This window comes from Caulobacter ginsengisoli (genome assembly GCF_030814835.1).
GTDB classification, from domain to species: domain Bacteria; phylum Pseudomonadota; class Alphaproteobacteria; order Caulobacterales; family Caulobacteraceae; genus Caulobacter; species Caulobacter ginsengisoli.
In genome coordinates this window covers 837,170-891,603 of record NZ_JAUSVS010000002.1, presented here as the reverse complement: position 1 = coordinate 891,603, position 54,434 = coordinate 837,170, and the positions used below count along the sequence as shown (strand labels likewise).

Sequence of the window (54,434 nt, the reverse complement as noted above, 5' to 3'; positions counted from 1 at the left end):
ACATCGCCTCCATCGACCTGCGAAGGTCTATGGATCAAACTCAACCTGTAACGGATGTCCCCGAACGTCTGTCACCCATCTCCCCGGTCTGAACAGCTTGCGAGGAGGAGCGAGGGACACGCCGAAGGCGGTGTCCCACGGAGGAGGAGCCTTGCGGCGGTTCAGCATTCCGCCGGCGCAGGGTGTTTCCCCGACACGTGGCCGCTGACTGTCTCCTCACCCACTCGGCGGGCTGACGCCCAGCCGAGTCGACCTCTCCTCTGAGAGGAGAGGAGTTGCGCCGCTTGACTCCCGACCGCGCCCCAAGCCTCTAAAGAACCAATTGTTGCAGTCCCGCAAAGCGCCAGCCTCACTGGCGACACCGGCGGACCGGAAGCCTGCACGGTCTCTTGGAGCGCCGGATGTCGAAGAAGTCTCTCTGCCTGATCGCCGCCCTCGGCCTGCTGGCCGGTCCAGCCCTGGCCCAGGGCGGCCCGCCGCCGTTTCCGCCGCCCGCCGGCCCACAGGGCGCCGGCATGCCCGAGGACCCCAAGCTCGACGCCCCGCGCAAGCCGCGCGAGCAGGTGTTCATCTCCCCCGCCGGCGAGCCCTTCCGCAGCCCCCCCGGCGCGCCCTACCCTGTCGCGACCTGGTTCGCCCGCGCCGACGCCAATCATGACGGGACGCTCAGCGAAGACGAGCTGGTCAAGGACAGCCTGGCCTTCTTCGACACCCTGGACGTCGATCACAACGGCATCCTCGACGGCTTCGAGGTCGCCGACTACGAGCAGAAGGTCGCCCCGGAAATCCTGCCCCGGGCGGCCCAGTTCCAGGAAGACCGCTACGGCAGCCTGGGCGGCGGCCTGGCCCGAGGCGGCCCGCCCCCCAGGCGCAAGTTCTTCAGCAAGCCCCCGCCCAAGGGCTATGGCTTCGGCCGCAATGGCGCTGGCCTCTATGGCCTGCTCAACGAGGTCGAGCCGGTGTCGGGCTCCGACCGCGACCTCGACCGCCACATCACCCGCGACGAGGCCGCCCGGGCCGCCCGCATGCGGTTTGGCCTTTTGGACGGAAACAAGACTGGCGCGTTGAAGCTCAGCGACCTGCCCAAGACCCCGCTGCAGGAGGCGCTGGAAAATCCGCCCAAGGAACCGAAACGGAAAAAGCCCCCCAAGCGCGTTGAAATGCGGCTGCAATCCAGCGCCGCTACGAGCCAACCAGTCCGCTGATTAACTTTACCCGAAGAGACCATGAGCCTGACCGCCAAGCCGACGCGCCGTAAATCGAGACTTCCCAGCTCCCTGGCGATGGCCGCCATCGGCCTGGCCGTGCTGGTCGTGGCCTTCATCGGCTGGCAGGTCCTCAAGCCCAAGCCGCTCAAGGACCCCTACCGCACCGAGGCGGTGGCCATGGGCGATGTGACCAAGTCGGTCTCGGCCTCCGGTTCGCTGCAGGCCCTGGTCACGGTGCAGGTCGGCTCGCAGATCTCGGGCCAGATCACCAAGGTGCTGGTCGATTTCAACGACCAGGTCAGCAAGGGCCAGGTGATGGCCATCCTGGACCCGCAGACCTATGTCAGCCGGGCCAACCAGGGCCGCGCCCAGGTGCAGGCCGGCAACGCCTCACTGGCCCAGGCCCAGGCCCAGGCGGCGGTCGCCAAGGCCAACTATGACCGCACCAGGATGCTGTTCGACAAGGGCATCGCCGCCAAGGCCGCCCTGGATACCGACCTGGCGAGCTGGAAGGTGGCCCTGGCCGGGGTGAAGGCGGCCCAGGCCAATATCGCCCAGTCCAAGGCCGCGCTGGCCAGCACCGAGGTGGACCTTGGCCGCACCACCATCGTCGCCCCCATCGCCGGCGTGGTGGTCGACCGCCAGATCGAGCCCGGCCAGACCGTGGCCGCCAGCCTGCAGGCCCCGGTGCTGTTCCAGATCGCCCAGGACCTGACCCAGCTGGAGGTCAAGATCAATGTCGACGAGGCCGATATCGGCCAGGTGCGCGAGGGCCAGACGGTCAAGTTCACCGTCGACGCCTTCCCGGACGACAGCTTCACCGGCGTCGTCACCCAGGTGCGCAAGCAGCCCGAGACCCAGTCGAACGTCGTCGCCTACATCGTCATCGCCCGGGCCGAAAATCCCGGCGGCAAGCTGCTGCCCGGCATGACCGCCAACGCCGACATCGTCATCGACGAGCGCAAGAACGTGCTGAAGGTCCCGGTCGCGGCCCTGCGCTGGACCCCGCCGGACAAGACCACCACCCCGCGCGGCATGGGCGGCGGCCCCGGCGGTCCTCCCGGCGGTGGCGGCGGCGGCCAGGGCTTCGGTGGCCGGCCAGGCCGCGGCCAGGGCGGCGGAGGCGGCGGCATGGGCATGCGGCTGATCGAGCAGCTGGACCTCGACGCCGGCCAACAGGCCAAGGCCAAGGTCATCTTCGACCAGGCCCGCCAGAACGTCATGGCCGCCGGCTACAGCGACCCGCAGGCTCGCCGCGCGGCGATGCGCACGGCCATGCAGGCCGCCTTCGCCAAGCTGGAACCCATCCTCAAGCCCGACCAGAAGACCAAGCTGGTGGCCCTGCGCGCCCAGATGGCGGCCCAGGGCGGCCAGCGGCGCGGCGGCATGACGCCGGGCGTGGTCTGGGTGCTGAAGGACGGCAAGCCCACCCCCATCCAGGTCATGGTCGGCGCCTCCGATGGCTCCTACAGCGAGATCCGCGGCAATATCCCGGTCGGGAGCCAGGTGATCACCGGAGGCGGACCCAAGCCCAAGGTCAAGGCCCGCAGCCCCATGGCCGGCCCCGGCGTCCGGGTGCGGATGTAGATCGCCGTGATCGAGATCCGCGACCTGGAGAAGCTCTACATCATGGGCGAGGAGACGGTGGCCGCCCTGGCAGGCGTCACCCTGACCGTCGAGCGGGGCGAGCTGGCGGCGGTGATCGGGCCGTCGGGCTCGGGCAAGTCGTCGCTGATGAACATCCTGGGCGGGCTGGATCGGCCCTCCAACGGCTCCTACCACTTCGACGGCGAGGATGTCGGCGACATGGCCGACGACGCCCTGGCCGACTTCCGCAGCCGGCGGATCGGCTTCGTCTTCCAGTCCTTCCAGCTGCTGCCCCGCCTCACCGCGCTGCAGAATGTCGAACTTCCGATGGTCTATGCCGGCATCGAGCCGCGCGAACGGCGCGAGCGGGCCGTGGCCATGCTGCAGAAGGTGGGCTTGGGCGAGCGGATGACCCACAGGCCCACCCAGCTCTCCGGCGGCCAGCAGCAGCGGGTGGCCATCGCCCGCGCGCTGGCCAACGCCCCCGACCTGCTGCTCGCCGACGAGCCGACCGGGGCGCTGGACACCAATACCAGCAAGGAAGTCCTGGCCCTGTTCCACGAGCTGAACGCCGAGGGCCTGACCGTGGTCATCGTCACCCACGACCTGGAGGTGGCGGCCGAGGCCCGGCGGCGGATCTCGTTTAGGGACGGCAAGGTCGTCGAGGACGATCATGGCGGCTCCAGGCGGGGCAAGTCATGAGCGTTCGCCGCATAGATCTCGTCGGGTTCGCCACCGGGGCCATCATCGCCCACCCGATGCGCAGCGCCCTGACCTCGCTGGGCGTGGTCATCGGGGTCGCGGCCGTGGTGATGATGACCTCCATCGGCCTGGGCGCCCAGAAACAGGTGACCAGCGCCATCGGCGGCCTGGGCTCCAACCTGCTGATCGTCTCGCCGGGCGCCTCGCGGGGGCCCGGCGGCGGCTTCGTCAGCCAGGGGGCCGGCACCAACCTCACCCTGACCGAGGAGGACGCCAAGGCCCTCGGCACGCTCGAAAGCGTGGTGGCCGTGGCCCCGTCGGTGCGCGGCGGCGCCCAGCTGACCGCCGAGGGCGCCAACTGGAACACCCGCATCGAGGGCGTCACGCCGGACTATCTGGTCGCCCGCGACCTGACCATCGCCTCGGGCCGGATGATCGACGAGGCCGAGGCCCGTCAGGGCCGCAAAGTCGCCGTCATCGGCCAGACGGTCGCCACCAGTCTGTTCGGCGACAGCGACCCGCTGGGCAAGCGCATCCGGGTCGGGACCGTGCCCTTCGAGGTGATCGGCGTCCTGGCCTCCAAGGGCCAGAGCGGCTTTGGCCAGGACCAGGACGACATCGTGCTGGGGCCGCTCGAGGCCGTGCGCTCCCGCGTCGTGGGCAAACGGGTCAAGGGCGACAACGTCCAGACCATCTATGTAAAGGCCGCCGACGCCGACAGCCTGGACCGGGTGCAGGAAGACGCCACCAACCTGCTGCGCGAACGCCACCGCATCCGCCAGGGCGCCGACGACGACTTCAACGTCCAGAACCTGGCCTCGATCACCGAGGCGCTGCAATCGTCGATCAAGACCTTCACCGGGCTGCTGGCCGCCGTCGCGGCGGTGTCGCTGCTGGTCGGCGGGGTCGGGATCATGAACATCATGCTGGTGGCGGTGACCGAGCGAACGCGGGAGATCGGGCTGCGGATGGCGGTGGGGGCAAGGCGGACGGACGTGCTGTTCCAGTTCGCGCTGGAGGCGGTGGTGCTCAGCGTGGTCGGCGGGGCCATCGGGCTGGTGCTGGGGATCGGCGGGGCGATGCTGATGGCCAAGCTCGGCAACTGGCCGACGGCGATTGCGGGTTGGTCGGTGCCGTTGTCGCTGGGCTTTTCGATGCTGGTCGGACTGGTGTTCGGGGCCTACCCGTCCTGGCGAGCGGCAAGGCTGGACCCGATCGAGGCGCTGCGGCGAGAATAAGCCCTTCCCCCGCTGGCGGGGGAAGTGGCCTGAGATGCGCAGCATCGAAGGTCGTTGGGGGTCCTTGCGGCGTTGGCGGGTGGCACAGCCGTGGGAAAGGGCCCCCAACGAGCCTCCAGCTTCGCTGTCGGCCCACTTCCCCCGCCAGCGGGGGAAGGGCTTTCTAGTAAGGCCGGTCCCCGACCACCGTCACCCGCTCCATCTTCCGCACCGCCGGCCAGTAGTCCGAGGCCGCGTAGTGCTGGCTTGCCCGGTTGTCCCAGAAGGCGATGGAGTTCGGCTCCCAGCGGAAGCGGCACTGGTATTCCGGGATCGCCGCCTGGGCGTAGAGGTGTTTCAGCAGGGCCTTGGACTCGTCCTCGTCCATCCCGACGATGTGCTGGGTGAAGGCGGCGTTGACGTATAGCGCCTTGCGACCCGTCTCCGGATGGGTGCGCACCACCGGGTGCTCCGGTTTGGGATAGGCCTTGTTGAACTCTTCGATCTGCTCTTCCGACATCCCTCGCTTGCGCATGGCCACCCGGAAATGCGCGAAGTCGTGGATGGCCGTCGCGCCGTCGATCCTGGCCTTCACCTCGTCGGAGAGCCCTTCGTAGGCGGCGTACATGTCGGCGAACAGGGTGTCGCCCCCGACCGGCGGCAGCTCGATGGCCCGCAGGATCGAGCCCAGTGACGGCTCCAGCCGCCAGGTCACGTCGCTGTGCCAGGTGTTTTCCTTGCCCTTGTTTTCGCGATTGTGGGTGATGGCCAGCACCTCGGGATAGCCGGGCTTGTGCGGGGCGAAGGGGTGGACTTCCAGTTCGCCGAATTCGCGGGCGAAGGCGATGTGCTGCTCGGTGGTGATGTCCTGGTCGCGGAAGAACAGCACCTTCCAGTCCAGCAGGGCCTGGCGCAGGGCCGCCTTGGCCCCGGCGTCCAAGGGCTGGGCCAGGTCGATGCCCGAGACTTCGGCGCCGATAGTCGGGGTCAGGGGCGAGAGAGTCAGGCTATCGACGGTGAGGTTGCGGACCAGCTGATTCATCGGGTCTTCTCCTGCCAGGGCGGAACAAGTATGTTACCGTCTGGTCTCATATTCAAGCGGATAGATGACAGTCCTCAAGCGCAAGCCCCGCGTCGATCACGCCGCCCGCCGGGAGGCCTATGTCGGCATCGCCGCCCAGGTCTTGCTGGAGCGCGGCCTGCACGCGGCAACCATGCGCGACTTCGCCGAGGCCGCCAACGCGCCCAAAGTGCTGTTCTACCGCCTGTTCCCCTCGCGCGAGGCCCTGGTCGAGGCGGTGTTCGACCGGGTGCTGCAGGCCCTGGAGAACGCCTACGCCTCGCCCTGGGAGGGCTATGGCTCGATGGTCGGCAAGCTGCTGGCCACCGCGCGGCAGGACCCCGCCCCCTTCCTGGTGGTGCTGAAGAACTGCCGCACCGGCCCGACCGGCTCGGACTGGGAGACGCGGCTGCGGGCGGCGATGAAGGAGACCTCCCTGCCCCTCTTCAAGCCGGGCCCCGACGCGCCCGCCGGGGCGGAGGCCCGCTCCCAGCAGGCGGCCGGCATGCTGTTTGGCCTCTTCGTCGACAGCATGATCACCTGGCTGGAGGACCGCGACGGCCTGGACGACGCCACCCGCATCAAATGGTGGGGCCACATCGTCCGCGAGGCCCGCAAGGCGACCCGGGAAGCCTTCCGCCTGGACTGACTCCCTGGCATGGTCGGGGAAACGCTCTGAGCCAAGAGGAAGCGCCCGTGATCCCCGGATTGATGCAGGACGTCCCGCTGCTGACGACCGCCATCCTCAACCATGTCGAGGCGGCCCATCCCCGCGTCGAGATCGTCTCGCGCACCGTCGAGGGCCGCATCCACCGTTACGACTATGCCGGCATGGCCGCCCGCACGCGAAAACTGGCCCGCGCGCTCCAGGGCCTGGGCGTCCAGTCCGGGGACCGGCTGGCGACCCTGGCCTGGAACACCCATCGGCATCTGGAGCTGTTCTACGGCGTCCCGGGCCTGGGCTGCGTGCTCAACACGGTCAATCCGCGGCTCTTCGAAGACCAGATCGTCTATGTGCTCGAGCACGCCGAGAGCACGGTCCTCTTCTATGACCGCACCTTCCAGGCCCTGGTCGAGAAGCTGGCCCCCCGCTTCACCACGGTGAAGACCTTCGTCCTGCTCTCCGACGAGGACAGCCACGATGCCGGGACCGTCGGCGCCCTCAACTACGAGCGTCTGCTGGCCGACCAGAGCGATGGGCCCTTCGCCTGGCCCAGCTTCGACGAGAACGCCGGCGCCTTCCTCTGCTACACCTCGGGCACCACGGGCGATCCCAAGGGCGTGCTCTACAGCCACCGGGCGGTGGTGATCCACGCCCTGGCCGCGGGGCTGGCCAGCGCCTTTGGCCTCACGGCCTTCGACGTGGTGCTGCCCTGTTCGAGCCTCTACCACGCCACCGCCTGGGGCCTGCCGTTCATCTGCCCGATCAATGGCGTCAAGCTGGTGCTGCCGGCCGAGAAGATGGACCCCGCCTCGCTGCAGGAACTGATCGAGGGCGAAGGGGTGACCTTCTCCGGCGGGGTGCCGACCATCTGGACCATGTACCTGGCCTGGCTGGAACAGACCGGCAAGACGCCCGGCAAGCTCAAGCGCGTCATCATCGGCGGCTCGGCCGTGCCGCGCGCCATGGCCGAGACCTTCAAGACCCGCTACGGGGTCGCGGTGCTGCAGATCTGGGGCATGACCGAGACCTGCCCGCTGGGCGTGGTCGCCACCCCCACCCCCGCCCTCGCCGCGCTGGGCGAAGACCAGGTCGACGAGGCCATCTGGACCCGCCAGGGCCGGCTGCAGTTCGGCATCGAGCTGAAGATCGTCGATGACGACGGCAAGGACGCCCCCCGCGACGGCGAGACCAGCGGCGCCCTGATGGTGCGCGGCCCCTGGACCATCAAGCGCTACTTCCGCAAGGAGGCCGACGCCCTGCTCGACGCCGACGGCTGGTTCGACACCGGCGACATCGCCACCATCGACCAATACGGCTTCATGCGGATCACCGACCGCGCCAAGGACGTCATCAAGACCGGCGGCGAATGGATCAGCTCCATCGACCTGGAGAACATCGCCGTCGCCTGCCCGGGGGTGAAGATCGCCGCGGTGGTGGGGATCCCGCATCCCAAATGGGAGGAGCGGCCATTGCTGGTCATCGAGACCCATGACGGGGCCAACGTCACCAAGGACGGGGTTCTGGAATATCTGCAGCCGCGCATCGTCAAATGGTGGATGCCCGACGATGTGGTGTTCGCCCCGGTCCCGCTGACCGCGACGGGCAAGATCGACAAGAAGACGCTAAGGGCGGCTTGGAAGGATCACCTGAGCGGCAACGCCTGACTGGCACCCGGAGACTGGGGTCTGTTCACCTTGCAGGCCTACCCCTCTTGATCCCGATATCCCTGGCGAAGGCCAGGGCCCAAGCGGCGAATCCGGGCTGAACGCTGGCAGGACGGCCAGCTCCGTATGGATCCTGGCCTTCGCCAGGATCGACCGGGAGGTAGGGGGTGGCCGCGTCAGTCCACACTCATCGCGAGGGTCCGGCTGATCGCCGCAAAAGTCTGGCCACTCTCCCCAGCCCAGGCGTTGAACGCCGCCTGGATGGCCTTCATCGACTTCTTCGAGCCGGGCGGGCCGTCCAGCACGCCCTCGCCGATCAGCGCCTTGACCATGTCCTGCGAGGTCACGAAGCCGTCGCGGCCCATGAAGCGCATGGCCATCATGCCGGCATTGCCGCCCAGCCGGTCGCCGCGGGTCTTCAAGAGATCGAGCAGGCCGATGTAGTCCTCGGCCGGCCACTCGGCGAACAGCTTGCCCGCCGAGCCGTGCTCAGCGGCCAGGTCCATCAGCATGGCGGCGTTGTTGGCCACCGAGCGGACCTTGGCGCCGTTGCGGATGATGCGGCCGTCCTTGAGCAGGGCGTCGAATTCCTCGTCCGACATCGACCGGCAATGGGCGACGTCGAACCCCCAGAAGGCGTCCTCGGTCCCCGGCCATTTCTTGTCGACCACGGTCCAGGAGAAGCCGGCCTGGAAGACGCACTTGCTCATCTGCGAGAGCCAGCGGTCGTCGGGGATGGCGGCCAGCTCGGCGGCGGTCTTCATCGCCGGCATGCGCTCGGCGAGCGCCGCTTCCCCGCCGTGGCGGGCGGCGGCTCTGGCGCGGATTTTGGCGAAGCTCTGCATCACGGCAGGAAACCAGATGATGAAGGGCGACGCCATCGCCGGAAAATTGGAACCTTCAATTTTCCCCCAAATCCTTGTCGCGCAAGGCCTTGCGTGGAATTTCCCAACCCAGATCGGGTGTAGAGTTTTACCGCGCGCCCTCTGTTTCTAGTGGGGGTAGCACATGCCGATCCTGGCCAATCTCGAAGCCGAACTGAACGTCACCGAGGGCGACGCCGCCACGCTCATCGATGGCGACGTGACCGTTACCGACGCCGAGCAGGACTGGGACAACGGCCTGCTGATCGTGGGCGGCATGGCGCCGGGCGATGTCGTCAACCTGCGGGATGGCGGCGCGATCACGATGTCCGGCATCCAGGTCCTGTTCAATGGCGTCACGATCGGCACGCTTTTGCCGGGCCCCAATGGCGAGTTTGGCGTTCGCTTCAACGCCGACGCCGACAACGCCGCGGTCGAGGCGACGGTCGAAGCCCTCCAGTTCCAGGCCACCGGCGACAACCCGGACTATTACAGAAATCTGACCATCACCCTGGTCGACGCCGCCTTCAACGTCAGCACCGTGGGCAGCGCCCTGTTCCCCGCCGACCCCGACCCCTTCCATGGCGCCCACTTCGGGACGAGCACGCACATCGCGGTCGGCGATATCGATAACGATGGCGACCAGGACGTCATCGCCGCGGTCTATGGCGACGGCTACCACCTGCTGCGCAACGACGGCTCGGCCGTCGCCCCGGACTTCATCCAGGATGACGCGGCCCTGAGCCTGAGCGGCGCCCCGAGCAATGTCGCCGGGCTGACCCTGTTCGATATCGACGGCGACGGCTTTCTCGACCTGGTGGTCGGCCGCTATGGCGGGACCATCGAGGCCTTCAAGGGCGACGGGACCTTCAACTTCACTCAGCTGACGGGCGCAGCCAATCCGTTCGATGGCATCCAGACCTACAGCTTCGCCTCGCCGGGCCTGGCCGACCTGAACGGTGATGGCTTCGCCGACTTGGTGGTGTCGCGGGGCGGCGGCCGCTTCGACTACTTCCAGGGCTCGGCCGGCGGCTTCGTGGAGCAGACGGGCGGCGCGAACCCGCTCGACGCCTTCTCCAGCTACGCCGGCGGCGTCCAGTCGGTCAGCTTCGCCGACATCGATGGCGACGGCGATCTCGACATGATCGCCGGCGGCGGCGAAGGCAATCCCGGGGTGTTCCTCAACACCGGCGCGGCCAACAACCCGATCTTCGCGCTGACCGACAACGCCTATAACGACGGCTTCCTGTTCGCCGTGCAGCCGGCCTGGGTCGACATCGACAACGACGGCGACATCGACCAGATCGAAGTGACGGGACAGGGCGACATCCTGCTCGACATCCTGCGCCCGGCCTCGCCGAGCATCGACGTCCTTGTCCAGGGCGTCGACGACGTGGCCACCGTGGTCGACGAGACTCCGACCGGCAGCGCCGACGGTCCCATCTCGGTCAACGTGCTCAGCAACGACAGCGACGTCGACACCACGCTGCAGATCGTCCAGGCGACCATCGATGGCGTGCAAGTGGTCGTCGACGGCACGACCACTCTGGACGACGGAACGGAATTCACCATCGGCTCCGACGGCCAGATCGTCCTGACCCCCGGCTCGGACGCCCAGAACCTGGGCGCCGCCGGCTCCGGCGCCAGCAACACCAGCCTGGGCTATGTGGTCACCTACACCCTGATGGGCGGCGAGGTCGGCACGGCGACCTTCACGGTCGATGGCGTCGACGACAACGACGTCCTGGACGGCACGGCCGGCCAGGACGCCATCAACGCCGGGGTCGGCAACGACACCGTGCAGGGCCTGGCCGGTGACGACGTGCTGCACGGCAATGGCGGCAGCGACACCCTGTCTGGCGGCGACGACGTCGACACCCTATTTGGCGATGCCGGCAAGGACACCCTCTACGGCGGGGCGGGCGGCGACACGCTCACCGGCGGCTCCGAGGGTGACTGGCTGGACGGCGAGACCGGGGCCGACGTCATGTCCGGTGGAACCGGCGACGACACCTATGTCGTCGATGACACCAACGACACCGCGACCGAGTCCAGCGGCGAGGGCGATGATGTGGTCCATGCCGCGATAAACTGGACCCTGGGCGCCAATTTCGAGCGGCTGATCCTCGACGGCATCCGCGACCTCGACGGGACCGGCAACGGCCAGGCCAACACCATGGTCGGCAACAGCGGCGACAACCGGCTGGACGGCGGGGCCGGCGAAGACCTGATCAAGGGCGGACTGGGCGACGACACCCTGCTGGGGGGCCTGGGCGCCGACATGCTCCACGGCGGCGACGGGGCAGACAACCTGGACGGCCAGGGCGACAACGACCGGCTGGACGGCGGAATCGGCAACGACATCCTGGCCGGCGGGATCGGCAACGACATCCTCGACGGCGGCGACGACGACGACACGCTGGATGGCGGGACCGGCGCGGACCAGCTGAACGGTGGGATCGGCATCGACAGCCTCACGGGTGGCGACGGCAACGACGTGCTGGACGGCGGGACGGGCGCCGACGCCATGACCGGTGGGCTGGGCGACGACATCTACTATGTCGACGATGCCGGTGACACGACCATAGAAGCGTCCGGCCAGGGCGCGGACCTGGTGCGAGCCACGGCCAGCGTCACCCTGGCGGCCAATATCGAGACCCTGGTGCTTGACGGAGTGAGCGCCATCGATGGGACAGGCAACAGCCTGGTCAACGCCATGACCGGCAATGCGGGCGCCAATTCCCTCGACGGGCTGGCCGGCGACGATGTGCTGAAGGGGATGAACGGCGACGACATCCTGATCGGCGGGACGGGATCGGACATCCTGGTCGGCGGGGCGGGCGCCGATACCTTCGTGGTCCGGCAGGAGTCGATCCACACCAGCGGCCCCATCGAGACCGACACGGTCAACGACCTGACCACCGCCGACAGGCTGGACCTCTCGGCCATCGACGCCGACAGCTCGACCGGGGCGGATGACGCCTTCCATCTGGTGGGAAGCTTCACCCATCATGCCGGCGAGATGACCCTGGCGTTCGGCGGCGGCGTCACCACCCTGCAGCTGGACGTCAATGGTGACGGGATTGCCGACTACCGCATGAAGATCAGCGGCGACGTGCGTCTCGATAGCGGCGGCTGGGTGCTGTAGCCCCACACCGCGATCAGGAAACCAGGTGATGCAGGGCGATGCCGCTGGTGGTGGCGACGTTGAGGCTGTCGAAGCCGCCGCTCATCGGGATACGCACGGTGCGGCAGCGGGCCAGGACGGCGTCCGGCAGGCCCGGCCCTTCGGCGCCGAGCAGCAGGGCGGCGCGGTCGGGGCGTTTCAGCTCTGACAGAGTCTCGGCGCCGTTGGGGCTCAGCGCGATGGGTTCGAAGCCGTCCAGGGCGGCGATCAAGTCGTCCGCGCGGGTGAAGGGGACCTTCAGCACCCCGCCGACCGAGACCCTGAGGGCCTTGCGATACAGCGGATCGCAGCAGGTGGGGTCGAGCAGCACCGCATCGACCCCGAAGGCGGCGGCGTTGCGGAAGATGCCGCCGATGTTGTCGTGGTTGGCGATGCCGTGCAGGGCGAGGACCAGGGCGCGGGGGCTTAGGCCCGCCAGCAACTCAGCCGGCGCCGGCTCCGGCGCGCGCTCGCCCAGGGCCAGGATGCCCCGGTGCAGTGGAAAACCGGCGATGGCGTCCAGCACCGCCTGGCTGGCGATGTAGACCGGCGCGTCGAACAGGGGCGCGAGCTTGTCGGCCCGGCTCTCGGCCAGCAGCACGGCGCGAACCCGGTGCCGCCCCTGCCCGGCCAGCACCCGCAGCACCACCTCGCCCTCGGCGATGAACAGGCCCTGGCGGCCGACCAGATCGCGCTCGCGGATGTCGCGGAAGGCGGCGATGCGCGGGTCGGCCGGGTCGTCGATGCGGATCAGGTGAAGGGGCCCTCGTGCACCAGCTCGCTGAGCGGCCTGCGGTCGGAGGGGACCTCGCGCTCGCGATAGGCTTCCGGCAGCACGCTCCTGTCGGCCTGCCGGCCGATGGCGACGGCGGCCTCGATCTTCCAGTCCTCGGGCAGCTTGAGCTCCTCGTGCGCCCGACCGCGGTCGAAGCCCAGCATGCCGTGCGCCGCCCAGCCGGAGGCGTGGGCCTGCAGGGCGATCATCCCCCAGGCCGCGCCGGCGTCGAAGCTGTGGCTCAGCGAGGCGGTCGGCTCCTTGCCCTCGCGGCGCATCAGCCGGTCCGAGCAGATGAAGACCAGCGCCCCGGCGTTGACCGCCCAGGCCTGGTTGTAGGGGATCAGCAGGCCCAGCAGCACGTCCCAGGCCGGGGTGTCCCGCAGCGCATAGACGAACCGCCAGGGCTGGCCGTTGAAGGCCGAGGGCGCCCAGCGGCCAGCCTCCAGGATCTTCATCAGCTCGGCCAGCGGCAAGGCTTCGCCGGTGAAGGCCCTGGGCGACCAGCGATGCAGGAACTGGGCGTCGATGTCGTGATGGGCTGTCCGCCCGTTGGCCTGGGTCATTTGCCGATATGGGCGATGGAGGCGATCTCGACCAGAAAGTCGGGGCGGACCAGGCCGCAGACGATGCAGAACCGGGCCGGCTTGTCGCCCGGGAAATACTCGGCGTAGACCTTGTTCATCGCGGCGTAATCGGCCCAGTCTTTCAGGAAGATATGGTTCATTGTTACATCGTCCATCGTGCCGCCGGCGGTCTCGATGACGGACTTGATGGTCTCCAGAACCTGCCGCGTCTGGCCCTCGGCGTCGCCGACATGGGCGACATTGTTGTCCTTGTCGAAGGCGAGCGTGCCGGAGACATAGACCACGCCATCGGCCAGGGTGCCGGGCGAGAACGGGGCGATGGGCTTCTGGGTGCCGGGCGGGGTGATGACGGTCTTGGGCACTTAGGGCTCCTTTTGCGAGATGGCGCCGCAGAAGTCGGCGGTCGTCGAGACCCAGCCGAAGAACTTCTCGACGTTGTAGACGGTGGCCTGCTGCAGGAATTCGGGCCCGGCCTGATGGCAGGCGTCCTCCAGCAGGATGCCGAAATATTCCAGGAAGAAACCGTCCCTGAGCGTTGATTCCACACAGACATTGGTGGCGATGCCGCAGAAGGCCAAATTTCGGATCCCCCGGCTGCGCAGGGCCGAGTCCAGGCTGGTGTTGAAGAAGGCGCTGTAGCGGGGCTTGGGGATGACCAGGTCGCCCGGCTGGGGTGTCAGGGCGTCGACCAGGTCGTAGTCCCAGCCGCCCCGCGCCAGAAGCTTGCCCTGCAGTTCAGGTTTCTCACGCATCGTCTTGAGCGCGTTGGACTTCCACCAGTTGGGCGAGCCCGGCCCGCCGGCCTCTTGGTAGTCGGCGTCCCAGCCGTTCTGGAAATAGACGACGGTGACTCCAGCCGCCCGGGCGGCAGCGGTCAGCACCTTGATCCGCTCGATCACCCCCGCCGCCCCGCCGATGTCGAAGCCGGCGAGGTCGAGGTAGCCGCCCTCGGAGGCATAGGCGTTCTGCATGTCGACCACGATCAGCGCCGTCTCCCTGGCGGCGATCGGGATGGCCTCCGGGCGGGCCGGGACGGTGACCGTGTCAGGCCGCGGCGGAAACATGCGCCCTCGTCTTCATCAGCGGCTGGATGCGCTGGCCGAACTGGTCCAGCCCGACCAGGAAGTCGTCGAAGGTCAGCATGATGCCGCTGGCGCCCTTCACCTCGGCGATCTCGTCCATCAGCCGGGCCACGGTCTCGTAAGAGCCGACCAGGGTGCCGATGTTGAGGTTCATGGCCGACGGCGGGCGCGACATGTAGATGGCCGAAACGTCCAGGGCCGCGCGCGGGTCGGCCTCGCCCTGGTGGTTCATCCAGGCGATGGCGTCGAGATCCGCGCCCGACTTGTAGTGCTCCCACTTGGCCATGGCGGCCTCGTCGGTCTCGTCGGCGATGATCATCCACAGCAGCAGCGCGCCGCAGTCGCGGCCGGTCTTCTTGCTGGCCTCGACATTGCGGTCGACGGCCGGCTGGCACTTGGTCGGCTCGTTCAGGCCCATGCCGAAGCAGAAGTTATAGTCGGCGTGCTGGGCGGCGAAATCGACGCCCGTCTGGCTCTGGCCGGCGCAGATGATGTCGATCTTGGCGTTGGGTTTGGGCAGCAGGCGGCAGTCGTTCATCGTGAAGAACTGGCCCTTGAAGTCGCTGTGGCCGGTGGTCCACAGCTCCTTCATCACCGTCACGTATTCGGCGCAGTAGTCGTAGCGGCGCAGGAAATGCTCCTGGCCCGGCCAGATGCTCATCTGGTCATACTCGGCCTTCTGCCAGCCCGAGACGATGTTGACCCCGAACCGGCCGGGCGCGATGGCGTCGATGGTCACCGCCATGCGGGCGCAGATGGCCGGCGGAATGGCCAGCACCGGGACCGAGGCATAGAGCTTGATCTTCTTGGTCACCGCCGCCAGGCCGGCCATCAGGGTGAAGCTCTCCAGGGCGTAGTCCCAGAACTCGGTCTCGCCGCCGAAGCCGTGCAGCTTGATCATCGAGAGCGCGAAATCCAGGCCATATTCCTCGGCCTTGAGGGTGATTTCCTTGTTGAGCTCCCAGGTGGGCATGTATTGCGGCGAGGTCGCCGACATGATCCAGCCGTTGTTGGCGATGGGGATGAAGACGCCGATATCCATGGCCTTGCCGTCCTGACTTGAAGGCCGGACATGAGGCTACGGTTCGGTTGGGGATGCAAGCCCGAGGGGGGCATGGAGGAGCAGTTGTCGGAAGCCGTTGCACAGCGCCGCATCCAGGCGGGCGAAGTGACCCTGAACATCGCCGAGGCCGGCCCGGCCGAGGGTCCGCTAGTCATCCTCCTCCACGGCTTTCCCGAGTTCTGGTTCGGCTGGCGCGAACAGATCGGGCCGCTGGCCGCCGCCGGCTTCCGCGTCGCAGCGCCCGACCAGCGCGGCTATAATCTCAGCGACAAGCCCACGGGCGCGAAGGCCTATCGGCTGGATGCCCTGGCCGCCGACGTCCTGGCCCTGGCCGACGCCCTGGGCGCCCAAACCTTCAGCCTGGTCGGCCATGACTGGGGCGCGTCGGTGGCCTGGTGGCTGGCGACCGTCGCGCCGGAACGGATCGAGCGGATGGCCATTCTTAACGCCCCGCATCCGGCCCTCTGGCGGCGGGAGATGCTCGAGGATCCCGAGCAGCGCAGGAAGAGCCGCTATGTGCAGATGCTGCGCATTCCCCTGCTGCCCGAGCTGATGGTGCGGGCCGGCGGCTACAAGGGGCTGGCCGACGCCTTTAAACAGAGCACCCGGCCGGACGCCTTCGATCCCGAGGCGATGGCCGCCTACCGGGCCGCCTGGATGCAGCCGGGCGCCCTGACCGCGACGCTGAACTGGTACCGGGCCCTCTTCCTGCAGGCCCTGCCCGTCCCGCCGGCCGGCAGTCTCACCACCCCGACCCTGGTGCTGTGGGGCGACCAGGACGCCTTCGCCCGGCCGGACCTGGCCGAGGCCAGCGCCGCCCTCTGCGCCAAGGCTGAGGTGAGGCATTTCCCACAGGCCAGCCACTGGCTGGCCCATGACGAGCCGGAAGCGGTCAGCGCGGCCCTGCTGGATTTTCTGAAATCGGCCTAACGGCGTTCATCGAGTGGATACCAACCCCCGCTAGCCTGCCGGCCCAGATCGCGGTCAGCGGGGTGAGGCATGAAGCGTTGCGGAGCGGTTCTCCTGGCGGCCATCGCCCTGGCGGGTTGCGCAAAGCCCAGGACGCCTGGCGTCTATGACCTCACCGTCGGCGAGGCCTATCAACGCCTGGTCGAGAATGAACTCAAGGATCTCGTCTACGCCCGGCAGTGCGGCATCCTGATCCACGTCTCGCCCGAGGGCCTCGCCAACAATCAGGTGGTCTGGCACGTCCGCAGCAGCGGCCAGGAGGTCCTGCAGTTCACCGCGCTCCTGACCCCGGTCGGCGACAAGCAGACCAAGGTCGACATCCAGATCCCGCCCGGCCCCGACGGCAAGGAGGCCTACAGCCACGATCAGTTCTATACCCGCCCGGCCTTCAACCAGCCCCTGCGTCCCGCCATAGACGAGCAGATCGCCGCCATCCTGGAAGGCCGGCCGTTCGACGTCAGCCAGATCGGCGCCCCCACCGACAGCGTCTGCAACGCCCAGCGCGGCGGCCTGGAAACCGGCGCGCGGTTCCGCGTCGACGACAAGCCCGGCGAAGGGGGCTACTGATCCATGCGCCGCAAGCTTCTCGCCATCGCCGCCGTGATCCTGCTGGCCGCCTGCGCCCAGCCGAAAGGCGCCCTTTACAAGGTCCCCATCGCCGAGGCGCGCCAGACCCTGCTGGCGACCGGCCTGCCGCCACTGGTGTTCGGCAGCGACGAGCCGATGTGGGAAGTCCAGGACGCCGGCTCGGACGTCATCTGGATCGTCAAGCGCGATCGGGCCGAGCTGTTCCGCTACATCGCCCATCTCAGCGAAGAAGAGGGCGGCGCAACCCGCGTCTCCGTGGAGCTGAAGGGCGCCGAGAGCGGTCCCGCCGGCAATGTCGCCCAGCGGCTGGCGGAGAAGCCCGAGATCCGCGACATGTATCTGGTGGCGATCAAGGAGCAGGTCGCCGCCGCCCTCGAGCGCCGGCCTTTCGAGATGGCGCGCCTCTACCCGGCCCTGACCAAGGCCAGCCTGGCCAGTATAGGTTCGCTGCAGGCCTCGGCGGATGCCGCGGCGGCGGCGTCCGAGGCGCAGGACCGGGCCAATATCGAGAAGGCCTATGCCGACGAGGCGGCCGGCCGACGCTGAGGCGACTTGCACGGCCGCGCGTTCTCGTTGAGACAGGGGCCTTCCCTGCCCCGTCCGCTGGAGTCCCCATGTCCGTCGGCCTCGCCGCCCTGCTCGACGACGTCGCCGCCATCGCCAAGGTGGCCGCCGCCTCGCTGGACGACGTCACCGCCGCGGCCGGCAAGGCCAGCGCCAAGGCGGTCGGGGTGGTCGTCGACGACACCGCCGTCACCCCCTCCTACGCGGTGGGCTTCACCCCCGACCGCGAACTGCCCATCGTCTGGAAGATCGCGCTGGGCTCGCTGCGCAACAAGTTCCTGATCCTGCTGCCCGGCGCCCTGCTGCTCAGCGCCTTAGCGCCCTGGGCGGTGACCCCCATCCTGATGCTGGGCGGCGCCTATCTCTGCTACGAAGCGACCGAGAAGGTCATCGAGGCCTTCATTACGCACGAAGAGGTCGACAGCCCGGCCGAGTTCGCCCTGGCCTCCAAGGACCTGGAGAAGGAGAAGATCGCCGGCGCCATCCGCACCGACCTGATCCTGTCGGCCGAGATCATGGCCATCTCCCTGGCCAGCGTGGCGACCCAGCCGCTGGCGATCCAGGCCATCGCCCTGGCGGCGGTGAGCGTGCTGCTGACCGTGGCCGTCTATGGCGTGGTCGGCCTGATCGTGAAGATGGACGACATCGGCCTGCACATGGCCAAGGGCCGCAAGGCCGGCCTGCGAGCCCTGGGCCGGGGCCTGGTCAAGGCCATGCCCTATCTGCTCGAGGGCCTGACCTTCGTCGGCACCGCCGCCATGCTGTGGGTCGGCGGCGGCATCATCGTGCACGGGCTGGAACAGTACCACCTGGGCTTCATCCCCGGCCTGGTCGAGGCCGGCAAACACTGGGCCGGCGGCGCGCCAATGATCGGCGCCTTCACCGGCTGGCTGGCCTTCGCGGCGGGGTCGGCGGTGGTCGGGCTGATCGTCGGCGGCGTGGTGGTGGGCGCCCTGCATCTGGTCCCGCGCAAGGGCCACGGCAAGGCGGCCAACGACGAGGCCGGACCGCCGGTCTAGCCGGCGCGGGCCACCGCTTGGGGCGCGGGAAACAGCTGGATGCGCTGACCGCGATGCCAGAGTTCAAGGCCGGCCTTGTTCTCGTGCCGCTCGGCAACGCCGATCGCTTCCTGGTCGGTTTCGCAATAGAATTCGACCGCCGACGTGATGCGACCTGAGTTGTCGAGGCGGAAAATCCTGTAGTCTTTCATGATCCGTCCCGCAGACGCACTCGTGCGCAAGCAGGCTTGTTTACCACCATGGCCCTTGCCGTAACAAAGCGACCAATTGGCTCAGTCTACTAGCCGACCCAGGCCGACATCTAGGCCAGCGCCACGACGATCTCTTGATACCGGTCCGGCCGCCTGGGATCCTTGACCGGGGCGGTGGTCACCAGCCGCAGATCCGGCCAGCGGTCCATCACCGCCTCGAAGGCCAGCCGCGCCTCGAACCGCACCAGGGCCGAGCCGATGCAGAAATGCGGCCCCGCCCCGAAGGCCAGCACAGGGCCGCCCATCCTGCGGCGGATGTCGAAGCGGTCGGGCTCGGCGAACACCGCCGGGTCGCGGTTGGCGGCGCCCAGGCCCACCCGGATGGTGTCGCCGGCCCGGATCGTGCGGCCGCCCAGCACGACGTCCTCGGTGGCGCGGCGGTTGGTCGAGGTCGACTGGGTGGGGTGGTGGAAGCGCAGGATCTCCTCGATCGCCCCGCCCAATAGCGTTCGGTCGGCGACCAGGGCCCGCCACTGGTCCGGATGCGACAGCAGCAGCCAGAGGCCCGAGGACAGCATCCGCTCGGTCGTGGTGCCGGCGGCGGTATAGATGGTCGAGATGGCCGAGCGCAGTTCCGGGTCGGACAATCGATCGCCGGCCTCCTCGGCGCGGATCAGGTCGCTGATCAGGTCTTCGCGGGGGTCGGCCCGCCGCGCCTCGACCAGATCGCGGATATAGCGGCCGACCCAGCGGCCGGCGTCCAGGGCTGCAGCCCAGCTCTCCTCGTCGCGCTTGGGGGCCATCAGGGCGGCCGTGCGCTCGAAGGCCTGGCGGAAGGCGTCGCGGTCCTGCGCGGGAATGCCGATGATCTCGCTGGCCACGATCATCGGCACATGGAAGGCGAAGTCCCCGACCAGGTCGAACCGCCCGCGCGGGGCCAGATCGTCCAGCAGTTCATCGATCACCGCCCGGATGCGCGGACCGCGATCCTCGATATTGCGCCGGGAAAAGGCGGCCTGGGCCAATAGGCGGATGCGGCTGTGCTCGGGCGGGTCCATCTGGTTGAACGACTGGGCCAGGGTCCTGGAGAGGCCCTTCTCGGTCGCCGACTGATCGCCGCCCGCCTTCGCCAACGGGTTCCCCCCGCCCCAACCGGCCGCCATGCTGGAAAACCGCACCGGGTCCTTCAGCACCTCGGCAACGTCGGCATGGCGGGTCAGATACCAGAAGCCGTGCCGCGACCAGTGCACCGGATCCTCGGCGCGCAGGCGGTTCAGCGTCGGGACCGGGTCGTTCTCGAAGTCGTAGGCGTAGAGGTCGGGCTGAAAGGCGGCAGTGTCGGTCGCGGTCATGCCCTGTCCTCTCCCGGCGGCTCCGCGCGAGCCTAGAGCGTATCCGCGCAGCCTGGCTAGAGCAGGTAGGGGATGAGCCGGCCCCGCACCCGCCGCGCATAGTCGCCATAGCCGGCCAGGTGTTCGCGCAGATAGCGCTCCTCGATGACGATCCGGGCCAGGGTCATGATCAGGAAGCCGACCGCCAGGGCCGCCGCCGCATAGCTGCCCAGCCACAGACCCACACCCACATAGACCAGCAGCATCCCGGCATAGAAGGGATGGCGGACCAGGCCGTAGAGGCCCGTCTGGATGACCTGCTGGCCCTCGGCGCTCTGGTCGTGAATGGTCGGGGCGGCGAAGCGGTTCTGGCCGATGGCGGCGTAGGCGATGGCCAGGCCCGCAACCATCAGGGCCACGCCCAACCCCTGGACCGCCTGGCCCGGCGGCGGCGCCAGCTTCAGGCGGAAGACGTCCAGCGGGATGAAGGCCAGCCAGGCCAGGATGCAGCCCGTGTAGAACAGCAGCCCCAGCGCATCGATCAGCGGCTGCTTCTTGGCGGGCTCCGCGACGATGGCCTGCTGGCGCACCGCGAAGCTGGCCGGCGCCAGCACCGCCAACAATCCAGAGGCCAGCGCCGACACGCCGCCGAACACCGCCAGGAAGACCCAGGCCGTCGGCCAGACCCAGACCCCGCCCGCCAGCCCGGCGGTCAGCAGCAGCACCGCCGCCACGACCGCGACCACTGGCAAGGGCGCCAGGATGCCCCGAAGCACGCTCATGACTCACCCTCCGACGCAGAATATGCATTATGTATATTATGCATCCGGTATATTCAACGGTATGGCCATCCCCTCCCCGCCTGTCGGCGGAACCAAGCGCGATCGCACCAAGGCGGCCCTGATCGCGGCGTTCTGGGACCTGGTCGACGAGGGCGGTTTCGCGGCCGCCTCGCTGGAGGCGGTGGCGCGGCGGGCCGGCATGACCCGGGGCGCCATCTATTCCAACTTCGCCTCCCGCGCCGAGCTGCTGCTGGCGGCGGCGGCAGTGCGGGGCCTGAAGATCGACCGCGACTTCAGCCAGCCGGGAACCCTGGCCGAGCAACTGGACCGTTTCGCGCAGGGCCTGGTCCTGGCCTTGCCCAACGCCCCGGGGACGCAGCGCTGGCACGCCGAACTGCTGCTGCACATCGCCACCGAACCGGCCCTGAAGGCGCAGGTAGCGCAAGGCTTCACGGCCCTGTTCGAAGTCATGGCGGCGCAGCTCCAGGCCCAGCACGGCGACGAGTTGGCCATCCCGGCCGCCAGCCTGGCGCTGGCCATCCAGGCCTTGACCATGGGCTTGATCTACCAGGCGATCATCAGCCCTGACGCGGTGACGCCGGCGGCGGTGTTCGAGGCCTATGCCGCCCTGGCCAGAGGGGCCGTCCGACAAGTTGAGGGATGACCATGCGGACGATCCGGATCGCGACCGTTCTGCCGGCGCTGCTGGCCTGGGGCTGGTTGGGGTGGCGGCGCCCAAGGGCCGCCCGGGCGGAGGGGTTTGTGAAGGCCAGCGGGTGGCGGGCGGGGATGTGGGGTGTTGAGATGGGACTCATCGGTTGGGCGGCGGGCGTTCAGCCGGCCTCGGCCGCCTCGGCCTCCACACCCTCCCCACCCGTCCATCGCCCAATCACCTCCAGCAATCGCCCCGGCGCGATCGGCTTGCCCAGGTGGTCGTCCATCCCCGCCTCCCGGCACCGCGCCACCTGCTCGGGCAGCACGTTGGCGGTCATGGCGATGATGGGGACGCGCAGGCCTCTGGCGCGGATGGCCCGGGTGGCGGTCAGGCCGTCCATGATCGGCATCTGCATGTCCATCAGGATCAGGTCGTAGGCGGCCCGTTCGACGCATTGCAGGGCCTGTTCGCCGTTCTCGGCGGTGTCGATCTGGATGTCGAAGGGGCTGAGCAGGGTGGCGACCAGCTCGCGGTTGACGGCGACGTCCTCGACCAGGAGCAGGCGCAGGGGGCGGTCCAGTTCGGCCGTGGCGGCGGCGGCGTCGGTGGCGGCGTCGGCCGCCAGGGTCATGGGGGCGGCGGGCAGGTCCAGCTGGAACCAGAAGGTCGAGCCCTGGCCCTCCACGCTGTCGGCGCCGACCTGGCCGTCCATCAGTTCCAAGAGGTGGCGGCAGATGGTCAGGCCCAGGCCCGCCCCGCCGAACTTGCGGCTGATGCTGGCGTCGGACTGGGTGAAGCGCTCGAAGATCAGGCCCAGCTGGGCGGCCGGAACGCCGACCCCGGTGTCGGCCACCTCGACGCGCAGGGTGTGGGCGCCGGCGGCCGTAGGCGTGGTGCGCACGGTGACGGTCACGCCGCCCTGGCTGGTGAACTTCAGGGCGTTGGAGAGGTAGTTGAGCAGCACCTGGCGCAGGCGCGGCGCATCGCCGATCAGCCGCACGGGCGGCCCCTCGGCCTTGATGGCCAGGGTCAGGCCCTTGGCGGCGGCCTGGTCGGTAAGCAGGTCGCAGAGGCTGGCGGCCTCGGCGGCCGGGTCGAAGGGCTGGGGATCCAGCTCCACCGCCCCCGCTTCCAGGCGCGAGAAGTCGAGCACGCCGTTGACCACCTCGAGCAGGGCGGCGCTGGCCTGGTGGATCAGGTGGGCGTGGCGGGCCTGCTGCGGGGCCAGGCCCTGGGCGCCCTCCAGCAGGGCCGAAAAGCCGATGATGGCGTTGAGCGGGGTGCGCAGCTCGTGGCTCATATTGGCCAGGAAGTCGGTCTTGGCCGCGGCGGCGGCCTCGGCCCGGCAGAGGGCCTCGACCAAGTCCTGTTCCAGCTGCTTGCGGGCCTGGATGTCGCGGCTGACAGACAGCACCCTGGCCTGGCGGTCGCCCTCGGCGGGGATCAGGGTGAACAGGGTCTCGACCCACAGGTGCGAGCCGTCGGCGCGGACCACGCGGTACTGCTGGCTGCGCTGGCCGCCGTCGCGGCGCAGAGCCGAGAGACAGGCCATCACCGCCGGCCCGTCGTCGGGGCAGAGGTGTTCCATGGTCTCGACCGGCCGCATGTCATCGGGCGCGACGCCCAGCATCTGGCGGATCGAGGGCGAGACATAGAGCCGCTCGCCGCTAAGCGCGGTCAGCATGATGACGTCGGTCTGGTTGTCGGCCAGGAAGCGGTAGCGCTCGGCGTTGTCCTGGGCCTCGGCCTGGGTGGCGAGGGTGCGGCGGCGCGCGTCCATCATGATGCCGACACCATCGCCGGCGAACAGCAGGGCCAGGATCAGCAGGGCCCAGACCGGGATCATGTCGAAGCTGTCCGGCGTGGGCGCCAGGGCCAGGGTGGCCAGCATGGTCATGGCCGGAATGACGCCGGCGGCCAGGAAGGCGCCGGTGGACTGATAGGCGAAGGTCTGGGCGAAGAAGATGACGCTGAGCCAGATGGTGACGGCGCAGACCGCCGCATCGCCCCGGCCGGTGTTCCACAGCATGGCGCCCAGCACCATCCAGCCGCTGGAGACGGTGACCACCGTGCCCAGGTGGCTGAGGCGCAGCCAGCGGCCGGCGACCTGGCCCTTGAACTGGGCGCGGGTGGCGAACCAGCTCCAGCCCTCGCAGGCGGCCAGGATCAGTCCCCAGAGGACGCAGGTGGTCAGGGGCAGCATCAGGGTGGCGAAAGCGGCGACCCCGATCAGAACCAGGTTGCGCAGGGGCCAGGCCCGGTGCGCATGGCTGGCCAGCGTGTCCAGCCCGTCATCCAGCAATGAGATCAAGTTCTGGCCGCCTCCCCCGCGGTCGTTACGCCGACCACTATCGCGCCGCGCCGCTGCAATCGGGTTAATGGGAGGGTTGGCCGGTGGGCGGCCCGGCCTATAGTCGCCGAAACCTGAGTAGGGAGGCCTCCAATGCCCAGCCGGGACGAGCGCGAAGACACCACCGTCTACAAGGTGGTCGTCAATCATGAGGAGCAGTATTCGATCTGGCCCGCCGACCGTGACAATCCGCTGGGCTGGAACGACGCCGGCAAGACCGGGACCCGGGCCGAGTGCCTGGCCTATATCGAGGAGGTCTGGACCGACATGCGGCCGCTGAGCGTGCGCAAACACCTGCAATAGGCGGGCCGGGGTCGGGAGCGCTTGACTTCCCGTCCCCGCTCGCCGATAGCCGCCGCCACATCAAGAGCTGGGCCGACGCCCACGCCAACCTGCCTCCCGGGCAAGGTGGTCTTCGCGAAAGCGGATGGGGCGCTCCCTTCTAGGGCCGCGCAACCAAGCGGGCGGCGTCGGTCCTTTGAGCGGAGCCGGCGCGTGACCCAGATCGATCAAGAGACCCTGGCGGCCTACGAGGCGACGGACTATCGCGTCGACTGGCCCAGCGGCGTCTTCGTGCTGAAGATCGGGCGGCCCTCGCGTGACCTGGCGCGGCTCTACGAGGCGGCGGGCGTGACCAGCGCCGCCTATCTCAGCGCCTGGAACCCCTACAGCCGGATCGCCCCGCCGGAAGCCAACGCGGCGGCCCAGGCGGCGCTGGACGCCAGGCTGGCCGGCGTCGCCCCGGTGGTGGCGCCCGGCTGGGGCGCCGACCCCAGCGGCGCCTGGCCGCCGGAGCGCTCGACCCTGGCCCTGGGGCTTTCGCTGGACGAGGCCAAGCGGCTGGCGGAAGCCTTCCGCCAGAACGGCTTCGTCTGGTGCGGGCCGGACGCCACGCCGCAGCTGGTGCTGATGCGCTAAAGCGCCTCGTCGAGCGCCGCGATCAGCTTCTCGACCTCGGACGGCGCCGTGTAGTGGACGAAGCTGACCCGCAGCGCCCCGTGGTCGGGATCGACGCCCTGGGCGGCCAGGCAGCGCACGCCATAGAAGCTGCCGCCGCTGGTCATGATCCCCTTGGCGGCCAGGCGCGCGGCCGCCTCCCCGCCCCGCCCGGCCAGGACCATGGCCACGGTCGGCGCGCGGCCGGCGGCCTGGCGGGGGCCCAGCAGCCGGACCGAGTTTTTGGCGCCGATGAAGTCGAGCAGCGGCTGCAGCAGCGCCGTCTCATGGGCCCGCATCAGGTCATGGACGAAGGCGGCGCGCTCTGTGGGCCCCGCGCCGGCCGGGCCGCCGTGATGGGCGTAGAGGGCCTCGGCATAGTCGGCCATGCCGGCGCAGGCGGCGATCTGAGCGTGGTCGGGGCCGGCGGGGGTGAAGCGCTTGCAGAGATCGCCGGCGTTGAAATAGTGCCCCTGGTTGGGCAGGGCCTCGGCCAGGGCGCGGCGGATAACCATGATCCCCTGGTGGGGGCCGTAGGTCTTGTAGGCCGAGAACAGATAGATGTCGGCCCCCAGCGCCGCGACGTTCGGCAGGCCGTGCGGGGCGTAGGAGACCCCGTCGACACAGACCACCGCGCCGGCGGCATGGGCCAGGGCGGCGATCTCGGCGACCGGATTGATCTCGGCGACGATGTTGGAGCAGTGGGGGAAGCAGACCAGCCTGACCCTGTCGTCGAGCAGCGCCTTGAGGCCTTCGAGGGGGAGATGGCCGGTTTCCGGTTCCAGCGCCCATTCGCGGATCTCGATCCCCCGCTCGGCCAGCCGCCGCCAGGGGCCGGAATTGGCCTCATGATCCTGGTTGGTGACGATGACGGCGTCGCCGGGTTTCAGATGCTGGCCGAACGCCTGGGCCAGGACATAGGTGTTCTGGCTGGTCGAGGGCCCGAAACTGACCTCGTCGGTCTCCACCCCCATCAGGGCCGCGAGACGCGCGCGGGCCTCATCCATCTCCTCGCCGCCCAGCCGCGAGGGTTCATAGGCCGAATAGGGCTGCACCTTGCGCTGGCGGTAGAAGCGGGTCAGCCGGTCGATGACCTGGCCACAGGCATAGGAGCCGCCGGCGTTCTCGAAGAAGGCCTGGCCCTGCAGCGAGGGTTCGGAAAAGGCCGGGAACTGGGCGCGGACGAAATCGATGTCGAGGGGCATGGGCGGGAACGTGGCCTGGGCCCACCAGGGATGCAAGCGCCCCTTGGCCGCACTTGGCCATCGACCGGCCCCCGCCCTCTCCTCGCCCCTAGGGCGAGGTGGCAGCGAAGCTGACGGAGTGGGGAGCACGCCCGGCACGTATACCCAGGATGAGGTGCAGCAGTGAGGGGAACGCCTTTTGTTGTGTGCTGTAGTCGCTCCCCACTCCGGCCCTCCGGGCCACCTCGCCCTAGGGGCGAGGAGAGCGCGGAGCCGCGTTTAGCCCCGGCTCAGTTACCCGTGCTGGCGGTGGTGGGATCGGCGCACCACGGGTAGTCCGGATGCGTCCCGCACTCCTGCTTCAGCAACGCCGCGAAGGTCGAAGCCTGCTCCTCGCCGTAGGGGCCGCCCAGGGCGGTGGACAGCTTGCGCACCTTGGCCTGCAAGGACAGGTAGGCCGGATCGCGCAGCATGGCGCTGACTTGGTCCTGCTCGGGTTGGCTGAGGATGGTGGCCAGATAGGCGCGGCCGTCGTTTTCGGAGCGGGCGTAGGCGGCGCGAAGCTCGACCTGATGCTCGCGCAGGCGCGCCACCGCCGGGTTCTGCTGGAAGGCCAGATACTGTTCCAGCTCGTCCTGGGTCAGGCCGCGGGCCAGGCCATCGACGCTGTCGTCCAGCATCTTGCCCTTGACCTGGGCCATGGCCTGCAGGGCCAGGTCCAGGAAGGCCTGGCGGGCGGCCGGGCTGCCGGCCTTGGCGAAGGAGGCGTCATAGGCCTCACCCGCCGCCTGGCGGATGCCGGTCTCGAACTCGCCGTCGCTGAGCTGGATCAGGGTGCGGGCGATTTCCCAGGACCGGGGCGAAGGCCCCGCATCGCCCTTGCCGGCCAGGGCGACGGCCGGCAGCAGCAGCGCGCCCGCAAAGGCGATGGCGATCAAACGCTTCATGAGTCCGTCCCCCGACCGACTGTTGTTCACTGACGATGAGCGTGCCGTCGGATGCGGGTCAGATCAAGGGGCCGGGGTGGTTTGCCGCAGGGGATGCATCAGAAGGCCGTAAATCAGGGCAGCCAGGCCGAAGCCGATGAACCAAGCCCACTGGAACAGGCTGTCGAACACCGCCGGCGGATCGGCCAGCCCGACCGTGTGCAGGAAGCCCGGCAGGTTGGGCGCGACCCCGACTGCCAGGGCCGTCACCCCGGCCAGGTTCCAGCCCTGGGCCCCGCGATATCGGCCGTTGAAGCGGAACAGGTCCGGGACGTCGTAGCGACCGCGCCGCACCCACAGATAGTCGCAGACCAGGATGCCGGCGATCGGCCCCAGCAGCGCCCCGTAGCCGCCCAGCCAGGCGAACAGATAGGTCCCGGCGCTCTCCATCAGTCGCCACGGAAAGATGGCGATCCCCAGCCCGGCGGTGATCAGCCCGCCCTGCACGAACGAGATCTTCGCCGGGGCCAGGTTGGAGAAGTCATAGGCCGGCGAGACGACGTTGGCCGCCAGGTTGGTGGTGATGGTGGCGATCAGCAGCACGAACAGCGACAACACCACCCCCATGCCGCCCATCTTCGCCGCCAGGTCGATGGGGTTCCAGATCGGCTCGCCATAGAGGGCGACCGTCGCCGAGGTCACCGCCACCCCGATGAAGGCGAACAGGGCCATGGGGATGGGCAGGCCGATGGCCTGGCCGATGATCTGGTCGCGCTGGCTGCGGGCGAAACGGGTGAAGTCGCAGATGTTCAGCGCCATGGTGGCCCAGAAGCCGACCATGGCGGTCAGGCCCCCGGCCATGGCGCCCCACAGCTGGTCCGGGGCGATGGTCGCCGGCGCGGCCAGCATCGGCCCGAACCCGCCGGCCTTGCGCCAGGCCCAGGCCAGCAGCGCCAGGCCCATGACCAACAGGAAGGGCGCCGACCAGGTCTCCAGCCAGCGGATCGACTCCGTCCCCTTGACGATGAACCAGATGTGCAGGGCCCAGAAGGCCAGGAAACAGAGGAGTTGGGCGAGGTTGATGGCCAGCAGCGGCAATGCGGGGCCGGCCAGGGCGTCGTGGGTGACGATGTTCAGGGCCGCATAGATGGCCGAGCCGCCCAGCCAGGTGTTGATTCCGAACCAGCCGCAGGCCACCAGCGCCCGCGCCAGGGCCGGCAGCTGCGCGCCTCTGGGCCCGAACGCCGAGCGCAGCAGCACCGGGAAGGGCAGCCCAAACCGCGCCCCCGCATGGCCGACGATCAGCATCGGGACCAGCACGATCAGGTTGCCCAGGAACACCAGCCCCACCGCCTGCCAGGCCGACAGCCCCGTGCTGACCAGTCCGCCGGCCAGGGTGTAGGTCGGCACGCAGACCACCATCCCCACCCACAGGGCAGCGAACGAGCGCCAGGTCCAGGTGCGCTGGGCCGGTTGGGTGGGGGCGAGGTCGGCGTTGGTGAGCTGCGGATCGGCGCCGGTCGGCTGGTTCATGCGAGTCCCCCTGCTGGACGCCGGCGGGAGGATTTCAGGTTCCGGCGGCTGGGGTCAACAACGGCGCCGCTAGAGGAACCGCGCCGCCAGGATCAGCGCCACCGACCCGACCACCACCACCAGCACCATCCCGGCGATGATCCGGCCGATCAGCCCGCCCGCGTAGCTGGCGACGGGGCCGTGTTCAGCCAGGCGCCGGCGGCTGGCGGCGGCCTTCTGGGCGGTCTTGCGGGCTTCGTCTTCGGCGCGGCGGCGCTCGGCGTCGCGGGCCCGGCGGGCGTTCAGATCGATGATTTTGCGATCAGGATCGGCCATGCAGCGGATTTAGCGCGCCGCGCGGGCCGACGCCACCGGGTTGAGCCTAGGGCGCATAGTATTTCTCCGCCGTCAGCGCCTGAGGGCCGTCGCCGCCGTCGACGTCGCTCTCTTCCAGGGTATAGGTCGCCGTCTGGCCCTGGGACAGGCCGTCCTCGTTGGTGGTCTCCAGGACATCGGTGCGGTGGAACTGGCCAAAGCCGCTGGGATCGTCGAGCCGGCGGCAGTCGGGGGCCAGGTCGCCACCCATGGCGTAGGTCATGCGATAGGCCCCGTCGATCAGCGGGCCGATCCGCACCCGATCGTGCGGGGCGACATAGACCGCCACGGCCAGCGGGCCGTCATCGCCGGTGCGGATCTTGACCACGGCATTGGCGTCCGTCTGGTTGGTGATCTCGTAGAAGTGCCGCCCCTGAGGCGAGACCGCGCCCATCAGGATATCGCCATTGGCCGGCGGCCTGGCGCAGATCGGCTCGATGATGCGGACCGGTCCCAGCGCCTGGGCCGACGGCGTCGCCTGCGGCGGTTCGGGGACCGGCTTGGGCGGCGGCGCAGGCGGCTTGGCCGGCGCGCAGGCGGCGGCCAGCAGCGTGGCGGCCATAACCGCCGCAAACCCTCGAACCCGCTCAGCCATGCAACGCCCCGCCTTCACAGGTCCAGAGCATAGCCTGCTCCGAGGGTCGCGACGAGGCATCGCGGCGTCAGAACCGACACGGCCGAGGCGGGCTGCGGCTGGGAGTCGCCATAGCCCTCGAAGCTCCAGGGCCGGACCGCGCCGGCCTGTTTGAGCCAGGCCCGGCCGTCATGCTCGAACATCGCCCCATCCGGCAGTTCGGCGGGGCAGCCCTCATGGCGCTGCTGGGTTCCCGCCCCGGTCAGCCGGTCGGCGTGCAGCAGGCGGTCGATCTCATCGACCCCCGGCGTCGCCGAAATCCGCCCCGGATTGCCGGCTGCCAGGGCGGCCCGGAACCGCTCGAACGCCTCGCGGCGGCAGTAGGCGCAGGGCCGGTGGCCGGCGGCCAGCGCCGTCGCCTCGTCCAGGAAGAACAGCTCGGTCCAGCGGTTCGGTGTCATCACCACCCGCCGCCAGCCCTTCCAGTCCAGCCGGCAGGAGATCCAGCGCCGCGAGCGCCAGGTCCGGCCGGGCCGGATGCGCCGCGCCTCGTCATGCAGGCAGCCGCGGTTGCCGGTCAGAGTCCCCCGGGCGGGAACGGCGTTCAGGGCGCTGAACGGATCGACGCGGTTCTGCAGCGGCATGGGCGAAGACTGCGTCGCCGGCGGGCGGCGGGCAACGGCCCGTGACCGCGATCACGCACGCCGGGTCCGAAATCCGCCAGCCTGCCGGCATGCAAAGTGGCGGTACTTGCGATGGGGCCTCGCGCGAGGCGGCCGAGTTCGAACGGAAGCTGGCGGCCTGGCTGCGCTGGGTCAGCGTACCCGGCGCTCCGCCCCCGCCCCGCGAGCGCCGCAGGCCGGCCGGGTCAGTCCCGCGCCAGCCCCAGCCAGTGGGCCCCGCCGGCCCGCGCGCCGGCGGGCCTGGCGATGGGTTCGAACCCTCTGGCCCGCCAGAAGGCTAGTCCTGCCAGATTGTCCCGGCTGACCCCGACATGCAGGCCGCCTGATGGGTCGATCTCGGCGAGCCAGCGGTTCAGCAGCGCGGTCCCCACCCCCCGGCCCTGCAGGCGCGGCAACAGGTTCATGTGCAGGTGACCCGGGAAGGCGCCGACCACATAGTCGGGCGTGGCGAAGGGATGGTGGATCAGCCAGGCCCGCCGCTGGTCCGCCGTCCAGCTTTCCGGCGGCGACCCTTGCGGATCGGCATAGCGGCGGCGCAGGTCAGGCCACCAGTCCTGTTCCAGCCGGGCCTCGAAGGCGCGGGTGTCCGCCACCCCGACGATATAGCCGCCGACGCCCTGCTCGTCCTCGGCCACCAGGGCCGTTTCCGGGCTGAGGATCGCATAGGGGGCCGAATAGATGTGGCCGATCATCCGGCGGTCCGCATGCAGGCTCCCGGCATCCTGGCCGCTGTCCCCGGTGGCCAGGGAGATGGCGTAGAGGGCGCCCAGGTCTTCCGCGTGGTAGGGGCGCAACCGGACGGTCATCTCTAGTCGAAGACCGCCGCCACCGACTGAGCGCCCGCGGAGGTGCGTAGCGCCCGGCGGACATAGAAGCTGGTCTGCAGCACAGCCAGCAGGGTGGCGTAGACGAGGTTGATGAGGGGCTCATAGCCATAGCTGTAGCCGGGCTGCAGCCGGGCCTCCTGAAAGCCGCTCATGCCGCCGAAGCCGACCATGCCGGCGAAGCCGAACACGGTGACGGCGATGCCGAGAACCAGCAGAACGCCGAAAATACCGAACCGATAATCGCGGGTGAGCTCGCGGCTGCGGGTGATGGCCTCACCGGGGTCGCGACGCTCCAGGGCGGCGACCGGTAGGACGATGAACAGCATGCAATTGGCGATGACTCCGGGGATCACCAGCAGGATGAGGCCCATGGAGATGATCAGCGTCTTCAGCACACCGGCGACCAGAACGACGGCGATCCAGCCGATCCAGCCGGCGTGGCGGTCGACCGGCTTGACGGCGGCAACCAGCCCCAGGCGGGGCGCCAGCAGGATGGCGACGACACCGACATAGAGGCCCTGCAAGCCGCCCTTTGCCAGCACATTCGCGATACCGGACAGCCAGACGGGCATGCCGGCCTGGACGAGGTAGCCAGACGCTGTGTCCAACGGCCATTCTGGGGCGACGACCAGCAGCAGGCCCGCCAGGATCAGCCGCGGCAGCAGCGGCGCGGTCTGCCGCAGCGCCTCGCCGATGTTCTGGGTCGACAGCGGTTCAGACGCCGCGCTCATAGGCCCATTCCCCCGGCGTTCCCGCATCTAGGGACAGTCGAACCCGCTTCGGCCCCCGAGGGCAAGCCTGCTCAGGCCGCCGCCTCCATCGCCGGCCGTCGCAGGTCCTCAGCCAACCCCTCGCCCATCAGGTCGACAAAGTTGTCGGCATAGAAGGCGGCCACCGAGGCCGGCGGGGCTCCGGCCAGGCTGTCGTCGAAGCGCTTCAACGGATTGCGGCCGCCCTCCACGTGGGGGAAGTCGCTGGAGAACAGGCAGCATTCGGGGCCACTGTTGGCGATGATCCAGCCCGTGTCCTCGTGCGGGTAGGGGGTGACGCGGACCTGGCGGCGGACGATCTCGCTGGGCTTGGCCGACAGCTTCTGCAGCCGCTCCTCGTTGCGGATGAAGGCCGCCGCGCCGCTGTCCATGAACCGCATCCAGCTGGGCAGCCATGAGGCGCCCAGTTCGATGGCCCCGAACTTGAGGCGCGGGAAACGGTCCAGCACGCCGTCGAAGATCAGCGCCGCCAGGGTCTGCTGCACGCTGCCCGGGATGGCCATGAAGCTGACCGAGGTGAAGTTCTCCTCGCCACCGTGGAAGTCCTTCACCCGCGGCAGGCCGTTCTCGAAATAGGGGGCGTGCAGCTTCTCCTCGCCGCCGACGTGGAACAGGATCGGCAGCCCCGCCTCCTGGGCCATCGCCCAGAGCGGATCGAAGCCGATATGGCTGGGCGAGTGATGCTGGGGATGGCGCGAGGGGATCATCAGCCCCTTGGCCCCCATGGCGATGGCCCTTCGGGCCGTCTCGATGGCCCGGGCGCAGTCTTCCAGCGGGATGTAGGCGGTGGCCAGGAAGCGGCGGTCGACGGCGCAGAAGTCGACCATCATCCGGTTGTGGGCCTCGGCGGCGGCGTAGGCCAGCTCCAGGTCATCGCCCTGGTCGAGGCCGAAATTGCTCAGGCAGAAGGTCGTGAACACCAGCTGGCTGGCGAAGCCCAGCAGGTCCAGCGCCTTGGGCCGGTCGGCGGGCGTGAAGGCGCCCAGGGCCTCGTAATTCTTGCGCAGCAGGATGTTGTCGGCGTCGCCGGCCCGGAATTCCGCGTCGCTCTGGCGCTGACGGGCCTTGTCGGCCCAGCCGGCCTGGCCGAGCTTCTTCTGATAGTAGGGCAGGTCGTGGAACCGCTTGAGCAGCCGCTTATCGAAGAATGGATCGAGACAGTCCGGCAGCTCCATCAGATGGCTGTCGGCGTCGTGCACCAGGCGACCGGTCGCATAGGCCATGGCGTTTCCTCGTCTTCTTGTTTGTTGGGGAGAGTTTCACCCGAGAGGCTGGGGGCGTCAAAGGAAGGTTTCACCACGAACAACACGAACAACACGAACGCGGCCTGATGGCCGAAGGCCGAGCCCCCTCAAAAGACCCTTCGGGCCGAAGCTCAGGACGGCGCGGTCGCGTTCGTGTTGTTCGTGTTGTTCGTGGTGATTTCTTCGAGCCCGTCCGCTCGGACGAAATCGTCCGCGCAGCCCCCCATTCTTGCGTGACGCCACCGTCATTTTGGAGGATGCTGGTAGCTAATCGAGACTGGCGGCCAGCCGGCGCCCCTATGGGATGGAGAGACGATCATGAGCGACGGCGCCGTGCATCTGGACGAAGCCCGGGAGAAGGCCTGGTCGATGCCGCTGGACCAGATCAATCCGGCCGATCCGTACCTCTTCCGCGACAACACCATGTGGCCCTACTTCGAGCGGCTGCGGAAGGAAAACCCCGTCCACCTGCAGACCGAGCACCAGTTCGGCCCCTACTGGTCGGTGACGAAGTACAACGACATCATGGCCGTGGACACCAACCACGAGGCCTTCTCCTCGCAGCCCTCGATCACCATCGCCGACCCGAAGGACGACTTTAGGCTGCCGATGTTCATCGCCATGGACCCGCCCAAGCACGACGTGCAGCGCAAGACGGTCAGCCCCATCGTGGCCCCGTTCAACCTGCAGGCCATGGAGCCGGTGATCCGCGAGCGGGCCGGCGCCATCCTCGACAATCTGCCGATCGGCGAGGAGTTCGACTGGGTCGACAAGGTCTCGGTCGAGCTGACCACCATGACCCTGGCCACCCTGTTCGACTTCCCCTGGGAGGAGCGGCGCAAGCTGACCCGCTGGTCGGACGTCGCCACCGCCAACCCCGAGAGCGGCCTGGTCGAGAGCGAGGAGGCGCGCCGAGCCGAGCTGCTGGAATGCGCCGAATACTTCATGGGCCTGTGGAACCAGCGGGTGAACGAGCCGCCGCGCAACGACCTGATCTCGATGCTGGCCCATGGCGAGTCGACGCGGAACATGGACCGCATGGAGTATCTGGGGAACCTGATCCTGCTGATCGTCGGCGGCAACGACACCACCCGCAACACCATCACCGGCTCGATCCTGGCCCTGAACGAAAACCGCGACCAGTACGACAAGCTGAAGGCCGACCACGGCCTGATCCCGTCTATGGTCTCCGAGACCATCCGCTGGCAGACCCCGCTGGCCCACATGCGCCGCAACGCCACCCGCGACATCGCGCTGGGCGATAAGCTGATCAGGAAGGGCGACAAGGTCGTGATGTGGTACGTCTCGGGCAACCGCGACGAAGAGGTCATCGACCGCCCCAACGACTACTGGATCGAGCGGCCGCGGGTGCGCCAGCACCTGTCGTTCGGCTTCGGCATCCACCGATGCGTGGGCAACCGCCTGGCCGAGTTGCAGCTGAAGATCATCTGGGAAGAGATCCTGGCGAGGTTCCCCGAAATCCAGGTGACCGGCGCGCCCAGGCGGGTGCTCTCCAGCTTCGTGAAGGGCTACGAGTCCCTGCCCACGGTCATCCCCAAGCGTCTCTAGCGATATGTGCGACACCCTGGTCGCCCTGCCCCCGGCCACGGCGACCGGGGCAGTGGTGTTCGGCAAGAACAGCGACCGCGAGCGCAACGAGGCCCAGGGGCTGGAACTGCATCCGGCCGCCGAGCATCCGGCCGGGGCGGTGCTGCGGGCGACCTACATCGCCATCCCCCAGGCCCGGCGCACCCACTCGGTCCTGATCAGCCGGCCCTTCTGGATGTGGGGCGCGGAGATGGGGGCCAACGAGCATGGCGTCGTCATCGGCAATGAGGCGGTCCACGCCATCGTCCCGCCCAGCCGGCGGCGGGCGCTGATCGGCATGGACCTGGTGCGGCTGGGGCTGGAGCGCGGGGCGACGGCGCGGGAGGCGGCCGAGGTCATCGTCGGGTTGCTGGAGACCCACGGCCAGGGCGGCGACTGTGGCCACCTGGGCCGGTTCTACTACCACAACAGCTTCATCATCGCCGACCGGAGCGAGGCGCTGGTGCTGGAGACGGTGGGCAGGTGGTGGGCGATCCAGACCGCTCCGCCGCTGCGGTCGCTGTCGAACGCCTTGTCGATCCAGGATGACTACGACCAGATCAGCCCGGCCCTGATCGAGGAAGCCCGCACGCGCGGCTGGCTGGAAAACGGCCGCCTGCGGATCGCCGACCGTCTGCTGGACGTCGCCCGAGATTCCATCAGCCACGGCCGTGGCCGCTGCGCGCGAGGCCAGGCGCTGCTCGAGGCCCGGCGCGGTCGGATGGACCCGCTGGCCATGATGGCCATCCTGCGCGACCACGGCGAGGTCGGGACTGACTGGCATCCGGCGGACACGGTGGGCCGCACGATCTGCATGCATGCCGCCGAAGGTCCGAGGCGCAGCCAGAGCGTCGGCTCGCTGGTCAGCGACCTGACGCCGGGGCGGACGATCCATTGGGTGACGGGCTCATCGGCGCCATGCCTGAGTGTCTTCAAGCCGGTGATGTTCGAGACCGGCCTGCCGGATCAGGGCTTGTTCCCGACCGACAAGACTGACGACAGCCGCTGGTGGCGACACGAGCGGCTGCATCGCGCGGCGCTGGGCGATTTTCCGTCGGCGCTGGCGGCGATCGCGGCGGAACGGGATGCCCTGGAGGCGTCGTTCGTGACGCGGATGGCTGGGGCGGAGGACCTGAAGGCTGCGATGGTAGTCTGCTGGCGCGAAGCCGATGCTGCCGAGGCGCGGTGGTTGACGGCCATGCCAAAAGCCAAGCCCGCCGGTTCGTTCAGCCGCAGTTGGGGACGATTGAACGCAGTCGCTGAATTTTCCTGAGCTCCCTTCCTCCTCGATGGAGGAAGGGTTGGGGATGGTGGTGATGGCACAGCGTTTCCGGAAGAACGCGGGGAGGCGTGGTCGCCACCCTGAGCTTTTCGCCCATACACCGAGCGCACACCACCAACCCTGCCCTTCCTCCATCGAGGAGGAAGGGTTCTATCTTTTGGCAGCCTCGTCATACGCCGCCCACATCGGCCCGCAGTCGACTACCTGCCCGGTCTCCATCGCCCGGTCGATGGCCATCACCGTCAGCCCCGCCTCCATGGAATCCGCCGGAGTCACCGGGAACGCCGCCCTCCCCTGCAGCGCCGCCAGCAGATCCACGGCCATCGCCTGGTCGGCCCCGTTGTGGTTGTCATCCGTCCGGCTGGCGTAGTCGATGCGCTCAGGCTTCCTGCGGTCCAGCACGCGGCGGACCATCAGGCGGTTGCGCACCAGGTCGGCGATCAGCGTCCCGTCGGCGCCGGCCACGTACCAGCGCCGCTCCTGCAGGGCGACATGGGTGTTGGAGTGGAACGATAGCCGCACCTGGTTGTCGTATTCGACGATGGCGGTCTGGTGGTCGGTGACGTCCATGTCGGACTGGAAGCTGTCATTGGCCGCCGACCAGCCGGCGTCGCGCAGGGTGTAGGCGGCCTCGCCGTTGTCGTAGTGACGGGGGACGTCCACCCGGCTGGAATCGAAGATGCGCTTGCCGCCGAAGCTGGCCACCCTGGCGGGTCGCGCCCCGGTCAGCCGGGCGAAGATATCGAAGTCGTGGCAGACCTTGTCGAGCAGGTAGGAGCCGCCATAGCCCTGCAGCCGCCGCCAGTTGCGGGCCAGGTAGCCGCCGTGCTCGGGCGGCAGGTGCTCGGTGGCGTCGATCGACACCAGCCGTCCCAGTTCGCCGCTGTCCACGCGGGCGATCGTCTCGCGGACGATGGGCATGGAGCGCATGACCAGGCCGATATAGAGCGGCGGGACATCGGCGCCGGCCAGACGCCGGGCCAGCTCGAACGTCTCTGCCTCGGTGCGGACGATGGGTTTCTCGGCGAAGATCGGGTAGCCGGCGGCGAAGGCGGCCTCCAGATGCTCCAGATGCAGATGGTTGGGCGAGCCGATCATCACCAGGTCGAACGGCCCGGCGGCCAGCAGGGCTTGCGGGCTCTCGAACGGGCGGCCCATCGGGATGCCGGCAGCCTCGAGGACGGGCTGGCCGATGGGGGCCGGGTCGACATGGCCGGCCAGTTCGAGGTTCCAGCCTGTCTCGACCATGGCGGCCAGGACGTGGGCGATGCGCTGGCCAAGGCCGATGACGGCGATGCGGTAGGTCTTGCTCATAACGGCAAGTTAGGCGGAAAGCCGCGCCCCGTCCTCACCCTGTGTGGCTTCGCTCAGCCGCGCCACCACGTCCAGCAGCGCCGCCGGCTGGATCGGCTTGGAGAGGTAGTCGTCGAAGCCCAGGCCCAGCAGCCGCTCGCGCTCGCCGGTCATGGCGTCGGCGGTCAGGGCCACCACCACCGCATCGGCGGCGAGGCCCTCGCCGGCCCGGATGCGGCGCAGGGTCTCCACCCCGTCCAGGCGCGGCATGTGGATGTCCATCAGGATCAGGTCGAACCGTTCGCCCATCAAAAGGTCGAGCGCCTCCAGGCCGTCAGCGGCGCTGGCGACGTCCGCCCCGACCGCGCCCAACAGGGCGGCGGCGACGGCGCGGTTGGTGGGATGGTCGTCGACGACCAGCACCTTGATGGCGCGGGCGGGCTCGGCGGCCGGGCCGGCCTGGGCCTCGGCGGCGCCCGGGACCGGGGCAAGCGCCAGCGGCAGGGTGACCCGGAAGGTCGAGCCGCGGCCAAGCGTGCTGGTCAGGGCGATGTCGCCGCCCATCAGTTCGGCCAGGCGCCGGCAGATCGACAGTCCAAGCCCGGTGCCGCCGTGGATTCGGCTGGTCGAGACATCGGCCTGGGTGAAGCTCTGGAACAGGCGCTTCTGCACATCGCGCGGAATGCCGATGCCGGTGTCGCGGACCGACAGCGCCACACGCCCGTCGGGATCGGCCTCGATGGCCAGAGTGATGGCGCCCTGGTCGGTGAACTTCACGGCGTTGGAGACCAGGTTCAGCAGGATCTGCCGAACCCGCATGGCGTCGCCGACCACCCAGTGGGCGGCGGCCGGATCGACCTTTAGCTCAAGCGTCAGCCCCTTGTCGGCGGTCGAGGGCGTCCAGAGATCGCAGACCCGGGCCGCCAGGTCGCGCAGGTCGAACGGCGCGGCCTCCAGTTCCAGCCGGCCGGCCTCGATCTTGGAGAGGTCGAGGATGTCGTTGAGGATGGCCATCAGCACATCGCCCGAGCGGATCACGGTGCGCACATAGTCCTGCTGACGGGCGTCCAGCGGCGTGGTCTGCAGCGCATGGGCCATGCCCAGCACCCCGTTCATCGGGGTGCGCAGCTCGTGGCTCATCATGGCCAGGAAGGCGGACTTGGCCTGGCTGGCGGTCTCGGCCGCCTGTTTCTGTTCCTTGAGCAAGGCCTGGGTTTCGGCCAGGGCCCTGGCGGCCTGCAGGTTCTGGTTGGCGCAGATGAAGCCATAGGCGACCAGGGTCAGGGCCCCGACCACCACGGTCAGTTGCTGAATGCCGTGATAGCGCGGCACGAGCAGTGGCTCGATGACCATGGCCAGCGCCATCGGGGCGGCGAAAAGGGCCAGGCCCAGGCGGGAGCGGAAGGCGAAGCTGATGCCGTTGAGCAGCACCCCGGCCCAGACCAGCAGGGCGTCGAACTGAAAGCCGGGCTTGAAGCCGGTCCAGTAGAGACTGGCCAGGCTCACCCACAGGGCGCCGAAGGCCAGGCCGGTGACCAGGAAGTGCCAGCGGTGGGCGTTGGTGGCGCGGCCCTGGGCCTGGGGGGTGGCGGCGATCCAGGTCCACAGCTCGCAGGCCAGGGCGAAACCGCCCCAGACCAGTCCGACCATCAGGCCCATATTGATGGCCGCCAGGAAGGCCACGACCACGGCGGCGCCGGCCCGGGCGGGGGCCAGGCGGCGCGTCTCGCACGCGACGGCGTCAAAGCCGTCGTCGAATCCCAGGCCCCAAGGCATACTTGGCCGGTTCCTTGCCCCTGCTCTCACAGCTAACGGTGTTCGATCAGGGCGAAGATTGCATTAACGACGACGCGAACAACTGAGGGGCGCTTGGCTCATGATCATCGTCACCGGCTCGCTGACCGCCCGTGAAGACAGCTTCGAGGCTCTGCTCCAGGCCTGCCTGGACCACAGCCGCCGCTCCCGCGCCGAGCCGGGCTGCATCCGCCACAACGCCTATGTCGACGCCGAGGACCCGCTGCGGCTGTTCTTCTACGAGGAATGGGCCGACCGGGCGGCGCTGGACGCCCATTTCCAGGTCCCCGACTCCAACGGTTTCATGCGGGCGGCGCGGGCCCTGGCGAGCATGAGCGACGGGCCGCACATCCTCACGACGGTGGATTAGGCCACCATCTCCTCGGCCCGCTCCGGCGCGGCGTCCAGAAGGTCGCCGATCATGCTGAACAGCCGGCGCAGGTTGTCGGCCTGGGGGCCCAGGACCTGGGCGTAGGCCGGGCTGTCGGTCACATAGCGCGGCACGATCAGGCCGCGGGGGGTATCGACGATCAGGCCCCGGTCGATCAGCTTGCCGATCTTGCGCCGCACCGTCTCGCGCGGCAGGCCGGTCGAGCGCGACAGGGCCGAGCGGCTGACCGGGGTCATCAGTTCGGGATCGATGGGGGTCGACAGGCTGGCGTAGCGGGCGCGCAGGTCGCGCTTGAGCATGATGTTCTGGCTGTTCTGGGTGGTCACCGACAGGAACAGGATGGCCGACTCATAGTCGTGGTCGAAGGCCACCGCGATGCTGGACGCCGCCCGCAGCATGAACTCGGCCGTGAAGTAGGCGAATATCCGTGAACCCGGCTGGGCCAGGATGTCATCGTTCATGACAGACCACCGTGCGTTGACGCCGAACTGCAAGCGGCGAAATTGAGCGGGAGGTGGTCGATCGTCCGCCGGACGACCGACCAGACAACAGGGCCCTGGCGCGCCAGGCGCGGCCGTAGACGGACTCTGCTATCTCCCCGACGACGCGCCGATTGCGCGGCGACGCCACCCCCCGGCCGGGAGTTAGGACCCAGAATGGGCGACCCCGCAATCGGGGTCTGACCCAATTTGGGTCGATTTCGCAAACTTTTGGCGCGGTGCGCGCCAACATTTCCGTGAAGGGGTCGCGGGCTCCCTACACCGAACTAGTCGGCGTGGGTTTTGGCCTAGAGAAGCCAGCCTGCGCTGTCGCCCGTAACGTCGCCATTGATGCGCAACTGGTAGTCGGCAAGGCCGTCGCCGTTGACATCGAGACTCAGTGTGGTGGTCGCGCCGCTGAAGTTGAGGGTCATCTCGCCGGCGTGATGGCCGAAGCTCAACACAAGGCTGAAGGCCTGGTCGCCCCCGACCAAGCTGTTGGCGTCAATGGCCGAAAGATCGAGCCTGTCACCCTGAGCCGTGGAAAAGTCGAGGATCGCATCGATCTCCAGAGTGAGATTGCCCACGCTCTCCTGCAGCACGGCGAAGGTGTCCGCGCCGGTCCCGCCCCTCAGAATGTCGTTGCCGGTCCCGCCGATGATCCGGTCAACGCCGTCGCCGCCGTCGATGGTGTCGACCCCGCCCAGACCCGACAGGATATTGGCGCCGCTGTTGCCCGTCAGCTGATTGGCCAGGGCGTTGCCCGTCCCGTTGAGGTTGGCCGAGCCTTGCAACTCCAGACCCTCGAAGTTGCCGCCCAGGGTCCAGGTCACCGAGCTGCGGACGATGTCAAAGCCCTCGTTCGCCGCCTCGGTCGCCGTGTCGAACATGCCGTCGACGAAGTAGACGTCGTTGCCCAGCCCGCCGCTCATCGCATCGTTGCCCGCACCGCCGTCCAGGCTGTCATTGCCGTCGCCGCCGGTGAGGTTGTCGTTGCCCGCCCCGCCTTCCATATGATCGGCGCCCAGGCCGCCGATAAGGGCGTCGTTGCCGTTGCCGCCAAAGAGCTTGTCGTTGCCGTCGCCCCCGTCGAGCTTGTCGTTGCCCTCGCCACCATCGACGATGTCATTGCCCAAGCCGCCGCTGAGGATATCTCCGTCCGCGTCGCCATAGATCTTGTCGACGCCGTCGCCGCCGTCGATCGTGTCGGTCCCGTCGCCGCCATGCAGCGTGTTGTTGCCGCTGTTGCCCTGGATGTTGTTGGCCAGGCTGTTGCCCGTCCCGCCGATATTGCCCGAGCCCTGCAACTGCAGTCCCTCGATGTTACCGGCCAGGGTCCAGGTGACCGAGCTGCGGACGATGTCGTAGCCCTCGTTCGTCTTCTCGACCGTCGTGTCGCCGGCGTTGTCGACGATATAGATATCGTTACCCGTCCCGCCGGCCATGGCGTCCGCGCCGGTTCCGCCGTCCAGTGTGTCGTTGTCGGCTCCGCCGCTCAGGGTGTCGGCGCCGTCGCCGCCGTCCAGGCGGTCGGCCCCGTCGCCACCCGTCAGCGTGTCGTTCCCGCCAAAGCCGTTCAACTTGTCGTTGCCGCCGAGACCGTTCAGCGTGTCATCTCCCGCCGTGCCGTTCAGCGTGTCCGGGCCGCCCGTGCCGTTCACCGGCGGAACCACCGGCGGAGCGGAGGCTCTACCGAAAATCACATAGCTGGCGCCAGAGGCGGTGCCGTGAGGGCTCGCGCGCGTGGCGCCGACGATCAGGTCGTCGACTCCATCGCCGTTGAGATCGCCCGCTGAGGCGACGGAAGCGCCTGCGTCGTCCAATGTGGCCTCGCCATCAATCTTGAAGCCGTTGGTCCCATCGAGCGTGGACAGATCGAGGTTGGCCGCGAATCCTGCGGCCTTGCCGAACATCACATAGCCGGCGCCCGAGGCGTTGCCGTTTGGATCCGCGCCCGGAGCGCCGATGATCAGATCGTCGTACCCGTCGCCATTGACGTCTCCCGCCGCGTTGACGGCGCGGCCACTGAAATCGCCCGCGGCCTCCCCGCTGATCTGGAAGCCATTGGTCCCGTCGAGGGTGGACAGCTCGAAGTTGGCTCCAAAGCCCCCGGCCTTACCGAACAACACATAGCTGGCGCCGGAATCGGCGCCGTTCGGATCCGCGTACAGGGCTCCGATGATCACATCGCCATAGCCGTCGCCGTTGACGTCACCCGCCGAGGCAACGAAATAGCCAGCCGAATCCCCGAACGCTTCGCCATTGACCTGGAAGCCGTTCGTCCCATCCAAGGAAGACAGGTCCAGGTTGGCGGCGAACCCTCCGGCCTTGCCCAACACCACATAGGCTGCGCCCGAGTTGCTGCCGTGCGGATCAGCGTCACGGGCGCCGATGATCAGGTCAGCATATCCATCGCCGTTGACGTCGCCCGCCGAGGCGACTGACCATCCACTCTTGTCGTTGGCCGCCTCGCCGGTGATCTGGAAGCCGTTCACGCCGTTGAGACTGGAAAGATTGATTTCCGCGGCAAATCCCGCAGCTTTGCCGAACACCACATAGGTGGCGCCCGCATTGACGCCGTTCGAGTCCGCATAAGCGGCGCCGACGATCACGTCATCGTAGCCGTCGCCGTTGATGTCGCCGGCCGAGGCGACGGATTGGCCGCTGTGGTCGGAATTCGCCTCACCGGTGATCTTGAAACCGTTGATTCCGTTCAGCGTCGACAAGTTCAGATTGGCGGCGAAGCCCGACGCCTTGCCGAACACCACATAACTGGCCCCCACATCGACCGCACCGGCTTGCACGGCGCCAATGATCAGATCGTCGTAGCCATCGCCGTTGACGTCTCCCGCCGAGGCGACTGAAAAGCCTGCAAAGTCCGCGGTCGCCTCGCCATTGATCTGGAAACCGTTCGTTCCGTCGAGCGCAGAGAGGTCGAGTTCGGCCGGAAAGCCTCCGGCCTTGCCGAAGATGACATAGGCCGCACCGGAGTTGACCCCATTCGGATCGGCGTTCCCAGCGCCGATGATCAAGTCATCATAGCCGTCGCCATTGATATCGCCCGCCGACGCGACAGAATGGCCGCTATAGTCGTCGAGGGCCTCGCCGCTGATCTGGAAGCCGTCCGTTCCGTCCAGCGTCGCCAGCTCGATGACCGCTGCAAAGCCGCTCATGGGTCTACTCCCCTTGCCGACGACAGGCGTCGGCGCTTGTAAAGGCCGAACGACCGTCGGCATAGGGGGATCAATATCAGCCGAAGCGCGCCCCCTCGCGCCCCGACAAATCTGTTCGGCTACAATAGGGAGGCGTTTGAGTCTGGGAAGCCTGCCTGAAGCGGCTTACGCAGCAATCTGCTCTGTCAGGGCAGGACAGCCGCTCGCTGCGCCTCGCGCTCGTATCGAAAACCGAGGAGCCCGACCGAGTCGCCTGGCGGTGACGGAGGGATTCGAACCCTCGGTACGGCTTTATACCGTACAACGGTTTAGCAAACCGCCGCCTTCAGCCACTCGGCCACGTCACCCCAGGCGAGCGGCGCAGATAGCCTGTTCCGGGCGGCGTTGCAATCGACCTTGGCAGGGTGGGCGATCCGGTCGCGTCCCCGGTCTCCAAAGCCTTGCAAACTCTGCCTCACGAATACTTGCCGGCGTTAACTGGGCGCTCAGGCCCAGGTGGCATGCTGCGCGCCAATGTCTTCCGCCTTCGCCCGCTCCAAACAGCCAGCCCCCAGCAGCGCCGCTCCGAACAGCGGCGAGCCCTGGGTCGAGCAGGCCATGGCCCTGCGGGACGCGATGAACCGGCGGGACGTCCCCGAGCCGACTCCCGCCCCCTCCCCCGCAAGCACCCCCTCCGCCGCTCCCCTCCCCACGGCCGAGACGTCGCACGGCGACCGGCGCGGCCGGTTGCGACCCGAGCGGCTGGTCTCGCTGCGCTCGCGCCTGGACGGCCGGACGGTGGCGCGCAGCTTCCGCAGCGTCGACGGCCTGGCGGTTGCCGCCACCGTCGTGGCCACGATGCATTTCACCACCACCGGCGGGCTGATGGCGGCCAGCGTCGGGGCGGTCGCGCCCTTCCTGCTGGGCGCCCTGCTGCTGATCTGGAGCCTGGGCGTGCTGCAGGGCTATGACCTGTCGCCCCGCGAGGGCCTGACCCGGCACCTGGTGCGGGTGGCTTCGGCGTTCGGCGTCACCGCCGCCGGGCTGGTCGCCACCCTCTGGCCGCTGCATTCGCCGATGGTGACCATCGACACCATGGGCGCCTGGTTCTGCGCGACCTTCGTGGGCCTCTACATGCTGCACACCGCCTGGTGGCTGATGGCCCGCCATTGGCGGCGCAACGGCAAGCTGACCCCCAACATCGTCATCGTCGGCGCCACGCCCGCCGCCAAGCGGATGATCGAGGCCGCCGCCAGCACCGGCGAGGCCAATGTCATCGGCATCTTCGACGACCGCGCCGCCCGCGTCCCCAAGGCCCTGGCGGGGGTGCCGGTGCTGGGCGACACCCAGGCCCTGCTGGCCAGCCGGGTGATGCCCTATGTCGACCGCATCGTCATCACCGTCCAGCCCAGCGCCCAGAACCGGGTGCGTGAGCTGATCGAGACGCTGCGGGTCATGCCCAACGAGGTCAGCCTGCTGATGGAGGTCGCCGACCCCGACCTGCAGAGCCAGACCTTCTCGCGCATCGCCGACACCCCGCTGGCCCGGGTGTCGGGCGAAACCGTCGATATCAACCGCGCCGTGGTCAAGCGGCTGCAGGACCTGGCCGTCGGGTCGCTCGCCCTGGTGCTGGGCGCGCCGCTGATGCTGATGGTCGCCGCGGCGATCAAGCTGGACAGCCAGGGCCCGGTGTTCTTCCGCCAGCGCCGGCACGGCTTCAACAACGAGGAAATCCTGGTCTGGAAGTTCCGCTCCATGCGCCAGGAAGCCAGCGACTACGCCGCCGTGCGCCAGGTCAGCGCCGACGACGACCGGGTGACCCGGGTGGGCCGGTTCATCCGCAAGACCAGCCTGGATGAGCTGCCGCAGCTGTTCAACGTGCTGGCCGGCGAGATGAGCCTGGTCGGCCCCCGCCCCCACGCGGTGGGGATGAAGACCGGCCAGACCGAGTCGGCCCGCCTGGTCGCCGAATACGCCCACCGCCACCGCATGAAGCCCGGCATGACCGGCTGGGCCGCCATCCACGGCTCGCGCGGCCCCGTCGACACCGCCGACCTGGTCCGCCGCCGCGTGGCGCTGGACATCGAATACATCGAGCGGCAGTCGTTCTGGCTGGACCTCTACATCATGGCCATGACCATCCCCTGCCTGCTGGGGGATACGGACTCGGTGCGGTAGCTACCGCCGCCCCGAGGTCTGCCGGACGGTTGGCGTAGGTCCCTCTTCGACCACGATCAGGAAGATCCCGCTCTGCACCTCGGCCACCGTGCCCTGGAACGAGGGCCGCGCCACCACCGCCCGGGGCTTGCCCACCTGGGGCAGGCCGGCCAGGGTCTGGCTGATGTAGCTGGCCTTCAGGGCGAAGTTGACGTTCTGCATGATCTCGCGGTCGGGGGTCATTTCCGACTTGGAGAGCACGATGCCGACCACCCCGCCGGCGTCGTCGATGACTGGGCCGCCGCTGTTGCCGCTCTGCACGGGGATGGAGATCTGCAGGTAGCGCGGATCGTCGACGCGCTGGGTGGCGATATCGACGCCGGTCAGCGAGCTGATGTCGCCCGAGGTCAGCTTGACCGAGCCGCCGCCCAGCTGGTCGACCAGCGGATAGCCCAGGGTGAAGACCCGCTGGCCCAGGCCCAAGGGCTGGGTCTCGACGTTCATGCCGGCGAAGGCGCTGACGTCGAAGTCGGGCTTCAGGAAGGCGACGTCATTGACCGGGTCGTCCCGGACCACCGTGGCCGTGCCCAGCTTGCGGCCCTCCTGGTAGATCCAGATGCGCTTGCCGCCGGCCACCACGTGGCTCGCCGTGACGATATAGCCGCGGGCCGACAGCCAGCCCGAGCCGGTGGCGACATCGCCGTCCGGGCCGTCATAGCCGGGCCGGTTGGAAAACTGCCGGGGGCCGCCCGGGGGCTCCTTGTCGCAGGCCGCCTCATAGACGAACTCGGCCACCGAGCCGTCGCGCACCTGCTGCAGCCTGGCGACCTGGTAGCTGCCGGGGTCGGAGGACACCACCCGGCCCTGGGCGTCGTAATAGTCGGCGTTGCCCGGCGCGTAGCGGCGGTCCTTGCACTGGAAGAAGAACCGCATGACCCCGTAGCGATAGGCGCGGCCCTGGGGCGTGCGGCTGTCCTCGGCGCTGCGGAACTGGGCCAGGATCGACACGGTGCCCGCCGGCCCCGGCTGGCGCGAGGGGGTGTAGGTATAGACGTCGAACTCGCCGTCGGTATCCCCGCCGCGCATCACCCAGCCCTTGCCGCTCAGCGCCGGCACCGGCTCCAGGGCGGCGCGGCCGCCGGGCGACAGGGCGGGCGGCGCGGGGATCAGAAGCGGCGGCGGCGGGGCCGAGCCGTCGCGGCCGCGCGGTCCTTTGGGATGGGGAAGGTTCTGGGCGACGGCCAGGCCGGCCGTGAGCAGTCCGGCGCACACCGCCAGAACGCCGAAGATCGCCGAGGCCGATAGGCGCCTCTTCAACATGTCGCCCCCTTCCGAAACCGGACGAGGCGCAGATTAATCCAAGCGGGCCGGCCTGACCATTGCCCGCCGCGTCACACCCACCAGCCCAGCAGCGAAACCCGCGGCGGCGCCCCCGGCGTGAGCAGGCTGATCAACGGCCGGGCGGCGGCGGCGAACAGGGTCAGAGCGCCCGGGACCGGCCGATAGCCCTGCAGCCGCTCGCCTGTCTGGAACAGCAGCAGGCCACCCCATGCCGAGCGCCACTGCGGCGGGTCGAGATCGAGAACGAAGCCGCCCCTGGCCCCCTCGCGCGCCAGTTCGGCGACGCCCTCGCCGGGGCTGAGTGTCAGGGTGTCGACCCCAAGGCCTTCCAGCGGTCCGAAGGCCTCGCGGGCCAGGGTCAGGACCGGTTCCGGATCGAAGCTGCCGGGGGTTTTCAGCAGGGCCGCGACCGCCCTGGCGTCGAGGAACCCCTCCCGCCGAACCACCCACCCCTCGTCCACGCCTAGAGCCCCCGCTCAAACATTACGGGACTGTAACATCAGGATTCGGACGATGACTAGGCCGGCATCTCCGACCGGACCCAGCCGGTGATGGAGAGGCGCGGCTCGCCCGCGAAGGGGGCCACCATCGAGACCGCGTGGCGCTGGGGGACGCGGAAGATGTTCAGGGCGTTGAAGGCGGGCGTATAGCCCTCGGCCACATGGTCCTCCTCGTCGAGGAACAGCAAGAGGCCGCCCCAGTCGGCCCGCCAGCGGGCGGTGAGGTTCAGCACATAGGCATAGAGGCGGTGCTTGCCCGGGGCGGCGTCGTCATGGGCGGTCAGGAAGTGGCCGGGCCGGTAGCGGGTGGCCATGGCGTCGCAATAGACGATGCGCTGGTCCCCGGTCAGGGTGCGCAGGAAGTCGAGGAAGCCGGCGCTGTTGACCAGGGTCTGGGCGGCGGCCAGGGCCGGCTCGACCGGACGGCCGGCCTCGATGTCCTGACCGATGCGGACGGTGTCGAACATGTAGCGGAAGGCGTCGCGGGCGCTGGTTTGGGCCTCCAGCTCCAGGGCCGCGCGGCGGGCGGGGTCGAGCGCCATGTATTCGTCCAGCGGCACGTCCAGGTCCGTGCCGTCGTCGCTCTGGCGGATGCTGCGCCGCCAGGCCCTGGAGCCGGCCACGGCGCGGGCCAGGCCGGCGGCGTCCTCGGGGGCCAGGAAGCCCGGAATATGCAGCCGCCCGAACCGCTGGAACACCGGGGCGTAGTCCGCCGGCCGCAGGTTCGGATCCAGTCTCAGTCTGGGCTTAGCGTCCCCGAACATCCCATCCGCCTCGCTCGCCCCCGCGAACTCCTGCCGCCTGGATGGCCGCCCGGCGGGGGGCGAGGCAAGTTAAGGTTCGGACATGTTGGCCCGCCTTCAGAGGCAATTTCGGTGACAGTTTACTTAATTCGCCCTGAGCCCCTTCCGGCGGCCGGCCAGCCACGGGAGCGAATTAAGTAAACTGTCACCGAAACACCGCCGCCGCCGCGCTGGCCGATGCGGCTCGGCGTGGGCGGCTTCGGGCCCGGGCCTTCAGGAACTTGAAACGCCCCTCCCCCACAATGCCGGCGATGGATCGCTGAGCAGCGGTCGCGGATGTGGAAACCGGATGTTCTGGCGCGGCGTCGTCGGCTACCTGCCCGTCAATGTGGCGCAGGGGATCGTGGGCTTGCTCACGATCGTCGTCTTCACGCGCGTGCTGACGCCGGCCGAATACGGCGCCTATGCGCTGGGTTTCTCGGCCATGACGCTCGTCCATACCGGCGTCTTCACCTGGGCCGAGGCGGCGATGGCCCGCTTCCAGGCCCGGGCGGCCGCCGATGGCGACACCGCCAGCTACATGACCACCCTCTACCGGACCTGGGCGATGCTGGGCGCGGTGTTCCCCGTCGTGGCAGGCCTGCTGGTCTGGCTGGCCCCGCTGCCGGCGGGGTCGAAACAGGCGGTGGCGGCCGGCATGGCGGCCATCCTGTTCCGCAGCCTGGCCCGGCTGGCCCAGGAGCGGCGGCGGGCGGCGGGCGAGGTCACCTCGGCGGCGCTGCTGGACGTGATCCAGACCGTGGGCGGCTTCGCCATCGGGGCGGGCATGGCCCTGCTGGGCGCGGGCGGGGCGGCGCCGCTGATCGGGGCCGGGGGCGTCGCGGCCCTCTGCCTGGCGGCCGTGCTGCCGCGCGAATTCAGGCTGATGGCCGGCGGGCGTTTCGAGCGGGCGCGGGCGGCAACCTATCTGGCCTATGGCCTGCCGGTGGCGGGGTCGCTGATCCTGGCCCTGGTCATCGCCGCCACCGACCGGTTCCTGCTGGCGGCCTTCCTGAACGAGCAGGCGGTGGGCGTCTATCATGCCGGCTACAGCCTGGCGAACCGCACCCTGGACGTGGTTTTCGTCTGGCTGGGCATGGCCGGCGGCCCGGCCATGGTCGCGGCCCTGGAGCGCGGCGGCGAGAGCGCCCTGAAGGCCACCGCCCGGGAGCAGGCCTCCTTCATGCTGCTGCTGACCATGCCGGCCGCGGCGGGCCTGGCCCTGACCGCAGGGCCGCTGGCCCAGGTCATGGTCGGCGCGGACCTGGCCGCCGGGGCGGCGCGGGTGACGCCCTGGGTGGCCTTCGCAGGGCTGCTGTCGGGCCTGACCACCTACTACCTGCACCAGGCCTTCACCCTGGGCCGGCGCACCCATCTGCTGATGGCGGCCATGGCCGTCCCCGCGCTGGGCAATGTCGTGCTGAACCTGATCCTGATCCCGCGCTTTGGCCTGGACGGCGCCATGTGGTCGACGGCGGCCAGCTATGCGCTGGGCGCGCTCACCGCCTTCGTCCTGGGCCGGCGAGCCCAGCCCCTGCCCATCCCGTGGAAGACCCTGGCCACGGTCGGCGCCGCCACCGCCCTGATGGCCCTGGCGGTCATCCAGATCCCAGCCTGGGGTGGAGCCCTCGAGCTGTTCAGCAAGGCGGCGGTCGGCATGGCGGTCTATGGCCTGGCCGCCTGGCTGCTCGACGCCGGCGGCGTGCGGGGCCAGGGCCTGACCCTGGTGCGCGGCCTCAGGGCCCGGGCGGCGGCATGACCCATCATTCCATCCCCTGGCCGGATGAGGCCCTGGTCGAGAGCGCCCACTGGCCGGCCGCCAAGCCGCGCCTGTCGGTGCTGATTCCCTTCAAGGGCGACGATCCCAGCGGCCTGCTCATCGCCCTGGCCCGCGAAACCGCCGACGCCGAGATCATCGTGCTGGACGACGGCTCCAACGACGAAGCCCTGGCCCGGCGGGTCGGCGATACCGTCACCAGCCTCGCCCTGCCCGCCCGCCTGGTGCGCCTCACGGTCAACGAAGGCCGCGCCAAGGGCCGCAATCGCCTGGCCCGCCATGCCCGTGGCCAGTGGCTGCTGTTCCTCGACGCTGACATGCTGCCGGACCGCGAATGCTTCCTGGGCCACTGGCTGGCCCTGATCGAGACCGACGCGCCGGACGTCGCCTTCGGCGGTTTCTCTCTCGACCAGACCCCGCGCACCCCGCAGCACGCCCTGCACCGGACGATGGCGCTGAAGAGCGACTGCCTGCCCGCCGCCACCCGCCGCCAAGCCCCCGAGAAATACGTCTTCACCTCCAACCTGCTGGTCGCCCGCCCCGTCTTCGAGGCCGTCGGCTTCGATGAGGGCTTCGTCGGCTGGGGCTGGGAGGATGTGGAATGGGCGATGCGGGTCGCCGCCCGCTGGCCCATCGTCCATGTCGACAACACCGCCACCCATCTGGGCCTCGACGTCGCTGCGGACCTGGCCCGCAAATATGAGCAGTCGGCCGCCAATTTCGGCCGGGTCGTGGCCGCCCATCCGGCCATCGCCGCGCAATACCCCAGCTACCGCTGGGCCAGACGCCTGCGCGCCCTGCCCCTGCGCGGCCTGTGGCGCCCGTCGCTCAAGGCCCTGGCGCTGAGCCCACTGGCCCCATTGAAACTGCGCGACCTCGCCCTGCGCTTCTACCGCGCCGCCCTCTATGCGGAGACGCTGTGATGGAGCCCTATTCGGCCGACCGCTCGCTGAAGGGCAAGCTGCGCCGGCGCCTGGCGCTGCTGGCCCACCGCCGGCCGGTGCGCATGCGGCTGGAGCGGCCGATGATCACCTTCAGCTTCGATGACGCGCCCGCCACCGCCGTCCACGCCGGCGCCGCTGTGCTGGAAGCACGAGGGCTCAAGGGGACCTACTACGTCTCGGCGGGGCTGGCCGGTGGCACGGGGCCGATGGGCGCCTACGCCACGCTGGACGACACGGCCGCCCTCGCCGGCGCCGGCCACGAACTGGCCTGCCACACCTTCTCCCACCTCGACTGCGGCCAGGCCGCCGGCCCCGCCATCGCCGCCGAGGCTGACCGCAACGCGGAGGCTCTGGCGGCCATCGGCGCGCCACATCTGGAGAGCTTCGCCTACCCCTATGGCGACGTCTCCCGGCCCGCCAAGGCCGTGCTGGGCAGCCGCTTCCGCACCCTGCGCACGGTGCAGGCCGGTCTGGTCGAGGACGGCTCGGACGCCAACCAGCTTCCCTCGGTCGGGATCGAAGGCCCCGACGGCGAGGCCGTGGCCATGGGCTGGCTGAACAAGGCCAGGGCCCAGCGCGCCTGGCTGATCCTCTACACCCATGACGTCAGCGAAGCGCCCTCGGCCTGGGGCTGCACCCCGCAGGCCCTGGCCCGGCTGGCCGACGCCGCGCTGGCGGGCGGCTTCGAGGTCGTCACCGCCGCCGAAGGCGCGCGCCGGCTGGGGCTGTAAGCCCCGCCTGCCGCCACGTCATACTTGTCAGCCCTGTGGACTGCCCATATCCATCCAATGGATGGAATAAGGAGCCCCGCGCCATGACCCACCCGATCACCGTCACTCGCCAGGCCAACGCCACCCGCATCCGCATGGACGACGGCAAGGTCAATGTCATGAACCCGGCCATGCTGAGCGCCCTGCACGCGGCCTTCGACCAGGCGGCGGCGGACGGCGACGTGGCGGTGCTGGAGGGCCGGGACAACATCTTCTCGGCCGGCTTCGATCTGAAGGTATTCGCCAGCGGCGATGGAGCCGCCTCGCGCGAGATGCTGTATCTGGGGGCGACCCTGGCCCTCAAGCTGCTCAGCTTTCCCCGCCCGGTCGTCACCGTCACCGCCGGTCACGCCTATCCGATGGGCGCCTTCCTGATGCTGGGGGCGGACTGGCGGATCGGCGCCGACGCCGGTTGGCGGGGGGGGCTGAACGAGGTGCAGATCGGCCTGACCATCCCCAGCTTCGCCCTGGAGATGGCCCGCCAGCGCCTGACCCCGGCCCATTTCAGCCGCACCGCCATGACCGCCGAGCTGTTCGAGCCGCAGGAGGCCCTGACCGCCGGCCTGGTCGACCAGCTGGTCCCGCGCGAGGACCTGGAAGCCGCCACTCAGGCCGCGATCACGCGGATGGCGGGCCTGGACCGAGCCGCCCATGCGGCCACCAAGCTCAGAGCCCGGGCCGGGGCCATCGCCGCCGTCAAGGCCGCCATCGAGGCGGAACTGACCTGAGCATGACCGCCCGGCCGGCCCGCGACACCTACCGGCACGGCAACCTGCGCGAGGCGGCGCTGGCCGCCGCCCGGGCCATGGTCGAGACCGGCGGCCACGAGGCGCTGAGCCTGCGCAAGGTCGCGCAAGCGGCCGGTGTCGCCCACCGCTCGCTCTACGGCCAGTTCGAGGGCCGCGAGGCGCTGCTGGACGCGGTGGCCCAGGCCGGGTTCGAGGATCTGGCCGTCCCGCTGGCGGCGGCCGCCAGCCGGGCCGATTTCGTCGAGGCCTATGTCCGCTTCGCCCTGGCCAACCCCCGCCTCTACGACCTGATGCGCAGCCGCCCGCACGCGACGATGAAGTTTCGCCCTTCGCTGCAGAAGGCCGTCCATCTGGGGATCACGCAGGCCATGCGCCTCTTCGCCGATCCTGCCGCCTCGAAGGAGGCCAACCGGCGGGCGGTGATGAAGGTGCTGATCCTGCTGCACGGCGGCATCGCCATGCATCGGTCGGGGATATTGGATCTGCCGGGCGACGAGGGGCTGATCGCCGAGCTCCAGGCGATGATGGGGTAATTTTCATCCGCTCATCCCCGCGAAGGCGGGGACCCAGGTGTTTTTCGTAGCGGACTTGCACGCCGCCCAAGCCTGTCAGGACCGCCCTCAACAGTAAAAAGCCTGGGTCCCCGCTTTCGCGGGGATGAGCGGATTTGTTTGCTAGCGCCGCGCCTCGGGGTCCGGCCAGGCCAGCTTCACCGCGATCGCCACGAAGATCACCCAGCGCAGGTCGTTCCAGGTGACCGCGATGCTCTCGGTCAGGGTGGTCAGGGTGTAGACGGCCAGGTACGGCAGGGCCAGGTACGCCCCTTTGTGGCGGAAGGCGGCGATGATGGCCGCGCCGAAGGTCTGCAGCCAGAACAGGGTCCAGGCGGCCAGGCCGCTGAGCCCCAGGCTGAGCCACTGCTCGAGCCAGCTGTTGTGGGCGTGGCGGGCGCGGAAGCCGGCCTCCTTGGTGATCCAGGCCAGGGCGCCCCGGCCGCTCTCGTTGTCCCAGGTGGCGCCATAGCCGTAGCCGGTCCAGGGGCGCAGCTGGATCTGGTGATAGACCGCCGCCCAGATCTTGGTGCGGCCGGTCAGGGTGGCGTCCTTGCCCAGCAATCCCAGGAAGACGTCGGCGGCGAACAGCAGGAAGCCGGCTATGCCCAGCGCCCCGACCACGGCGGCGAAGGTGGCCATGACGCCCGAGACCGGCCCCCGGCGGACCAGGAAGACGAAGCCCAGGGCCATCCCGCCCAGGATCAGCGAGATCAGCGAGGTCTTCGAGGTCGAACCCAGCACCAGCAGCAGGGCCAGGGCCGCCGCGCCCCACCACAGCCAGGCCCGGCGCGGATTGAGCAGGGCCGCCGCCGCGCAGAGGCCAAATCCCAGGGCCATGTTGCCGCCCAGGGCGTTCTTCTCCGGCCAGACGCCGCGCCAGGCGCCGGGGAAGATCTCGGTCATCTTGCCGATGCCGGGCAGGCCGAAGATCAGCAGCAGACAGAGTACGCCCAGGATCAGGAAGGTCGCGGCCATGATCTCGGCCAGGGTCGCCCAGCTGTAGCGGCCGGCCAGCACCACCCCGGTCAGGGTGGTGGCGTAGAGGGCCACGATGCGGCGCATGGTCTGGTCCGGCGCGTCGGACCACAGCAGCGAGGCGGCGACGATGACCATCAGGAGGATCAGGAAGGGCTGGCGCAGCAGGGCCGCCAGGGTGGCGCCCGGGCTCATGGCCAGCAGCACCACGCCGGCGGCATAGGCCGGCAGGAACAGGTTGCGGATCAGGCCCGACTTGGACGTATCCCCGACATTGCCCCCGGTCAGCAGGGTCAGCCAGCCCTGGCTGTAGATCAGCAGGGCCAGGACGGCGAGGCAGAAGGCCCCGATGGTCCACATGTCGATCCGGGGCCGGTAGGCCGGTGTGGCGGCCGGATAGGTCACGGCAGGATGGCCTTGAGGAAGCCCGGCGGCTGAATCTGGGCGCGGTTGAAGAACAGGCCCGCACAGCGTCCGCCCGCCCCGTTGATGGCGTCGCGCAGCAGGCTCGGGGCCCGCACGTCCGGCTGGTCGGCGGCGACCACCAGGATGGTCTGGTCCATGAAGGGGGCGACGGTCAGGCCGGCCTGGGAGCGATCGGCGGCCGGGGCGTCGACCACGATGATGTCGGCGTATTTGCGGAGCGCATTCCAGTAGTCGCCGCTGGGGACGATATGCACCGCTTGGCGGCCCCTCAGGGCGTCGTTGCGGAACCGGGTCACCCACCAGCGCTGCCCGCCCACCGCATGGGCGACCAGGTAGCGGGCGTCGGGCCAGGTCGAACCGTCA

Annotated in this window: 52 protein-coding genes, 1 tRNA gene and 1 riboswitch (1 of these 54 cut by a window edge); of the genes, 23 read left to right on the top strand and 30 right to left on the bottom strand. The window is 69.2% G+C overall.

Annotated features, from left to right (window positions below; genetic code table 11):
* Positions 1-401: 401 nt before the first annotated feature.
* Genes QO010_RS09775 through QO010_RS09760 form a run of 4 tightly spaced genes read left to right on the top strand, consistent with a single transcriptional unit; the run spans position 402 to position 4,735 of the window.
* On the top strand, positions 402-1,205 hold the full coding sequence (locus QO010_RS09775; protein WP_307348624.1) for an EF-hand domain-containing protein: 804 nt from the start codon (positions 402-404) through the stop codon (positions 1,203-1,205).
* 21 nt (positions 1,206-1,226) lie between these two features.
* Complete coding sequence (locus QO010_RS09770) at positions 1,227-2,795, top strand: efflux RND transporter periplasmic adaptor subunit (protein WP_307348622.1); 1,569 nt, start codon at positions 1,227-1,229, stop codon at positions 2,793-2,795.
* A 6-nt stretch (positions 2,796-2,801) separates the two neighbouring features.
* Complete coding sequence (locus tag QO010_RS09765) at positions 2,802-3,497, top strand: ABC transporter ATP-binding protein (RefSeq protein ID WP_307348621.1); 696 nt, start codon at positions 2,802-2,804, stop codon at positions 3,495-3,497.
* Positions 3,494-4,735: an ABC transporter permease gene (locus QO010_RS09760; protein ID WP_307348619.1), complete on the top strand. Its 1,242-nt coding sequence runs from the start codon at positions 3,494-3,496 to the stop codon at positions 4,733-4,735. Before QO010_RS09765 ends, QO010_RS09760 begins: the two co-directional genes overlap by 4 nt.
* 163 nt (positions 4,736-4,898) lie before the next feature.
* On the opposite strand, the gene QO010_RS09755 is transcribed toward QO010_RS09760, so the two are convergent.
* The gene (locus QO010_RS09755) at positions 4,899-5,756 is read right to left on the bottom strand and encodes a TauD/TfdA dioxygenase family protein (RefSeq protein ID WP_307348618.1); all 858 of its coding nucleotides are present in this window, start codon (positions 5,754-5,756) and stop codon (positions 4,899-4,901) included.
* A 64-nt stretch (positions 5,757-5,820) separates the two neighbouring features.
* Between QO010_RS09755 and QO010_RS09750 the strand changes: the two genes are divergently transcribed.
* Both QO010_RS09750 and QO010_RS09745 read left to right on the top strand, forming a co-directional pair.
* On the top strand, positions 5,821-6,423 hold the full coding sequence (locus QO010_RS09750; RefSeq protein WP_307348616.1) for a TetR/AcrR family transcriptional regulator: 603 nt from the start codon (positions 5,821-5,823) through the stop codon (positions 6,421-6,423).
* A gap of 47 nt (positions 6,424-6,470) precedes the next feature.
* Positions 6,471-8,102 carry a long-chain fatty acid--CoA ligase gene (locus QO010_RS09745; RefSeq protein WP_307348615.1) on the top strand — a complete coding sequence of 544 codons (1,632 nt, stop codon included), beginning with the start codon at positions 6,471-6,473 and terminating at the stop codon, positions 8,100-8,102.
* 176 nt (positions 8,103-8,278) lie between these two features.
* Here QO010_RS09745 and QO010_RS09740 read toward each other — a convergent pair whose 3' ends face one another.
* Positions 8,279-8,983: a DNA-3-methyladenine glycosylase I gene (locus QO010_RS09740; protein WP_307348611.1), complete on the bottom strand. Its 705-nt coding sequence runs from the start codon at positions 8,981-8,983 to the stop codon at positions 8,279-8,281.
* A 127-nt stretch (positions 8,984-9,110) separates the two neighbouring features.
* On the opposite strand from QO010_RS09740, the gene QO010_RS09735 reads away from it, so the two are divergent.
* The gene (locus QO010_RS09735) at positions 9,111-12,113 is read left to right on the top strand and encodes an FG-GAP-like repeat-containing protein (RefSeq protein WP_307348610.1); all 3,003 of its coding nucleotides are present in this window, start codon (positions 9,111-9,113) and stop codon (positions 12,111-12,113) included.
* A 13-nt stretch (positions 12,114-12,126) separates the two neighbouring features.
* Here the strand turns inward: QO010_RS09735 and QO010_RS09730 are convergent, their stop codons facing one another.
* From QO010_RS09730 to rutA, 5 genes are read right to left on the bottom strand one after another with little or no spacing between them, the layout of a single operon-like run.
* Positions 12,127-12,885: a TrmH family RNA methyltransferase gene (locus QO010_RS09730; RefSeq protein ID WP_307348649.1), complete on the bottom strand. Its 759-nt coding sequence runs from the start codon at positions 12,883-12,885 to the stop codon at positions 12,127-12,129.
* The gene (locus QO010_RS09725; RefSeq protein WP_307348608.1) at positions 12,882-13,472 is read right to left on the bottom strand and encodes a nitroreductase family protein; all 591 of its coding nucleotides are present in this window, start codon (positions 13,470-13,472) and stop codon (positions 12,882-12,884) included. The genes QO010_RS09730 and QO010_RS09725 overlap by 4 nt, the downstream gene beginning before the upstream one ends.
* A complete protein-coding gene (rutC, locus tag QO010_RS09720; RefSeq protein WP_307348607.1) occupies positions 13,469-13,855 on the bottom strand; it encodes a pyrimidine utilization protein C in 387 nt (128 codons plus the stop codon). The genes QO010_RS09725 and rutC overlap by 4 nt, the downstream gene beginning before the upstream one ends.
* Positions 13,856-14,557, bottom strand: coding sequence for a pyrimidine utilization protein B (rutB, locus tag QO010_RS09715; RefSeq protein ID WP_307348606.1), 702 nt, complete (start codon positions 14,555-14,557; stop codon positions 13,856-13,858).
* Positions 14,538-15,617 carry a pyrimidine utilization protein A gene (gene rutA, locus QO010_RS09710; RefSeq protein ID WP_307348604.1) on the bottom strand — a complete coding sequence of 360 codons (1,080 nt, stop codon included), beginning with the start codon at positions 15,615-15,617 and terminating at the stop codon, positions 14,538-14,540. The genes rutB and rutA overlap by 20 nt, the downstream gene beginning before the upstream one ends.
* A gap of 84 nt (positions 15,618-15,701) precedes the next feature.
* On the opposite strand from rutA, the gene QO010_RS09705 reads away from it, so the two are divergent.
* The 4 genes from QO010_RS09705 to QO010_RS09690 all read left to right on the top strand — a co-directional run bounded on the left by QO010_RS09705 (position 15,702) and on the right by QO010_RS09690 (position 18,778).
* Entirely contained in the window at positions 15,702-16,568 is an 867-nt protein-coding gene (locus QO010_RS09705; RefSeq protein WP_307348602.1) for an alpha/beta fold hydrolase, read from the top strand.
* Positions 16,569-16,637: 69 nt separating this feature from the next.
* Positions 16,638-17,174: a hypothetical protein gene (locus QO010_RS09700; protein WP_307348601.1), complete on the top strand. Its 537-nt coding sequence runs from the start codon at positions 16,638-16,640 to the stop codon at positions 17,172-17,174.
* Between the two features lie 3 nt (positions 17,175-17,177).
* On the top strand, positions 17,178-17,741 hold the full coding sequence (locus tag QO010_RS09695) for a hypothetical protein (RefSeq protein WP_307348599.1): 564 nt from the start codon (positions 17,178-17,180) through the stop codon (positions 17,739-17,741).
* 68 nt (positions 17,742-17,809) lie between these two features.
* Positions 17,810-18,778 carry a DUF808 domain-containing protein gene (locus QO010_RS09690; RefSeq protein ID WP_307348598.1) on the top strand — a complete coding sequence of 323 codons (969 nt, stop codon included), beginning with the start codon at positions 17,810-17,812 and terminating at the stop codon, positions 18,776-18,778.
* Here QO010_RS09690 and QO010_RS09685 read toward each other — a convergent pair.
* The 3 genes from QO010_RS09685 to QO010_RS09675 all read right to left on the bottom strand — a co-directional run bounded on the left by QO010_RS09685 (position 18,775) and on the right by QO010_RS09675 (position 21,082).
* Positions 18,775-18,969: a hypothetical protein gene (locus QO010_RS09685; RefSeq protein WP_307348597.1), complete on the bottom strand. Its 195-nt coding sequence runs from the start codon at positions 18,967-18,969 to the stop codon at positions 18,775-18,777. The genes QO010_RS09690 and QO010_RS09685 overlap by 4 nt on opposite strands.
* A gap of 110 nt (positions 18,970-19,079) precedes the next feature.
* A complete protein-coding gene (locus tag QO010_RS09680) occupies positions 19,080-20,321 on the bottom strand; it encodes a cytochrome P450 (RefSeq protein ID WP_307348595.1) in 1,242 nt (413 codons plus the stop codon).
* A 56-nt stretch (positions 20,322-20,377) separates the two neighbouring features.
* Positions 20,378-21,082, bottom strand: coding sequence for a methyltransferase family protein (locus QO010_RS09675; RefSeq protein WP_307348594.1), 705 nt, complete (start codon positions 21,080-21,082; stop codon positions 20,378-20,380).
* A gap of 61 nt (positions 21,083-21,143) precedes the next feature.
* On the opposite strand from QO010_RS09675, the gene QO010_RS09670 reads away from it, so the two are divergent.
* On the top strand, positions 21,144-21,746 hold the full coding sequence (locus tag QO010_RS09670; protein WP_307348593.1) for a TetR/AcrR family transcriptional regulator: 603 nt from the start codon (positions 21,144-21,146) through the stop codon (positions 21,744-21,746).
* 169 nt (positions 21,747-21,915) lie between these two features.
* Here the strand turns inward: QO010_RS09670 and QO010_RS09665 are convergent, their stop codons facing one another.
* The gene (locus QO010_RS09665; protein ID WP_307348592.1) at positions 21,916-24,048 is read right to left on the bottom strand and encodes a PAS domain-containing hybrid sensor histidine kinase/response regulator; all 2,133 of its coding nucleotides are present in this window, start codon (positions 24,046-24,048) and stop codon (positions 21,916-21,918) included.
* A gap of 132 nt (positions 24,049-24,180) precedes the next feature.
* On the opposite strand from QO010_RS09665, the gene QO010_RS09660 reads away from it, so the two are divergent.
* Together QO010_RS09660 and QO010_RS09655 are read left to right on the top strand one after the other, a co-directional pair.
* Positions 24,181-24,390 (top strand): MbtH family protein, encoded by a 210-nt coding sequence (locus tag QO010_RS09660; RefSeq protein ID WP_307348591.1) that lies wholly within the window; start codon positions 24,181-24,183, stop codon positions 24,388-24,390.
* 52 nt (positions 24,391-24,442) lie between these two features.
* A riboswitch (SAM-I-IV-variant riboswitch) is annotated at positions 24,443-24,557 on the top strand.
* A 25-nt stretch (positions 24,558-24,582) separates the two neighbouring features.
* Complete coding sequence (locus QO010_RS09655; protein ID WP_307348589.1) at positions 24,583-25,005, top strand: DUF3293 domain-containing protein; 423 nt, start codon at positions 24,583-24,585, stop codon at positions 25,003-25,005.
* On the opposite strand, the gene QO010_RS09650 is transcribed toward QO010_RS09655, so the two are convergent.
* The 9 genes from QO010_RS09650 to QO010_RS09610 all read right to left on the bottom strand — a co-directional run bounded on the left by QO010_RS09650 (position 25,002) and on the right by QO010_RS09610 (position 33,097).
* On the bottom strand, positions 25,002-26,228 hold the full coding sequence (locus QO010_RS09650) for an aminotransferase class V-fold PLP-dependent enzyme (protein ID WP_307348586.1): 1,227 nt from the start codon (positions 26,226-26,228) through the stop codon (positions 25,002-25,004). The genes QO010_RS09655 and QO010_RS09650 overlap by 4 nt on opposite strands.
* A gap of 269 nt (positions 26,229-26,497) precedes the next feature.
* On the bottom strand, positions 26,498-27,154 hold the full coding sequence (locus QO010_RS09645; RefSeq protein WP_307348584.1) for a hypothetical protein: 657 nt from the start codon (positions 27,152-27,154) through the stop codon (positions 26,498-26,500).
* Positions 27,155-27,217: 63 nt separating this feature from the next.
* The gene (locus QO010_RS09640; protein ID WP_307348583.1) at positions 27,218-28,666 is read right to left on the bottom strand and encodes an NCS1 family nucleobase:cation symporter-1; all 1,449 of its coding nucleotides are present in this window, start codon (positions 28,664-28,666) and stop codon (positions 27,218-27,220) included.
* Between the two features lie 69 nt (positions 28,667-28,735).
* Positions 28,736-28,981: a hypothetical protein gene (locus QO010_RS09635; RefSeq protein WP_307348581.1), complete on the bottom strand. Its 246-nt coding sequence runs from the start codon at positions 28,979-28,981 to the stop codon at positions 28,736-28,738.
* 46 nt (positions 28,982-29,027) lie between these two features.
* On the bottom strand, positions 29,028-29,615 hold the full coding sequence (locus QO010_RS09630; RefSeq protein ID WP_307348579.1) for a hypothetical protein: 588 nt from the start codon (positions 29,613-29,615) through the stop codon (positions 29,028-29,030).
* Between the two features lie 14 nt (positions 29,616-29,629).
* The gene (locus QO010_RS09625; protein ID WP_307348577.1) at positions 29,630-30,238 is read right to left on the bottom strand and encodes a hypothetical protein; all 609 of its coding nucleotides are present in this window, start codon (positions 30,236-30,238) and stop codon (positions 29,630-29,632) included.
* A 224-nt stretch (positions 30,239-30,462) separates the two neighbouring features.
* Positions 30,463-31,083: a GNAT family N-acetyltransferase gene (locus QO010_RS09620; RefSeq protein WP_307348576.1), complete on the bottom strand. Its 621-nt coding sequence runs from the start codon at positions 31,081-31,083 to the stop codon at positions 30,463-30,465.
* 2 nt (positions 31,084-31,085) lie between these two features.
* Positions 31,086-31,835 carry a hypothetical protein gene (locus QO010_RS09615; protein ID WP_307348574.1) on the bottom strand — a complete coding sequence of 250 codons (750 nt, stop codon included), beginning with the start codon at positions 31,833-31,835 and terminating at the stop codon, positions 31,086-31,088.
* Positions 31,836-31,906: 71 nt separating this feature from the next.
* Entirely contained in the window at positions 31,907-33,097 is a 1,191-nt protein-coding gene (locus QO010_RS09610; protein ID WP_307348573.1) for an amidohydrolase family protein, read from the bottom strand.
* 339 nt (positions 33,098-33,436) lie between these two features.
* On the opposite strand from QO010_RS09610, the gene QO010_RS09605 reads away from it, so the two are divergent.
* Positions 33,437-34,687 carry a cytochrome P450 gene (locus QO010_RS09605; RefSeq protein WP_307348571.1) on the top strand — a complete coding sequence of 417 codons (1,251 nt, stop codon included), beginning with the start codon at positions 33,437-33,439 and terminating at the stop codon, positions 34,685-34,687.
* A 4-nt stretch (positions 34,688-34,691) separates the two neighbouring features.
* The gene (locus tag QO010_RS09600) at positions 34,692-35,978 is read left to right on the top strand and encodes a peptidase C69 family protein (protein WP_307348570.1); all 1,287 of its coding nucleotides are present in this window, start codon (positions 34,692-34,694) and stop codon (positions 35,976-35,978) included.
* A gap of 159 nt (positions 35,979-36,137) precedes the next feature.
* On the opposite strand, the gene QO010_RS09595 is transcribed toward QO010_RS09600, so the two are convergent.
* The gene (locus QO010_RS09595) at positions 36,138-37,301 is read right to left on the bottom strand and encodes a Gfo/Idh/MocA family protein (RefSeq protein WP_307348568.1); all 1,164 of its coding nucleotides are present in this window, start codon (positions 37,299-37,301) and stop codon (positions 36,138-36,140) included.
* 9 nt (positions 37,302-37,310) lie between these two features.
* Positions 37,311-39,056: an ATP-binding protein gene (locus QO010_RS09590; RefSeq protein ID WP_307348566.1), complete on the bottom strand. Its 1,746-nt coding sequence runs from the start codon at positions 39,054-39,056 to the stop codon at positions 37,311-37,313.
* A 100-nt stretch (positions 39,057-39,156) separates the two neighbouring features.
* On the opposite strand from QO010_RS09590, the gene QO010_RS09585 reads away from it, so the two are divergent.
* Positions 39,157-39,444 (top strand): putative quinol monooxygenase, encoded by a 288-nt coding sequence (locus tag QO010_RS09585; protein WP_307348565.1) that lies wholly within the window; start codon positions 39,157-39,159, stop codon positions 39,442-39,444.
* On the opposite strand, the gene QO010_RS09580 is transcribed toward QO010_RS09585, so the two are convergent.
* The 3 genes from QO010_RS09580 to QO010_RS09570 all read right to left on the bottom strand — a co-directional run bounded on the left by QO010_RS09580 (position 39,441) and on the right by QO010_RS09570 (position 43,464).
* Positions 39,441-39,926 carry a hypothetical protein gene (locus tag QO010_RS09580; protein WP_307348563.1) on the bottom strand — a complete coding sequence of 162 codons (486 nt, stop codon included), beginning with the start codon at positions 39,924-39,926 and terminating at the stop codon, positions 39,441-39,443. The genes QO010_RS09585 and QO010_RS09580 overlap by 4 nt on opposite strands.
* Positions 39,927-40,252: 326 nt before the next feature.
* Positions 40,253-43,117: an FG-GAP-like repeat-containing protein gene (locus QO010_RS09575; protein WP_307348561.1), complete on the bottom strand. Its 2,865-nt coding sequence runs from the start codon at positions 43,115-43,117 to the stop codon at positions 40,253-40,255.
* 254 nt (positions 43,118-43,371) lie between these two features.
* Positions 43,372-43,464, bottom strand: a tRNA-Ser gene (locus QO010_RS09570).
* A 166-nt stretch (positions 43,465-43,630) separates the two neighbouring features.
* Here QO010_RS09570 and QO010_RS09565 point away from each other — a divergent pair.
* Positions 43,631-45,274 carry an undecaprenyl-phosphate glucose phosphotransferase gene (locus QO010_RS09565; protein WP_307348559.1) on the top strand — a complete coding sequence of 548 codons (1,644 nt, stop codon included), beginning with the start codon at positions 43,631-43,633 and terminating at the stop codon, positions 45,272-45,274.
* On the opposite strand, the gene QO010_RS09560 is transcribed toward QO010_RS09565, so the two are convergent.
* The 3 genes from QO010_RS09560 to QO010_RS09550 form a co-directional block, all read right to left on the bottom strand.
* Complete coding sequence (locus QO010_RS09560; RefSeq protein ID WP_307348557.1) at positions 45,275-46,573, bottom strand: S1 family peptidase; 1,299 nt, start codon at positions 46,571-46,573, stop codon at positions 45,275-45,277. It abuts the gene before it with no gap.
* Positions 46,574-46,644: 71 nt separating this feature from the next.
* Entirely contained in the window at positions 46,645-47,055 is a 411-nt protein-coding gene (locus QO010_RS09555; RefSeq protein WP_307348554.1) for a 2OG-Fe(II) oxygenase family protein, read from the bottom strand.
* Positions 47,056-47,111: 56 nt separating this feature from the next.
* Complete coding sequence (locus QO010_RS09550; RefSeq protein ID WP_307348552.1) at positions 47,112-47,858, bottom strand: 2OG-Fe(II) oxygenase; 747 nt, start codon at positions 47,856-47,858, stop codon at positions 47,112-47,114.
* Between the two features lie 328 nt (positions 47,859-48,186).
* Between QO010_RS09550 and hfsF the strand changes: the two genes are divergently transcribed.
* The 5 genes from hfsF to QO010_RS09525 all read left to right on the top strand — a co-directional run bounded on the left by hfsF (position 48,187) and on the right by QO010_RS09525 (position 52,649).
* The gene (gene hfsF / locus QO010_RS09545) at positions 48,187-49,635 is read left to right on the top strand and encodes a polysaccharide biosynthesis protein HfsF (RefSeq protein WP_307348550.1); all 1,449 of its coding nucleotides are present in this window, start codon (positions 48,187-48,189) and stop codon (positions 49,633-49,635) included.
* Entirely contained in the window at positions 49,632-50,576 is a 945-nt protein-coding gene (hfsG, locus tag QO010_RS09540) for a polysaccharide biosynthesis protein HfsG (RefSeq protein WP_307348548.1), read from the top strand. The genes hfsF and hfsG overlap by 4 nt, the downstream gene beginning before the upstream one ends.
* On the top strand, positions 50,576-51,328 hold the full coding sequence (gene hfsH / locus QO010_RS09535; RefSeq protein ID WP_307348546.1) for an oligosaccharide deacetylase HfsH: 753 nt from the start codon (positions 50,576-50,578) through the stop codon (positions 51,326-51,328). The genes hfsG and hfsH overlap by 1 nt, the downstream gene beginning before the upstream one ends.
* 83 nt (positions 51,329-51,411) lie before the next feature.
* On the top strand, positions 51,412-52,095 hold the full coding sequence (locus QO010_RS09530; protein WP_307348544.1) for a crotonase/enoyl-CoA hydratase family protein: 684 nt from the start codon (positions 51,412-51,414) through the stop codon (positions 52,093-52,095).
* A gap of 2 nt (positions 52,096-52,097) precedes the next feature.
* Positions 52,098-52,649, top strand: coding sequence for a TetR/AcrR family transcriptional regulator (locus tag QO010_RS09525; RefSeq protein WP_307348542.1), 552 nt, complete (start codon positions 52,098-52,100; stop codon positions 52,647-52,649).
* Positions 52,650-52,790: 141 nt separating this feature from the next.
* Here QO010_RS09525 and QO010_RS09520 read toward each other — a convergent pair whose 3' ends face one another.
* Positions 52,791-54,050, bottom strand: coding sequence for an O-antigen ligase family protein (locus QO010_RS09520; protein ID WP_307348540.1), 1,260 nt, complete (start codon positions 54,048-54,050; stop codon positions 52,791-52,793).
* Positions 54,047-54,434, bottom strand: the 3' portion of a protein-coding gene (locus tag QO010_RS09515; protein WP_307348538.1) for a P-loop NTPase family protein. Its footprint extends 314 nt past the window's final position; 388 of the gene's 702 nt are visible here — the last part of the coding sequence; its start codon lies beyond the right edge, outside the window — the gene reads right to left on this strand; the stop codon is at positions 54,047-54,049. Before QO010_RS09515 ends, QO010_RS09520 begins: the two co-directional genes overlap by 4 nt.

Coding starts and splice junctions, on each gene's coding strand:
- QO010_RS09740 (WP_307348611.1), bottom strand. CDS start 8,983: ATGGCGTCGCCCTTCATCATCTGGTTTCCTGCCGTGATGCAGAGCTTC.
- QO010_RS09580 (WP_307348563.1), bottom strand. CDS start 39,926: ATGAACGATGACATCCTGGCCCAGCCGGGTTCACGGATATTCGCCTAC.
- QO010_RS09675 (WP_307348594.1), bottom strand. CDS start 21,082: ATGAGCGTGCTTCGGGGCATCCTGGCGCCCTTGCCAGTGGTCGCGGTC.
- rutB (WP_307348606.1), bottom strand. CDS start 14,557: ATGTTTCCGCCGCGGCCTGACACGGTCACCGTCCCGGCCCGCCCGGAG.
- QO010_RS09770 (WP_307348622.1), top strand. CDS start 1,227: ATGAGCCTGACCGCCAAGCCGACGCGCCGTAAATCGAGACTTCCCAGC.
- QO010_RS09690 (WP_307348598.1), top strand. CDS start 17,810: ATGTCCGTCGGCCTCGCCGCCCTGCTCGACGACGTCGCCGCCATCGCC.
- hfsG (WP_307348548.1), top strand. CDS start 49,632: ATGACCCATCATTCCATCCCCTGGCCGGATGAGGCCCTGGTCGAGAGC.
- QO010_RS09565 (WP_307348559.1), top strand. CDS start 43,631: ATGTCTTCCGCCTTCGCCCGCTCCAAACAGCCAGCCCCCAGCAGCGCC.
- QO010_RS09590 (WP_307348566.1), bottom strand. CDS start 39,056: ATGCCTTGGGGCCTGGGATTCGACGACGGCTTTGACGCCGTCGCGTGC.
- QO010_RS09595 (WP_307348568.1), bottom strand. CDS start 37,301: ATGAGCAAGACCTACCGCATCGCCGTCATCGGCCTTGGCCAGCGCATC.
- hfsF (WP_307348550.1), top strand. CDS start 48,187: ATGTTCTGGCGCGGCGTCGTCGGCTACCTGCCCGTCAATGTGGCGCAG.
- QO010_RS09775 (WP_307348624.1), top strand. CDS start 402: ATGTCGAAGAAGTCTCTCTGCCTGATCGCCGCCCTCGGCCTGCTGGCC.
- QO010_RS09695 (WP_307348599.1), top strand. CDS start 17,178: ATGCGCCGCAAGCTTCTCGCCATCGCCGCCGTGATCCTGCTGGCCGCC.
- QO010_RS09600 (WP_307348570.1), top strand. CDS start 34,692: ATGTGCGACACCCTGGTCGCCCTGCCCCCGGCCACGGCGACCGGGGCA.
- QO010_RS09670 (WP_307348593.1), top strand. CDS start 21,144: ATGGCCATCCCCTCCCCGCCTGTCGGCGGAACCAAGCGCGATCGCACC.
- hfsH (WP_307348546.1), top strand. CDS start 50,576: ATGGAGCCCTATTCGGCCGACCGCTCGCTGAAGGGCAAGCTGCGCCGG.
- QO010_RS09645 (WP_307348584.1), bottom strand. CDS start 27,154: ATGAAGCGTTTGATCGCCATCGCCTTTGCGGGCGCGCTGCTGCTGCCG.
- QO010_RS09630 (WP_307348579.1), bottom strand. CDS start 29,615: ATGGCTGAGCGGGTTCGAGGGTTTGCGGCGGTTATGGCCGCCACGCTG.
- QO010_RS09560 (WP_307348557.1), bottom strand. CDS start 46,573: ATGTTGAAGAGGCGCCTATCGGCCTCGGCGATCTTCGGCGTTCTGGCG.
- QO010_RS09650 (WP_307348586.1), bottom strand. CDS start 26,228: ATGCCCCTCGACATCGATTTCGTCCGCGCCCAGTTCCCGGCCTTTTCC.
- QO010_RS09635 (WP_307348581.1), bottom strand. CDS start 28,981: ATGGCCGATCCTGATCGCAAAATCATCGATCTGAACGCCCGCCGGGCC.
- QO010_RS09525 (WP_307348542.1), top strand. CDS start 52,098: ATGACCGCCCGGCCGGCCCGCGACACCTACCGGCACGGCAACCTGCGC.
- QO010_RS09620 (WP_307348576.1), bottom strand. CDS start 31,083: ATGACCGTCCGGTTGCGCCCCTACCACGCGGAAGACCTGGGCGCCCTC.
- QO010_RS09735 (WP_307348610.1), top strand. CDS start 9,111: ATGCCGATCCTGGCCAATCTCGAAGCCGAACTGAACGTCACCGAGGGC.
- QO010_RS09640 (WP_307348583.1), bottom strand. CDS start 28,666: ATGAACCAGCCGACCGGCGCCGATCCGCAGCTCACCAACGCCGACCTC.
- QO010_RS09625 (WP_307348577.1), bottom strand. CDS start 30,238: ATGCCGCTGCAGAACCGCGTCGATCCGTTCAGCGCCCTGAACGCCGTT.
- QO010_RS09605 (WP_307348571.1), top strand. CDS start 33,437: ATGAGCGACGGCGCCGTGCATCTGGACGAAGCCCGGGAGAAGGCCTGG.
- QO010_RS09660 (WP_307348591.1), top strand. CDS start 24,181: ATGCCCAGCCGGGACGAGCGCGAAGACACCACCGTCTACAAGGTGGTC.
- QO010_RS09750 (WP_307348616.1), top strand. CDS start 5,821: ATGACAGTCCTCAAGCGCAAGCCCCGCGTCGATCACGCCGCCCGCCGG.
- QO010_RS09530 (WP_307348544.1), top strand. CDS start 51,412: ATGACCCACCCGATCACCGTCACTCGCCAGGCCAACGCCACCCGCATC.
- QO010_RS09685 (WP_307348597.1), bottom strand. CDS start 18,969: ATGAAAGACTACAGGATTTTCCGCCTCGACAACTCAGGTCGCATCACG.
- QO010_RS09760 (WP_307348619.1), top strand. CDS start 3,494: ATGAGCGTTCGCCGCATAGATCTCGTCGGGTTCGCCACCGGGGCCATC.
- QO010_RS09615 (WP_307348574.1), bottom strand. CDS start 31,835: ATGAGCGCGGCGTCTGAACCGCTGTCGACCCAGAACATCGGCGAGGCG.
- QO010_RS09680 (WP_307348595.1), bottom strand. CDS start 20,321: ATGACCGCGACCGACACTGCCGCCTTTCAGCCCGACCTCTACGCCTAC.
- QO010_RS09725 (WP_307348608.1), bottom strand. CDS start 13,472: ATGACCCAGGCCAACGGGCGGACAGCCCATCACGACATCGACGCCCAG.
- QO010_RS09550 (WP_307348552.1), bottom strand. CDS start 47,858: ATGTTCGGGGACGCTAAGCCCAGACTGAGACTGGATCCGAACCTGCGG.
- rutA (WP_307348604.1), bottom strand. CDS start 15,617: ATGGATATCGGCGTCTTCATCCCCATCGCCAACAACGGCTGGATCATG.
- QO010_RS09585 (WP_307348565.1), top strand. CDS start 39,157: ATGATCATCGTCACCGGCTCGCTGACCGCCCGTGAAGACAGCTTCGAG.
- QO010_RS09610 (WP_307348573.1), bottom strand. CDS start 33,097: ATGGCCTATGCGACCGGTCGCCTGGTGCACGACGCCGACAGCCATCTG.
- QO010_RS09755 (WP_307348618.1), bottom strand. CDS start 5,756: ATGAATCAGCTGGTCCGCAACCTCACCGTCGATAGCCTGACTCTCTCG.
- QO010_RS09700 (WP_307348601.1), top strand. CDS start 16,638: ATGAAGCGTTGCGGAGCGGTTCTCCTGGCGGCCATCGCCCTGGCGGGT.
- QO010_RS09575 (WP_307348561.1), bottom strand. CDS start 43,117: ATGAGCGGCTTTGCAGCGGTCATCGAGCTGGCGACGCTGGACGGAACG.